This is a genomic window from Herbidospora daliensis, assembly GCF_001570585.1.
Classification (GTDB): Bacteria; Actinomycetota; Actinomycetes; order Streptosporangiales; family Streptosporangiaceae; genus Herbidospora; species Herbidospora daliensis.
The window spans coordinates 56,195-112,110 of record NZ_BBXF01000012.1 but is presented as its reverse complement, the minus strand read 5'-3'; the positions used below and the strand labels follow the sequence as shown (position 1 = coordinate 112,110).

The window sequence follows — 55,916 nt, the reverse complement described above, 5'->3', positions numbered from 1 at the left end:
TCGACCAGCTCGTGTACGGGAGGCAGCGCGTCGCCCGAGAAGACGCCGGCCCGCATCGCGCCCCGCTCGCGCAGGTGGCGGGTGAGGGCGCGGGTGCCGCGCATGGCGATGCCGACCACGCCCTGCTCGCGCAGGTAGTCGTCGAGCGACCGGTTGGCGCGCCAGTTGGAGTGGACGCGGGCCGGCTCGCGGACGACGTACCCGGCGACCCAGACGCGGCCCGACTCGGGGTCTTCGTCGTTGACGCCGGTGTTGCCGATGTGCGGCGCGGTCATCGCGACGATCTGGCGGTGGTAGGAGGGGTCGGTGAGGGTCTCCTGGTAACCGGTCATGCCGGTGTTGAAGACCATCTCCCCGAACGTCTCCCCGACGGCGCCGTAAGGCACCCCCTCGAAGACACGGCCGTCTTCCAGAACGAGCAGAGCGGTCATACGAGCTTCCCATCGAGAACGGTCGGGCGGCCCCGCAGGAAGGTCGCGACGACGCGGCCGGGCAGGGTGAGGCCCTCATAGGGCGTGTTGCGGCTGCGGGACACCATCGCCGTCGGGTCGACCGGGGTGCGGACGGCCGGGTCGTACAGGGTGATGTTCGCGGGCGAGCCCGGCTCCAGCGGCAGGCCCTGGCCCGCGAGGCGGCCGATGCGCGCCGGGCGGACCGACATGCGGTCGGCGACCCCGGCCCAGTCGAGCAGGCCGGTCTCGACCATCGCCTCCTGGACGACGCTGAGCGCCGTCTCGAGGCCGATCATGCCCATGGCCGCCGCGGCCCACTCGGTCTCCTTGTCCTCGACCGGGTGGGGCGCGTGGTCGGTCGCGACGCAGTCGATCGTGCCGTCGGCGAGGGCCTCGCGCAGCGCGGCGACGTCGTCGTGGGTGCGCAGCGGCGGGTTGACCTTGTAGATCGGGTTGTACGGCCCGACCGGCGACGCCTCGGCGCAGGAGTCGGTCAGCAGCAGGTGGTGGGGGGTGACCTCGGCGGTCACGTTCCAGCCCTTGGACTTGGCCCACCGGATGATCTCGACGGACCCGGCCGTCGACACGTGGCAGACGTGCAGCCGCGAGCCGACGTGAGCGGCCAGCAGGCAGTCGCGCGCGATGATCGCCTCCTCGGCGACCGCCGGCCATCCGGTGAGCCCGAGCCGCCCCGAGACCTCGCCCTCGTTGAGCTGCGCGCCCTCGGTCAGGCGCGGCTCCTGGGCGTGCTGGGCCACGACGCCGTCGAACGCCTTCACGTATTCGAGCGCCCGCCGCATCAGCACGGCGTCGCTGACGCACTTGCCGTCGTCGGAGAACACCCGGACGCGGGCCTGGGAGTCGGCCATCGCGCCGAGCTCGGCCAGGTGCTTGCCCTCCAGGCCGCTGGTCACGGCCCCGACGGGGTGGACGTCGCAGTGGCCGGCCTCCTGGCCGCGCCGCCAGACCTGCTCGACCACGCCGGCCGTGTCGGCCACGGGCGAGGTGTTGGCCATGGCGTGGACGGCGGTGAAGCCGCCCATCGCGGCGGCGCGGGTGCCGGTCTCGACGGTCTCGGCGTCTTCGCGGCCGGGCTCGCGCAGGTGGGTGTGCAGGTCGACGAGGCCCGGCAGGGCGATGAGCCCCTCGGCCTCGATGACGGTGTCGCCGCCGAGCCCGGCGCCGATCTCGGAGATCAGCCCGTTCGCGATGAGGATGTCGCGGGGCTCGCCGCCCAGGATGCGGGCGTTCCTGATCACGATCACTGGTTCTCGCCTCCGATGAGCAGGTAGAGCGCGGCCATCCGCACGGTCACCCCGTTGCCGACCTGCTCGACGATGGTCGAGCGGGGGGAGTCGGCCACCTCGGCGGAGATCTCCATGCCGCGGTTCATCGGCCCGGGGTGCATCACGATCGCGTCGTCGTGGAGCTTGGCGAAGCGGTCGCGGTCGAGGCCGTAGCGGCGGCTGTACTCGCGCGCGCTGGGGAAGTAGGCCGCGTTCATGCGTTCGAGCTGCACGCGCAGCATCATCACGACGTCGGCCTTGGGCAGGACGGCGTCGAGGTCGTAGGACACCTGGCAGGGCCAGCGCTCCACCGAGACCGGCAGCAGCGTCGGCGGGGCGACCAGGGTCACCTCGGCGCCGAGGGTCGACAGCAGCAGCACGTTGGAGCGGGCCACCCTGCTGTGCAGGATGTCGCCCACGATGGCGACCTTGAGGCCGTCGAGGCGGCCCAGGCGCTGCCGCATCGAGAAGGCGTCGAGGAGGGCCTGGGTGGGGTGCTCGTGGGTGCCGTCGCCGGCGTTCAGCACGCTGCCGCGCACCCAGTTGGCGAGCCGGTGGGGGGCGCCGGAGGCGCCGTGGCGGATGACCACGGCGTCGGCGCCCATGGCCTCCAGGGTCAGCGCGGTGTCCTTGAGCGACTCGCCCTTGGAGACGCTCGACCCCTTCGCCGAGAAGTTGATCACGTCGGCCGACAGGCGCTTGGCGGCGGCCTCGAAGGAGATCCGGGTGCGGGTGCTGTCTTCGAAGAACAGGTTCACCACGGTCCGGCCGCGCAGGGTCGGCAGCTTCTTGATGGAGCGCTCGGAGACGCGGGCCAGTTCCTCGGCGGTGTCGAGGATGAGCAGGGCCTCGTCGCGGGAGAGGTCTCCGGCGGAGATCAGGTGCTTCACTTGGCCGCCCCCTCGGTCTCGTTCTTGAGCAGTTCGACGGCGTCGCGGCCGTCGATCTCGGAGAGCAGGACCTTGACCTTCTCGCTCTTGGCGGTCGGCAGGTTCTTGCCGACGTAGTCGGCCCGGATGGGCAGCTCGCGGTGGCCGCGGTCGACCAGGGTGGCGAGCTGGACCGCCTTCGGGCGGCCGAGGTCGTTGAGGGCGTCGAGCGCGGCCCGGACCGTACGGCCGGAGAAGAGCACGTCGTCGACGAGGACCACGGTCTTGCCGTCGACGCCGCCGGCCGGGACGTCGGTCTTGCCGAGGGGCCGGGCGGGGCCGAGCCGGAGGTCGTCGCGGTACATGGTGATGTCGATCGAGCCGACCGGCACCTTCACGCCCTCGAACTGGGCCACGCGCTCGGCCAGGCGATGGGCGAGGGTGGCGCCGCGGGTGGGGATGCCGAGAAGGACGACGTCGGAGGCGCCCCGGGTCCGTTCGAGGATCTCGTGGGCGATCCGGGTGAGGGCCCGGTGGATGTCCGGCCCTTCGAGCACGGCCCTGGCTACTTGATTTTGGGCATGCGTCATCGGAAAGTTCACCGCCTTTCCCGCCTCACGGGACGGGTCTTAAAAGGGTGTCTGGCCACCGAAACCCTACCAGGCCCCCTGCCGCTGCCAGCGGGGACGGGTCCCATGGCAGGTAGGAGGCCGACCGTCACGGAGCGCCCGAAATCCGAAGGATGCTCGGTTCTCGCCGAGAGCACGGTTTCGCCATCTTTTCCCAATCGACTTGACCTTTGACTGTGACGGCTTTACCGTCACTGTCCGTAACCACAACTCTCGACCTTCCTGGGTAAAACCCGACGCAACGGTCACCGTTGGTACCTGCCCCCAGGTGCCGCACCCGGTGAACCGGGCATACGGGACGTGGGCACACAATCAAGTAAGAACAGACATAGAAAGCCGGGGGCCCAAACGATGCCGTCTGACTACGCCAAGTCGCTTGGCGCGCGGCTGCGCGCGATCCGAACACAGCAGGGCTTGTCGCTGCACGGGGTGGAGGAGAAGTCCCGCGGCCGCTGGAAGGCCGTCGTGGTGGGCTCTTACGAGCGTGGCGACCGTGCGGTGACCGTGCAGAAGCTTGCCGAACTGGCCGATTTCTACGGGGTGCCGGTGTCCGAGCTGCTTCCCGGGGGCACCGCGCCCTCCCCGCTGCTGCCCACGCCGAAGCTCGTGATCGACCTTGAGCGCCTTGGCCAGTTGCCGAAGGACAAGGCCGGTCCGCTTGCCCGCTACGCGCAGACCATCCAGTCGCAGCGCGGTGACTACAACGGCAAGGTGCTGAGCATCCGCCAGGAGGACCTGCGCTCCCTGGCCGTCATATACGACCGGTCGCCGGCCGAGCTGACCGAGGAGTTCATCGCGTGGGGCGTCCTCGACGCCGAGGCCCGCCGCGCCGTCGAGTCGTTCTGATCCCGCGATCACCCCTTCCGCGAGCCGGGGTGATCGCGCTGGTCATTTCGGACAATTAACGCTAAAACATCCTTCACGGTTTCCCCAAGTGAAGGAAGATCGCATGAGGCTGTCCCGGGCCGAGCGGCGTGCGCTCGACGAGATCGCACGGCAGTTCCGCCGCAGCGACCCCCAGCTCGCCCAGGACCTCGCCGCGCACGGCGACCCGGCCGACCGTGAGGTGCCCATCCTCCCCGCCTTCATGACGGGCCGTCCGGCCATGGCCGTGGCCGGAATCGTGCTGATTACCGCATTTTTGATGCCGTTTATGGCAATCAACTAGCGTTTGACCACATTCGGTGACGGGCAGGTCGCCGGATATGACGTTCACCGTCGCCTCCGAGGTCGGGCGCCTCCACCACGTGCTGCTGCACGCCCCCGACCTGGCGCTGAAGCGGCTCACCCCCACCAACATGGCCGATCTGCTCTTCGACGACGTGTTGTGGGTGGCGCGGGCCGTCGAGGAGCACGAGGAGTTCCAGCGGGTCCTGCGCGACCGGGGCGTGCGGGTCACCCTGCTGCACGACCTGCTGCGCGAGACCGCCGAGATCCCCGAGGCCCGCAAGCACATCCTCGACGGCAGCGTCGAGGAGCGCTTCTTCGGCCCGATGGCGGCCGACGCGATCCGCAACACCCTCGACTCCCTGTCGGCCGCCGACCTCGCCTCCCACCTCACCGGCGGGCTGACCAAACGCGAGACCCTCGACCTCGGCTGCGACCCCAAGTCGCTGTTCTTCCACACCCTCGACCCCGACGACTTCGTGCTGCCGCCGCTGCCCAACCACCTCTACACGCGCGACACCTCGTGCTGGGTGTACGACGGCGTCTCCGTCAACGCCATGCGCAAGCGGGCCCGCCGCCGCGAGACGGTCAACATGGAGGCCGTCTACCGCTTCCACCCGATGTTCGCCGAGGAGCGCTTCGGGGTCTGGTATCCCGGCACGTCGATGGCGCCCGCCACCATCGAGGGCGGCGACGTCCTGGTGATCGGCCGGGGGGCGGTGCTGGTCGGGGTGAGCGAGCGCACCCAGCCGCAGGCGATCGAGATGCTCGCCAAGAACCTGTTCGCGGCCGGTTCGGCCCGGGTCATCGTGGCGCTCCGGCTGCCGCAGGCCCGCGCGTTCATGCACCTCGACACGGTGATGACCAACGTCGACGTCGGGGTGTTCACCAAGTACGCGGGGCTGGGCATGCTGGCGTCGTACACGATCGAACCCGGCGACACCGACAAGGAGCTGAAGGTCACCGACCACGCGCCCGAGGAGATGCACCGCGCCATCGCCCGCGCGATCGGCCTCGACGACATCCGGGTGCTGACCCCGACCCAGGACGTGCACGCCGCCGAACGCGAGCAGTGGGACGACGGCTGCAACGTGCTGGCCGTCGAACCCGGCGTCGTCATCGGCTACGAGCGCAACACGACCACCAACAACTTCCTGCGGGCGAGCGGGATCGAGGTCATCACGATCAGGGGCAGCGAACTCGGCCGGGGACGCGGCGGCCCGCGCTGCATGAGCTGCCCGCTGCTGCGCGACGGGATCTGATCGGGCGTGAACATCGTCACCGGCTTCGTCCCCGACTCCCGGGGCCACGACGCCCTGGCGCTGGCCGGCGTCTTCGCCCGGACGCTCGACGGCCACGTGCGGGTGGCGATCGTGCGCCCGGCGGCCTGGGAGACCCCCGCCCCGGGAAAGGCCGACGCCGAGTGGCAGGCCTACCTGTCGGCACGCCAGTCGGCGGCCCTGAGCCTGGCCGAGAAGGCCGCACGGGAGGCCGGCCTCGACGAGGCCGAGGCGGTCTCCACGGTCCACCGCAGCGCGGGCCTGGGCCTGAACCGGCTGTCGGCACAGGAGACCTGCGACCTGATCGTCATCGGCTCGGCCCCCTATGGCCCCGCCGGCCGCATCGCCGTCGGCGGCACCGCCGACCAGCTCCTGCACAGCAGCCACACGCCCGTGTGCCTGGCCCCGGAGGGCTACGCGGCCGACCCCCCGGCCGCCCTGACCCGCATCACCTTCGCCTACGACAAGTCCCCCGCCTGCGAAGACGCCCTCCTGCTGGCGATCAGGGCGGCCGGGACGCTGCAGCTCCCCCTCCGCCTGATCACCGTGCTGCCGACGGCCCCCGGGGTGCCAGAAGACGTCCTGGAGCAGGTCCACGCCCGCTGCGAACACGCCCTGCGCGCGGCGGTCCGCAGCCCCCGCCGCACCGCCTCCCTCCCCCGGGGGGTCACCACCGAGGTGCTGGCCGCCTCTGACCCCACCGAGGCGCTGGCCGGGACCGACTGGACACCGGGCGAGCTGCTGGTCTGCGGATCGAGCCCGGCCGGTCCACTGCGCCGCGTTTTCGTGGGCGACATGTCGCTGAAGATCATCCGAGCCGCCCCCTGCCCGGTGGTGGTCCTCCCTAGGGCGGCGACCAGCTAGCCCGCCTGCCTTAGGTGCGCCAGCACCCGGCCGGCTGCTCGGAGTCCAGGGCACCGTCGTGACGGGAGATCTGCCATCACGACGACAGCGTGCTCGGGGGGACGACGCCGCCGCCCGGCGGCCCGGGAACGTGACCGGCGGCGACAAGCCCGCCGTGGCCGCCCTGGCCATCGAGGTGTCCCCCGCCGAGGCGGGGCCCAGTAGGTCGCCTGCCGCGGGGTGCGCTCGAGTCCCGCTCCAGCGGTGGTCCCGCCCCGGCTAGCTCGCTTCTCGAAGATGCGCTCGAGCCCCGCTCCAGCGGTGGTCCCGCCCGGGCAAGCTCACCTCCCGAACATGCGCTCAAGCCCGACACCAGCGGTGGCCCCGCCCGGGCAAGCTCACCTCCCGAACATGCGCTCGAGCCCCACACCAGCGGTGGCCCGCTCGCCTTCCGGAGATGCGCTTGAGCCTCACACCAGCGGTGGCCCCGCCCGGCCTAGCTCACCTCCCGGAGATGCGCTCGAGCCCCACACCAGCGGTGGCCCCGCCCGGCCTAGCTCACCTCTCGAAGATGCGCTCGAGCCCCACCACAGCGGTGGCCCCGCCCCACAAGCTCACCTCCCGAAGATGCGCTCTAGCCCTACACCGGCGGTAGTCCCGCCCGGGCTAGCTCGCCTCCCCGAGATGCGCTTGAGCCCCACACCAGCAGTGGTCCTGCCCACAAGCTCGCCTGCCGCAGGTGCGCTTCAGCTCCACTCCGGCGGTGGTCCCGCCCCCGCGCGGCGACCAACTAGCTCGCCTGCCGCAGATGCATTTGAGCCCTGCTCCAGCGGTGGCCCCGCCCCGGCTAGCTCGCCTGCCGCAGGTGGGCCAGCGCCCCGCTCCAGGCGACGATCTCGTCGAGCATCGTGGTGAGCGTGGCGACCTGGTAGTCGCTGGCGTTCAGCTTGGAGAAGTCGACGAAGTCGGTGAACAGCGAGAGCGCCACGTTGGTGCGCACGTCGGCGAGCTTGAGCTCCCCGCCGATCAGCCGCAGGTGCTCGGCCGCCCGCGCGCCGCCCACGCCCCCGTAGGAGACGACGCCGAACGCCTTGTTGTTCCACTCGGCGAACAGGTAGTCGATGGCGTTCTTCAGCACGCCGGAGGTCGAGTGGTTGTACTCGGGCGTCACCATGACGAAGCCGTCGTAGGAGGCGATCTTCGCCGCCCACGCCTTGGTGTGGTCGTTGGCGTACTGCCCCATGAGCGGGGAGAGGGGCTCGTCGAAGTGCGGGAGCGGGTAGTCGAGGAGGTCGATGATCTCGAAGGTGGCGTCGGTGCGCTGGGAGGCGTGGTCGTACACCCACCGGGCGACCTGCTCGCCGTTGCGTCCGGGCCGGGTGCTGCCGAGGATGATGCCGATGCGCGTCATTGGGGAGAGATCCTCTCGCCTTGAGGTGGCGATCAAGCTCGCCACCTGCTCAGTAACTGATGAGTACTGAGTACACGCCGGTAACCGGTAACTTCAACTGAACCCAGTCACACCGAGGAGACCACCCTCGTCACTCGACCTCGCCACCGACCTCCCCGCCGGCCGCGTCGTAGGCGAGGCGGTTGGCGACGATCGTGTCCTGGTTGTCGGCGGCCCACTGGGCGAGAACGATGACCGGGGCGGTGAGGGTGTGCCCGAACGGGGTGACCTCGTACTCGACTCGGGGCGGTATCTCCGGGTAGATGGTGCGCTTGACGATGCCGTCGCGTTCGAGGTTGCGCAGCGTCAGGGTCAGCATGCGGCGGGAGATGCCCGGAGTGGTGTGGAGCAACTCGGTGAACCGCATCGACCCGGTGTCGAGCAGCCCGATCAGGATGAGGCTCCACTTGTCACCGATCCGGTCGAGGACCGATCGGAAGACGTCGGGGTCGTGTTCGAGACACAACCGCCCCATGGAACGCATGACCCGATCGGCCTCGGCCTCATGAGACATGAATCAGCACCCCCGCTGGTTGCTCCTTGGTTACCCACCCTTACGTGGGGCACCAAAGAGTAACCGACCAGGCAGAGCGGCCAGGACACGAAGGTCCCCGCGCCGGACACCCGCGCCGGACACCCGCGCCGCACACCCGCGCCGCACACCCGCGCCGCACACCCGCGCCGCACACCCGCGCCGCACACCCGCGCCGCACACCCGCGCCGCACACCCGCGCCGCACACCCGCGCTGGCGGGGACTGGCTGGTCGGGTGGGGATGACGCGGGGATCAGGCTGGGCGTGGCTTTTTTCGTGTCGGGGTCGGCCGGGCGGACGGGCCTGCGCCCGGATGCGGCGGGGAAACGCATCCGGGCGCCTCCGCTACCCCGCCATGGGCAAGGTCTCCTGGGTGGTCACGCCGAGGGTGGACTCGATGATGGTCACGAACGCCGTCGCCTCGGCGATGAGCTCTTCCGCGTCGTGGACGCTCACCAGGTGGACGAGCCCGGCCTCGGCCGCGGCGCGCTTCTTGGCGCTGACGGCGAAGTAGGCGGCCCACTGGGACAGTTCGGGCTGGACTTCGGGAAGGAGCTCCCACGCGCTGCGCAGACGGCGGCGACGGCCGTCGATCGGCTGGGGGCGGGCGGCGAGGATAGCCGCGGCCGAACGGAGGGCGGCGAGGTGGGCGTGGATGTAGCGGTCGGCCGGGTTGCCCGCCTGTGCCGCGTCGGCGAGGCAGGCGCGTGCGTCGGTGAGATGCGCGAGGACGGTCCGCGACACCTTGGGCCCGCTGGCGGGCCCGGTCGGGGCGGCCCCGTGGCCGTTCTGCTGCGGTCCGGTCATGGTGGTTCGGCCTCCTAAACGAGTGGCCACCGGCGGTCTCGTCGCCGGTCAGGGTCAACAGTCGCAGACCCCACCGACATTTCCGCCGGATCGGGCGGCCGGACGAGGAGCTTCCCCTCTCCCCGTCCGGCCAGAAGCTGTGGGGCCGCGACACCCGCCCTTCCGCCGATGGCCGGCGCCCGGACCCACGCGGTGAGAGCGAGCCGCGAGTCCCGCTCCCACCTTCATCGAACATAGTTTCGACCAACATCAAAGTCAAGAAAGTTCGAATGCTCGTTCGACATCAGGTGATGGTGTGGCGTCCAAGACCAAGCGGCGGAAAGCCGCCCGTCTTCGCATTGCGACGGGAAAGGAGCCCTTTGCGACCTCGGCGCCGGAAAAGGCACTCGCACGGCATACGGTCCCCACGAGGCCGGTCGGCGATAACCTCCCGCATCGCGCCTGCTCCGGCGTGGCCGCCATGTCATGACCCAGCGATCTGCCTCGGTCGTCTCGACTGCGCGAGGTCAGGGCGTCCAGCGGGCGCGGAGCACTCCGTCGGGATCGGGCAGCACGGCGGTCGTCAACGGGTGGTGCTCGGCTTCGTACAGGGAATGAATCAGCACCGCGTGGGCGTCGGCCACCAGGACGCGCAGCTCCGGGTAGTGGGCTTCACTCGCTGTCACGCTGTCGATGCGGCCTTCCGGGCTCTGCCAGATGATCTCGCTGAGCCCGTCGTCGGGAAGATCCGCCAGCGCACCCTCCACGTCCGTCGACAGATCGGGCCAGACCAGCAGCCTGGCCCTGGGGGTGAGCTTCGCCCGTACCGCGGCGAGCTCATCCACGGTCGTGACGCGGTGCCAGCGGGAGGCGTTGCGGACGTAGCCCTCCTCCAGCACCACCGCGCCGCGGTCCACGATGAGGGCCTCCAATTCGGTCCAGAAGGCCGCGTCGGCCGGGCGTCGTCGAGCGAGTTCGTCCTCGTCGAGCTCCGGGTCGTACGGCGACCGGTTGAGGGACTCGGCGAAGAGCCCTTGCCGGTGGGTGAACGTCACCGCGTCCGCGCACGGGAGCGCACTGCCGACGTAGACGTACTGGTCGTATCCCACGTGGACGAAGAACCGGCCCTCGGCCTCCAGGCGGCACCACGCGCCGTTGTCGCGCAGCATCGCCCTGACCAGTTCCAGCGCGACGGGGACGGACACCTGCGCGCCGTCGTGGTAGCCGGTCAGGTCGGGCGGAAACAGCCCGGCCAGTCCGTGACCCTCGATCGGAGCTTCGACACCGAAGTTGACGAAGCCGGCCACCGCCGGCTCCCGGATCGTCAGGCGGGTGACGCCGGCCTCCTGGGCGAACGCGGCCACCGCCGCCAGATAGGCCGCCTCGACAGGGCCGTGATCGCTGTACACGTTCTCGGGACCGGCGTAGTGGCCATGCTCGTCACGATCTGCCGGGTCATATTTCGTGATTTGGTGGACGTGAAGCCGCGTGGCGGCGTCGCCCCTCTCGGCGGCGGGCGACGACTCGGAACCAGCCACAGAGACGCTCATCGCCCCATCCTGGCGACGACCCGCCGTCTCCGGCCAATGTTTTCTGCCTTGACCCGGACGCCGGGCCGAATCCTGAAATATCCGGCCCGGAGGGCCGGATTCCGGCCTTCACGCTTCACGTTCACGCTTCACGCTTCACGCCCAGGCGTAGATCTCGGGCTTCAGAGCGGGCAACACCACAGTGGGCGATCATCGGGGCGTGGTCCTCCTGGTGGCACTGATCTCAGCCCTCCGTGGCCGCGCACAAAGAGGAGCAACCATCCGCGGCCGCCGCACAAAGGGAAGCGATCCTCTGTGGCCGCGTACAGAGAGAAGCAACCCTCCGCGGCCGCCTCGCAAAGAGAAGCGACCCTTCGTCGCCGCGTACAAAGAGAAGCGACCCTCCGTCGCCGCGTACAAAGAGAAGCGACCCTCCGTCGCTGCCTCGCGAAGGGAAGCAACCCTCCGTCGCCGCGTACAACGAGAAAAGGCCCCGCGCGCAGCGGGGCCCTTCGCGAAAGCGGTGTCAGCGCTGGAACCTGCCCCGCACGTGCACCGGAACCCCCTTGCCCAGCAGGCCGGGAAGGACCTCCGCCACGTGCATGGGAAGCCGCACGCACCCGTGCGAAGCCGGGTAAAGGGGGACCGACAGCGCGCCGTGGAAGGCGATGCCGCCGTTGAAGAAGATCGGGTTGTAGAGCTGGCCCAGGTAGGACTTGTGCCAGCCGTCGCGGCGCCACGTCGTCTTGAAGTTGCCCGTCGGGGTGCGGGCGTCGCCGGAGAACCTCTGGCGGGAGCCGTTCCACGTCGCGTATTCCACGTAGGGGATGCCGCTGCCGCTGGAGATGTGCGAGATCAGTTTGATCTGGCCCTTGACGTACAAAACCAGAACCTGGGTCGTCAGGTTGACCTCGGCGCGGGTCGGCTTGCCGTTCGGGACCAGCACCTTCGGGAGCTTGGGGCTCTCCAGGGCGCGCCAGGTCTTCGACGCGATGGTGCTGGTCGGCTTGATGCCGTTGACCTTCTGGAAGGCCCAGACGGCCGACTGCGTGGTGCCGCCGTAGCGGCCGTCGATCTTTCCGGGCATGTAGCCCAGTTCCTTCAGCCGCGCCTGCAGGACCTTGACGGCGCTGCCCTTCGCGCCGAGTTTCAGCGTCTTGCCGGGTGAGACCCAGGCAGAAGCCGTCTGTACGGTCTGCTTCACAGCCGCCGGCGCCGCCATGGCCGGCGGTGATATCGCCAACACGGCCCCCGCCGTGACCATTGCGGCGGCGACAGCCAGATGCTGCCGAACCCCCATTGCTACCAACCCCTCCAAAAGTGCACAAGCTCGGGTCAATGGACCATAACCCAAGGGCCGATTGGTCCAAGTGGGGGGCATGGTGTCGTTATCAACACGCCATGTCCCATCCGATCTGTTTAGAGTTGGCGCGTGCCAGAAAAGTTGCCGCCGAGCGCCGTCCATATCGCCGGAATCCTCCGCGCCCATGGGGCTACGGGCGAGATCGTGCTCCTGGAGGACGCGGCGCCGACCGCCGCGACGGCCGCCGCCCAGGTCGGGTGCGAGGTGGGGGCGATCGCCAACAGCCTCGTGTTCGACGCCGACGGCGCCCCGCTGCTGGTGCTGACCAGCGGCGCGCACCGGGTCGACACCGGCCTGGTGGCGTCGTTGATCGGGGTGGCGAAGGTACGCCGGGCGAGCCCCGAGTTCGTCCGCGAGCACACCGGGCACCCCATCGGCGGGGTGGCGCCCATCGGGCATCCGGCGCCGGTGCGCACCATCGTCGACACGTGGCTCGGCAAGCATCCGGTCGTCTGGGCGGCCGCCGGGCACCCCCACACGGTCTTCCCGACGACGTTCGACGAGCTCGTCGCCCTGACCGGGGGTACGCCCGCCGACGTGGCGTGATCGGCTAGGGTGCTGGGGATGATCGAGATGCGCCGGGTGGGGCCCGAGAGCTTCACCTCGGAACTGCGCACGGTCCTGGGCATCTACACGGCCGCCATGCGCCCGCCGCCCGACCAGTTGTCGGGGCGGCTGGCCATAATGCGCAACCACACCACCTATCCGGCGTTCGCCGGGGTGCTGGCCACGACCGAGAGCGGCGAGATCGCCGGGTTCGCCTATGGCTTCCACGGCGCCCACGGGCAGTGGTGGCACGACGTGGTCAAACGCGCCCTGTTCGAACGCGCGGGGCCCCTGGTGGCCGACGACTGGTTCGGCGACGCGCTGGAACTGGCCGAGATCCACGTCCACCCCGACCACCAGAGCAAGGGCATCGGCCGCCGCATGATCCACACCATGTGCGCCGGCCGCCCGGAACGCACGGCCGTCCTGTCGACCCACGACGCCCCGACGGCCGCCCGCCACCTCTACGCGAGCCTCGGCTTCTACGACCTGATGACGGCCTTCGCCTTCCCGGGCGGCTCAGAGCTCTACGCCATAGCCGGCGCCCGCCTCCCCCTCACCCCACCCGCCTAGCAGCGGCCCGCCGCCTTACCGCTCAGAGCATGCGCCAGCCTTGCGCCGCTCGCCTGAAGCGGTGTCCGGCAACCGGCCCGCCTGGCGTCGGGATTCCGCCTTACTCGCTCAGAGCCTGGGCGACTTCCTTCGTGCCGCTCGCCTGGCACGGGCGCCCGGCTCCCACCCGTTCGGCATCGGCAACCCGCCTTGCCCTCCGCGTCACCGCTCAGCGCCTTCATCCGCCTGATACCGGGGTCTGCCTCGCCTTCTGGCATGCCGATCCCGCTCTACCGCTCCGTTCCTAGCGTGCATCTCGCCGAGGGCGGCAGTGATCCTCAAGACGGTTACAAGATCACTTTGGCAGCGTGGGCCGGGTCAGGTTCTCCGCACCGAAGGGGTTCACATGAGCGATTTCGCCTCCTCCGCCCGACCGCTCGACGAAAGCGAGCTCGCCGAGATCACCGGCGGACACTCCGCTGACTACAACTGGGCCGAGTACGACTGGCGCGACGCGGTGATGTGCGCTCTGCCGTAGCAGCGCGAAGAGGCGGGGCCGCCCCTGAGGGCAGCCCCGCCTTCCTCATGTCAGCGCACCGGGACCTCTCATGGCAAAGCTCAGAACCCTGGTGTCAGGGGCACCGGCACCTCTCGCGACAGAGCTCAAAACCCTGCCGTCAGAGGCACCGGAACCTCTCGCCGCAGGACTCAGAACCCTGGAGCCAGAGGCACCGGGACCACTCCCCGCAGAACTCAAAACCCTGGAGCCAGAAGCACCCGAACCTCTCGCCGCAGAACTCAAAACCCTGGAGCCAGAAGCACCCGAACCACTCCCCGCAGAACTCAAAACCCTGGAGCCAGAAGCACCCGAACCACTCCCCGCAGAACTCAAAACCCTGGAGCCAGAAGCACCCGAACCACTCCCCGCAGAACTCAAAACCCTGCCGCCAGAGGCACCGAGACGTCTCGTCTCAGCGCGGAGGGCTCAAAAGATCAGAGGGCCGGGACCGCCGGCATCAGGGCCTGGTAGACCTCTCGCGTCGCGTTCGAGCGGTTGAACGTGATGAAGTGGATGCCCGGCGCGCCCTCGTCCAGGAGACGGCGGCACAGTTCCACGCCGTGTTCGATGCCGAGCTGGTAGACCGCGTCGGGGTCGTCCTTGACCCGTTCGAAGCGTTCGGCCACCTTCGCTGGGAACGGCGCGCCCGACAGCTGCTCGGAGCGGGCGATGGTCGCGAACTTCGTCACCGGCATGATGCCGGGGATGATCGGCGTCTCGCAGCCCGAGGCGGCGACGCGGTCGCGGAGCCGGAGGTAGTCGTCGGCCTCGAAGAACATCTGGGTGATCGCGTAGTCGGCGCCGGCCCGGCACTTGCGGACGAAGTAGTCGACGTCGGACTCGACCGAGGGCGACCGCGGGTGCTTGTAGGGGAACGCCGCCACGCCCACGCAGAACTCGCCCGACTGGCGGATCAGCCGGACCAGGTCTTCGGCGTAGTGGACGCCCTCCGGGTGGGCGATCCACTCGCCCATGGGGTCGCCGGGCGGGTCGCCCCGGACCGCCAGGATGTTGCGCACGCCCGCGTCGGCGAAGCGGCCGATCAGGTGGCGCAGTTCGCGGACCGAGTGGTTGACGGCGGTGAAGTGGGCGACGGGCGTCAGCGTGGTGCTGTGGGCGATGCGTTCGACGATGTCGACGGTGCGGTCGCGGGTGGAGCCGCCCGCGCCGTAGGTGACCGAGACGAAGGTCGGCTTCAGCGACTCCAGTTCCCGGATCACCCGCCAGAGCTGACGTTCCGCCTCGGGTGTCTTCGGCGGCATGAACTCGAACGAGAACGACCGCTCGCCCGCCGCGAGCAGCTCCCTCACGGTGGCGACACGGTCGGGAAAGCGTGAGGGGAGACCCAGAGCCATGCGGCCAAGGTTACTAGTCTCACTGGAAAGACGGCAGAAACCGCCTTACGGGATGATCAAATCTCGGCTCACCAATCACAACCACCCCGCCAGATGAACGAATCGATCACCGGCAGATACCCTCATTACATGACAAATGCCACCGCGCCTTTGGACTTCATCCGCCCCGAGGTGGATCGGGCCCTCCAGCGCTTCGTCGACCGCCGCCGGACGGCGTTCGACGACCCGGATCTGGCGGCCGTCCTGGGCACGGTGCGGGACTTCCTGGCCGGTGGCAAGCGGCTGCGTCCGGCCTTCTGCTACTGGGGCTGGCGGGCCGCCGGAGGGGCCGACGACCCCGGCGTGATCTCCGCCGCGTCGGCCCTGGAGCTGCTGCAAGCGAGCGCGCTCGTCCACGACGACGTGATGGACTCCAGCGACATGCGGCGCGGCATGCCCTCGGCGCACCGGCGCTTCGAGAAGCTGCACGTCGACTCCGGGTGGCACGGGTCGGCGGTGCAGTTCGGCGAGGGCGCGGCGATCCTGGTCGGAAACCTGCTCCTCATCTGGTCGGGCGAACTGTGGCGCACCTCCGGGCTGCCCGCCGAGAGCCTGGCGGCCGCGCAGCCGGTCTTCGACCACATGCTGACCGAGCTGATGAACGGCCAGTACCTCGACCTGCTGGCGCAGGCCCACGGCGAGAACTCCTTCGAGAGCGCGCGGCGGGTGGCCCTGTTCAAGAGCGGCAAGTACTCGGTGGAGCACCCGCTGCGCCTCGGCATGATCCTCGCCGCCCAGTCGCGCGAGGCGTGGATCGACCAGGTCTGCGCCGGTTACGGGCAGAACGTCGGCATCGCCTTCCAGCTCCGCGACGACGTCCTGGGCGTGTTCGGCGACCCGGCCGAGACCGGCAAGCCGGCCGGCGACGACCTGCGCGAGGGCAAGCGCACGATGCTCATCGCGCGCACCCTCGAACTGGCCTCCCCCGCCCAGGCCCGTTCTGTACGCAGCCTCGTCGGCGACCCCAAACTCGACGCCGAGGGCGTGGACACCCTCCGGGCCGTCATCGAGGACACCGGCGCCCTCGCCTCGGCCGAGGAGCTCATCACGACGTACGTGAAGGAGGCCATCGCGGTCCTCGACGCGGCCCCCATCGAGGCCGAGGCCCGCGAGGCCCTCAAAGCGCTGGCCATCGCCGCGACGACCCGCCGCAACTAGCCCCGCAGACGGCGCGCGAACTCCCCGGCGGCCGCCTTCGGGTCGGCGGCCTCGGTGATCGCGCGCACGACGACGACCCGCGTCGCGCCCTGGGCCAGCACCTCGTCGAGGTTGCCCAGGTCGATGCCGCCGATGGCGAACCACGGCCGGTCTGACGGCACGCCCGCCGCGTGGGCCAGCAGCGGCAGCCCCGGGGCCGGACGGCCCGGCTTGGTCGGGGTCGGCCAGGTCGGGCCGCAGCAGTAGTAGTCGACCCCCGGCTCGGCCGAGGCCGCGGTGGCCTCGTCGAAAGCGTGGGTCGAGCGGCCGATCAGCATCTGCGCGCCGACGATCTCGCGGGCCACCGGCACCGGCAGGTCGTCCTGCCCCAGGTGGAGCACGTCGGCCCGCGCGGCGTAGGCGATGTCGGCGCGGTCGTTGACCGCCAGCAGCGCGCCGTGCCGGTCACAGGCCGCGCGGAACACCTCGAGGAGCGCGAGCTCCTCCCGGGCCTCCAGGCCCTTCTCCCGCAGCTGGACGATGTCGACGCCGCCGGAGAGCGCCGCGTCGAGGAATTCGACCAGGTCGCCGCGCTCTCGGCGTGCGTCGGTGCAGAGGTACAGGCGGGAGTCGGCGAGTCGGCGCCGGGAGGGATCGCTCACCCGGCCCACGATCTCATAGGCCGGAATCTGCCTCGAAGACAGGCTAGAAGCCGAGCGCCTGGGCCCTGCGCTTCACCTCGGTGTGCCGGCCGGCCTTGATGGCGTCGATGGGGGCGCCCGGCAGCGACTCGTCGGGAGTGAAGAGCCACCGGATCGACTCGACCTCGCTGTAGCCCGCGTCGGCGAGCACGGTCAGCGTGCCGGGAAGGCCCTTGATCACGTCGTCTCCGGCGATGAACACCGCCGGGATCTGGGGCTCGCCTCCGCCTCTGCGGGCGCCCACGAGCTTCTTGTCCTTGATGAGCTGCTTCGCCCTGCCGATGCTGAGCTGGAGCTTCTTCGCCACTTCCGAGAGAGGGAGCCACTCCCCCACGAGCTGGTCGGTGTCTCGGTCGATCTGCGCAACTGTAAGCGTCACGAATCCACCATTACCACACGGTCGCCACCATGAAACACCCAGTTTACGCCACGGTGCAGTCTCGAAGGGTAACGCTTGGGTCGGCGAGGCGGCTCGCGTCGAGCCTTTGCCGTCCTTCGACGAGACGTCGGCCTTGTACCAGATCGCGCGGTCTGTCGACCGTGAGGATCGCGGCCAGCCGGTGGTCGTGGGTGAGCCAGCAGGCCGCCCACTTGGCGTCGGTCTCGGGGTCGCCCCGGTAGACCAGGCGGGCGCCGTGGTGGTGGCCGGCGTACTGGACCATGCGGCCGAACTGCTCGGACCAGAAGTAGGGCACCGGGTCGTAGACCGCGTTCTCGCCCATCAGGGTCGCGGCGGCGACGTCGGGGGCGCCCAGGGCGGTGTCCCAGTGTTCGACGCGCATGCGGCGGCCGAAGCGGCGGCTGTACCAGTTGGCGCAGTCGCCGACGGCGACCACGTTGGGCACGAAGCTGCGCAGGTGCTCGTCGACCAGGACGCCGTTGTCGAGCTCGACGCCGGAGCCGTCGAGCCAGGCGACGTTGGGACGCACGCCGACGCCGGTGACCACGACGTCGGCCTCGATCCTGCCGCCGTTCATCAGGGTCAGGCCGTCGGGGTCGACGGTGCCGACGGGGGCGTCCACGACCAGTTCGACGCCCGCTTCGGCGTACCAGGGGATCATGTGGCGGCCGATCGGGAGCGCCGTCGCGACGGGGGCGTCGGCCGCCTCGACGACGGTGACCCGGCAGCCCGCGCGGGCCGCCGCGGTGGCCACCTCGGCGCCGATCCAGCCCGCGCCGATGATCGCCACGCGGGCGCCCTCGACCAGGTCGGCCCGCAGGGCCAGGGCGTCGTCGATGGTGCGCAGGACGTGCTGGTGGCCCTCGCCGCGCAGGCGGATCGGGGTGGCGCCGGTGGCGACGACGAGGCCGTCGAAGGCGAGCTCGCCGTCGGTGGTCGACAGGACGCCGTCGTGCAGCCCCTTGGCGGCGGTGCCGAGCATGAGGCGGACGTCGAGCGCATCGAGGTCGGAGTCGACCACGGTGGAGTCGGCGTCGCCCAGGAGGACCGCCTTCGACAGGGGCGGGCGGTCGTAGGGGCGATGGGGTTCCTCGCCGACGAGGGTGATCCGGCCCGGGTAGCCGTGGGCCCGCAAAGCCTCGACACTCCGGACGCCGGCCAGGCCGGCGCCCACCACCACGACGTGATCCACGAGTAGACCCTAGATTGCCGACGGGCCCACCCGCCAATGGAGATTCGGTAACGGATTGAGTAAGTAGCTCGCACAGCGCGGCCATTCCGTGTTGTGCGAATCAGATCAATTCGCATTACTCTGGACAAAGACGCGCGGGAGTCCGGCTGACCGGGCTGAGAGGGGAACTCCACAGGTTCCCGACCGCTATCGAACCTGATCCGGATCATGCCGGCGAAGGGAGCGCGGATGAACGCTTCAGACGTGTTCGTGATCGGCGGCGGCATCGCCGGCCTGTCGATCGCCTGGCGGGCCGCCACGCGGGGCCTCACCGTCACGCTGGCCGACCCCGACCCGGGCGCGCGGGCGACGCGCGCCTCGGCGGGCATGCTCGCGCCCGTCAGCGAGGTCACCTACACCGAGGAGCCGCTGCTGCGGCTCGGCCTGGCCTCCCTCGAACGGTGGCCCGCGTTCGCGGGCGAGCTGGAGGCGGCCAGCGGGATCCCCGTCGACCTGCGCGGCGACGGCACGGTCGAGGTCGCCTACGACGCCGACGACCTGGCCCAGCTCGACGAGCTGGCCGCGTTCGAGGAGAAGCTCGGGCTGCGGGTGGAGCGGCTGACCGGGCGGCAGTGCCGGCAGGCCGAGCCCATGCTCTCGCCCAACGTGCGCGGCGGGCTGCTGGCCCGCGACGACCTGTGGGTGAACCCCCGGCGGGTCGCCCAGGCGCTGCAGCAGGCGCTCCAGAACGCGGGCGGCCGGATCGTCAGGGAGCGCATCGCCTCGCTCGACGACCTGTCGGCCGGGCACGTCGTGGTCGCCGCCGGGGCCTGGTCGCCGAGCCTGCTGCCCGGCCTGCCCATCAGGCCGGTCAAGGGGCAGATCCTGCGGCTGCGCGGCCCGCGCGGCTTCCTGTCGAAGTGTGTACGCGCCACCGTGCGCGGCTCCGAGGTCTACCTGGTCCCCCGCGACGACGGCGAGATCGTGGTCGGCGCGACGATGGAGGAGCTCGGGTTCGACACCCGGGTGACCGCCGGCGGGGTCTACGAGCTGCTGCGCGACGCCCGCGAGATCGTCCCGGGCATCACCGAGCTCGACCTGGCCGAGACCTTCGCCGGGCTGCGGCCCGGCACCCCCGACAACCTCCCCTACGTCGGCAGGCACGGCGGCGTGTGGGTGGCCGCCGGCCACCACCGGGCGGGCGTGCTGCTCGCCCCGCTGACGGCCGACGCCGTCGTGGCCGGCTTCTTCGGCGAAGCCGATCTCATGCCCGAATGCTCCCCCGCGAGGATCTAGATGCGCATCACTGTCAACGGCGGACCCTGCGACCTCGACGACGGGGCGACGGTCACGCAAGCCGTACACCAACTGACGGCCCAGGCCACCGGGATCGCGGTGGCCGTCAACGACGAGGTGGTCAGCAGGGGCGCGTGGGACGCGACCGTGCTGGCCGACGGCGACCGGGTCGAAGTGCTCACCGCGGTCCAGGGAGGCTGACGGAACATGGACGATCCCCTGCTGATCGGCGGCGAGGAGTTCGGCTCGCGGCTCATCATGGGCACCGGCGGCGCGCCGTCGCTGGAGGTGCTCGACCGGGCCCTGGCGGCCTCGGGCACCGAGCTGACCACGGTCGCGATGCGCCGGCTCGACCCGGCCTCCCGAGGGTCGGTGCTCGACGTGCTGCGCGACCGCGGCATCAAGGTGCTGCCGAACACCGCCGGGTGTTTCACGGCGGGCGAGGCGGTGCTGACGGCGCGGCTCGCCCGGGAGGCGCTCAATACCAATTGGGTAAAGCTCGAAGTCATCGCGGACGAACGCACCCTGCTGCCCGACCCGATCGAGACGTTCGACGCGGCGGAACGCCTGGTCGCCGACGGGTTCACGGTGCTTCCCTACATCGGCGACGACCCGATCCTGGCCCGGCGGCTGGAGCAGGCGGGCTGCGCGGCGGTCATGCCCCTCGGGTCGCCGATCGGGTCTGGATTGGGCATCCGAAACCCCCACAACATCGAGCTCATCGTGGAATCCGCTCAGGTTCCGGTCATCCTGGACGCCGGCATCGGCACCGCCAGCGACGCCGCCCTGGCGATGGAACTGGGCTGCTCAGCGGTGCTGCTGGCGACGGCGGTCACCCGGGCGCAGAAGCCCGACCTGATGGCGGCGGCGATGCGCGGCGCGGTCGAGGCGGGTCGCCGGGCGTTTCTGGCGGGCCGAATTCCGCGTCGGCGATATGCTGAGGCGTCCTCGCCGGGGCGACCGTTCCAAGACGGGTAAACCTTCCTGTTTCGGTCTCGGTTTGGGATTCCTGCACTCAGCACGTGGCAAATCACCCGTAAACTCGAGGCCGTGGACACGACGCTTTCCGATCCGCTCGTCGGGCATACGCTCGACGGTCGCTACCGCGTCGAGTCCCGGATCGCCCGGGGCGGCATGGCGTCCGTCTATCTGGCTCTGGACGTCCGGCTCGACCGCATGGTCGCGATCAAGGTGATGCACCGGTCGCTCGCGGAGGACCCGCAGTTCGTCCGGCGTTTCATCGGCGAGGCCAAGTCGGTCGCCTCGCTGTCGCATCCCAACATCGTGCACGTCTTCGACCAGGGGACCGACGGCGACCACGTCTACCTGTCGATGGAGTACTTCCCGGGCAAGACGCTGCGGGCGGTGCTCGACGAGCGGGGGCCGCTCGCCCCGCGTGAGGCCCTGGAGATCATGATCCCGGTGCTGGCGGCGCTCGGCAGCGCCCACCAGGCCGGGCTGATCCACCGCGACGTGAAGCCCGAGAACGTGCTGATGACCGAAGACGGCCGGGTCAAGGTCGTCGACTTCGGGCTGGTGCGCGCGATCGAGGGCGGCAACCAGACCCGCTCCGGCGTGATGATCGGCACGGTCGGCTACATGGCCCCCGAGCAGGTCACCACCGGCCAGGCCGACGTCCGCGCCGACGTCTACGCCGCCGGGATCATGCTGTTCGAGCTGCTCACCGGGCGTCAGCCGTTCGGCGGCGAGAGCCCGGTGTCGGTCGCCTACCGCCACGTCCACGAGTCGGTGCCGGCGCCGTCGTCGTTCTCCTACGACATCGCGCCCGCGCTCGACGCGCTGGTGGCGACGGCCACCGCCAAAGACCCGGCCGACCGGCCGCGCGACGCCAACGCGATGCTGGTGGCGGCCGTCGAGGTGCACCGCACCCTGCCCGCCGCCACGACCGGGCGCCACTCGGCCCAGCCGCGTCCCGCCCAGGTCGACCAGGCGTTCCACGCGGGCTCCCACACCGGCTCGCACACGATGATCCAGCCGGCCATCCAGATGCCGCCGACCACGCCGCCGAGGTCGCGGCGCGGGTTCCGGGTCAACTGGGGCATCGTCGTGCTGGCGCTGGTGATGGTGGGCGGCATCGCGTTCAGCGGGTGGTATTTCACCGCGCCGCGCACCGCGATCGTGCCCGACCTGGTGCAGCGCAACGTCGAGGCGGCCCGCCAGCTCGCCGAGAGCAGCGGCTTCACCATCAAGATCGCCGAGGGCCGCTACGACGCCAAGGTGCCCAAGGACATGGTGCTGGAGACCAGCCCGGCCAAGGGCGTCGAGGCCGAGCGCGGCACGGTGATCACGATCATCGCCTCGCGCGGGCCCGAGATGGTGTCCGTGCCCAAGGTCGAGGGCAGCACCGAGGCCGACGCCCGAGTCAAGATCTCGGAGGCGGGGCTCAACGTCTCGCGCGTCCGCCGCACCCCGAGCGACACCATCGCGCGCGGCCTGGTGATCAAGACCGACCCCGTCGTCGGCAAGAAGGTCGAGAAGGGCTCCAACGTCATCCTCGCCGTCAGCATGGGCCTGCTGCTGCCCGACGTGGTGAACATGCCGCGCGACCAGGCCGAGGCGATGATGCGCGAGAACGGCTTCGACCCGAGCTGCATCAACGAGGTCGTCGACGAGACCCAGCAGGGCACCGTCATCGCCCAGGAGCCGATCGCCGGCGCCGAGGTCGACAAGGGCGCCCGCGTCTGCCTCACCGTCTCGCGCGGCCCCGACACCGGCTGGAAGTGGCCCTGGGAGCAGGACCCGTCGGTCGCCGCCCCCGACTTCGTACCGGTGCCCGACGTCCGGTTCAAGGACGTCAACCAGGCCAAGCGCGAGTTAGAGGCGGCCGGCTTCCGGGTGCAGGTCCACAAGCTGTTCTCCCGCGGCCGTCCCGGCGGCGACGCTCACGGCAAGCGCGTGCGCGGCCAGAACCCGCTCGGCCAGGTGCCGGCGGGCAGCACGATCAATCTGTGGTATTAACGCAAGCGAGCCGCGGCTGGCCTTCGGCCGTCCGCGGCTCGCACCATGAATCCGCCTAGGAAGACAGGTCGCCCAGGAGGCGGAGCCTGGCCAGGCCGCCGTCGGGGTAGATGTCGCACTTCACGTGGGTCACCGGGCGGTCGGCGTCCAGGCGGAAACGGTGCTGGGCGTCGGGTTGCAGGCGGGTCTTGCCGAGGAGGCTGAACCAGTCGCCGTCGCCGTCGCGGCCCGACAGCGACACCCAGCCGGGGGCGTTGAAGACCAGGTGGGTGGTGTCGATCTCGGCGACGGCGATCGTGCCGCGGCCGGCCAGGCGGACCACCAGCCAGTCGTTGCCGTCGTCGCGGCGGCGGGCGGTCTCCCAGCCTTCGGCCTGGTGGCGGGCCAGGCCGGGGGCGATGACGTTGTTGGGCGAGCTGTAGAACTGGTTGGAGCAGTCGGTCACCAGGGCGCCGTTGGCGAGCGCGGCCAGGTCGATCGTCAGGCCGTGCAGGAACCGGGGGTCGGGCACGACCTCGCCGTGCACGCGGAAGCGGGCCACTCCCCCGTCGGGGTAGATGTTGAGCCGCACGTGGGTGTAGCGGTCGGGGTCGTCGACGGTGAACTCGTGCTCGCGGTCGCCGCCCAGGGGGCTCCTGGGCAGGATCTCGGTCCAGCCGGTCAGCTCCTCGTGCGGCAGCGGCTCGTCGACCGCGCAGGCGTCGACCGAGGCGTAAGGCGGGTAGTTGCCCTTGAACCAGGCGGTGTCGATCACCAGGCCGCGCACGACGCCGGGCAGCCCGAGCCGGACGATCGCCCAGTCGTGCCCGGTGGTGCGGCGGCGGCGGGTCTCCCAGCCGTCGTAGATCTGGCCCTTGGCGCCGAAGTCGTGGGTGTGGAACTGGGCGCGGTGCGGCAGGATCAGCGCCTGGCGTTCGGCGAACGCCTCGTCGTTGGCGGCGATCACCGAGCCGCCGTTGCCGCGCAGGGCGAGGTCGGGCAGGTGGCGGAAGGTCATCGGGCACCTCTCGTCAGGAACCGGCCGTGGCCGGGGGCCGCACCGCGAAGCCAGGTCTGCTGGACGACGCCCCGCAGCGCCCGCCCCTGGTAGGCGGTCACCGGGTTCTTGTGGGCGAGTTCGCCGGCGTCCACGACGAAGGCCGCCTCGGGGTCGAAGGCCACCAGGTCGGCGTCGGCCCCGGCCTCGATCCGCCCCTTGTACGCCAGCCCCGCGAAGTCGGCGGGCCCGCGTGCCATCCACCGGACCACGTCGTCCAGGGAGAAGCCCCGGGCCGACGCCTCCGTCCAGATGACCGGCAGGCCGAGCTGGAGGGAGGAGATGCCGCCCCACGCCATCGCGAAGTCATCGGGGCTCTTCATGTCGGCCGGGCACGGCGAGTGGTCGGAGACGACGCCCATCAGGGTGCCGTCGGCCAGCCCGGCCCACAGCGCGTCGCGGTTGGCCGCCTCGCGGATCGGCGGGCAGCACTTGAACGCGGTGCCGGTGACCTCCTCGGCGCTGAGGGTCAGGTAGTGGGGGCAGGTCTCGGCGGTGATCCGCACGCCCGCCTCCTGCGCCGCCCGCAGGACGGGGATCGCGTCGCCGGCGGAGACGTGCACGATGTGCGCCCGCGCGCCGGTCTCGCGGGCCACCGCGACGACCGTCTCGATGGCCCGCACCTCGGCGTCGGGGGTGCGGGAGCCGAGGAACTCGGCGTAGGAGGGGCCGGTCGGCTCGGTGAGGGTCCAGGGGTCCTCGGCGTGCGCGATCAGCAGGCCGTCGAAGCGGGCCAGTTCGCGCAGCGCCAGGGTGAGCCCGTTCGGGTCGAGGGCGGGGAACTCGTCGACGCCCGACGGCGACAGGAAGCACTTCACGCCGAACACCCCGGCGTCCCACAGGGGTCGCAGGTCGCCGAGGTTGCCGGGGATCGCGCCGCCCCAGAAGCCGACGTCGACCGCGATCTGGCCCCGGGCGGCCTTCTTCTTGATCTCCAGGTTCGGCACGGTCGTGGTCGGCGGCAGCGAGTTGAGCGGCATGTCGACGACCGTGGTCACGCCCCCGGCCGCGGCCGCCCGGGTGGCGGTGGCGAAGCCCTCCCAGTGGGTGCGGCCGGGCTCGTTCACGTGGACGTGCGTGTCGACCAGGCCGGGCAGCAGCGCGACGTCACCGAGGTCGAGCCCGCCGCCGGCGTCGTACGGCACCAGCCCAGCGATCCGCCCGTCGACGACGTCGACCCCGAGTGGCCGCACCCCGTCGGGGGTGACCACCCGGCGCGACCGCACCAGAACCGTCACAGATGCTCCTTCACAGGTGTGCTTTCACGCTGCCCGCCACGAGCCGCTCCAGCAGCGGCCCGGCCTGGGCCATGCAGATCTCGGGGTCGGGTTCGAGGTCGGTGAGCGCGTACGCCGCCTCGATCCCGGCCTTGCGCAGGTCGTCGGCGGCGACGCTGCGGCGGCCGCAGACCGCGACCACCGGCACGCCGTGCCGCATGGCGGCGTTCGCGACCCCGACGGGGGCCTTGCCGCGCAGCGACTGCTCGTCGAGGGAGCCCTCGCCGGTGACGACCAGGCGGGCGCCCTCGACGTGGGTGTCGAAGTCGAGCAGGCCGAGCAGGTAGGCGATGCCGGGCCGGATGGCGGCGTCCAGGAAGGCGAGGGCGGCGAAGCCGACGCCCCCGGCCGCCCCGGCGCCGGGCTGACCGGCGACGCCCATCGCGCGCACGATCCCGTCGTGCTCGACCGCGCCGGTCAGGCCGTGGGTGTGCACGGCGACGGCCGCGAGCCGGGCCAGGCCGGTCTCCAGGAGCTTCACCTGGTCGGCGTCGGCGCCCTTCTGCGGGGCGTAGACGGCCGCCGCGCCGTGGGGGCCGAGCAGGGGGTTGTCGACGTCGGAGGCGACGACGTACTCGGCGGCGCCCGCGTCGAAGCCGGACAGGTCGATGGTGGCCAGGTTCACCAGCGCGCCGCCGCCCAGGGGCAGCTCCGCGCCGGAGGCGTCGAGGAAACGGGCGCCCAGGGCGCGGGCCAGGCCGGTGCCGCCGTCGGTGCAGGCGCTGCCGCCCAGGCCGAGCACGATCTTGGTCGCGCCGCCCCGGAGCGCGTGGGCGATCAGCTCGCCGGTGCCGTAGCTGGTGGCGGTCAGCGGTTCGAGCCCGCCGGGCAGGCGGCGCAGGCCGGACGCCTCGGCCATCTCGACCACGGCGGTGTCGTCCTTGACGGCGTAGGAGGCCCGGACCGGCTGACCCGTCGGCCCGGTCACCTCCACCTCGACGCGGGTGAAGCCGCAGGCCGCGACCGCGTCGACGGTGCCGTCGCCGCCGTCGGCGACGGGCAGGAGCACGACCGGCACGTCGCCGAGGCCGGCGGCGACGCGGTGGGCGACCTCGGGGGCGGTCAGCGAGCCCTTGAACTTGTCCGGTGCGATGACGACGTGACCGACACGGTGATCCTTCATGCCGTCATCATGACCGAAGCAGTCGCGCGTGCGCCCGCGCCCCCGCCGCTCCGGCGGCCTCGCCGGAGACGGTGCGCAGCTCGCCGTCTTCGACGACGGTCACGCCGTTGACGATCAGCCTGGCCAGCGGGGGTGTCTGGCCGTAGCCGAGCGCCACGAGCGGGTCGGAGGCGGCGGCGTAGGGGCCGTCGACCCGCCAGACCGCGACGTCGGCGAGCTTGCCGGGTTCGAGCGAGCCGATCTCGGTCTCGCGGCCCAGGCAGCGTGCGCCGCCGATGGTGGCGATCTCCAGGGCCTGGCGGACGGTCAGCGCCTGCGGTCCGTAGCGGGCCCGCTGCATGAGCATCGCCTGGCGGATCTCCCCGGCGAGCGGGATGAACTCGGCCGAGCCGGGGCCGTCGACGCCGAGGCCGACGGTCGCGCCCGCGCGGAGCAGTTCGCTGACGCGGGCGATCCCGGCCCCGAGGCGGCCGTTGGACGACGGGCAGTGGGCGGTGCCGGTGCCGGTCTCGGCGAAGCGGGCGACGTCGGCGTCGGTGAGGTGCACGCTGTGCGCGATCCACACGTCGGGGCCGAGCCAGCCGAGCGATTCGAGGTACTCGACGGGGAGCATGCCGAACTGCTCCTTGCAGTGGTCGTCCTCGTCGAGGGTCTCGGCGCCGTGGGTGTGCAGGCGGACCTTCAGGTCCCTGGCCAGCGCGGCGGCCTGGCGCATCAGGTCGCCGCTGACCGAGAACGGCGAGCAGGGCGCGACGGCCACCCGGAGCATCGAGTCGAACAGCGGGTCGTGGTACTTCCGTACGGCGGCCTCGGTCTCGGCCAGGATCTCGTCGAGGGTCTCGACGACCTCGTCGGGCGGCAGGCCTCCCTGCGAGCGGCCCCGGTCCATCGAGCCCCGGCACGGGTGGAAGCGCAGGCCCACCTCGGCGGCGGCCTGGATCTCGGCGGCGAACAGGTCGCCCCGGCCCTTGGGGAAGACGTAGTGGTGGTCGGTGGAGGTCGAGCAGCCCGACAGCGCCAGCCAGGCCAGGCCGGCCGTGGCCGCGCCGTGCACCACCTCGGCGTCCATGCGGGCCCAGACCGGGTAGCTGGCCACGAGCCACTCGAACAGGGTGCCGTCGGGGGCCAGGCCCTGGGAGGCCCACTGGTAGAGGTGGTGGTGGGTGTTGACCAGCCCGGGGGTGACCAGGCAGCCGCGCCCGTCGATCCGCTCGGCGTCGCCCTCGAAGGGCCCCGCGCCGACCGACACGATGCGGTTGCCCTCGATCGCGACGTGGCCGTCGGGGATCTCCGCGCCGACGACCGGGGCGACGTAGGCGTTCTCGATGACGATCACGAACCGGCCTTCCGGCGGGCGGCCAGGCGGACCGCGTCCAGGATCTTCTCGTAGCCCGTGCACCGGCACAGGTTGCCCGCCAGGTGCTCGCGGATCTCGGCGTCGGCGGGCACCCCGTCGTGGGCCGCGATGAGCGAGTGGGCCTGGACGATCAGACCGGGCGTACAGAAACCGCACTGGACGGCGCCGCACTCGACGAACGCCTCCTGCACCGCGTCGAGCTCCCCCGCGCCGGGGGCGAGCCCCTCGACGGTGCGCACCTCGCGGCCCTCGGCCTGGCCGGCCGCCACGAGGCAGGCGCAGACCGGCACCCCGTCGAGGTAGACCGTGCACGAGCCGCACTCGCCCTGTTCGCAGGCGTTCTTGGCGCCCGGCAGGCCGAGCCGCTCGCGCAGGACGTAGAGCAGGCTCTCGCCCGGCCAGACGTCGTCGGCGGTCATCGGCGCGCCGTTCACGGTGACGTTGACCCTCATGACGTCCTCCTGTGTTCTTCCCAGGCCCAGCCGAGCGTGCGGCGGGCCATCACGGCCAGGGCGTGGACGCGGTAGTCGCGGCTGCCCCGGACGTCGTCGATCGGGGCGGCCGCCGCGGCGACGAGTTCCCCGAACCTCCGGCCCACCTCGGGATCCCCCGGGGACCAGTTCTCTGCCAGGAACGCCTCCGCCTCGACGGCCCGGCGCGGCGTGGGGGCGGCCGAGCCGATGCCGGTGCCGACCGTTCGCGCGTGCACGTCGAGCGCGAGGCCGAACGAGCAGACCGCGATGACCATCGCGTTCCTGGTGCCGATCTTGGAGAAGTACTGCGGCCCCCGCCGCGACGGCACGTGGACCGCGCGGATCAGCTCGTGAGGGGCCAGCGCGTTGCGTTTGACGCCGGTGTAGAAGTCGCCGATCGGGATCATCCGCAGGCCGTCCACCGACTCGGCCTCGACGATCGCGCCCGTCGCGAGCAGCGGCGGGTGGCTGTCGCCCGCCGGGGAGGCCGCGCCGAGGTTGCCGGCCACCGTGCCCCGGTTGCGGATCTGCGGCGAGCCGACCGTGCGGGACGCCTGGGCCAGGCCGGGCAGCCGGTCGGCCAGCTCGGCGATGATCCGGGTGTAGGTCACCCCCGCCCCGATCCTGACGTGCTCCGACTCCACCGACCAGCCGGTCAGCTCGGTCACCGGCGTGAGGTCGAGCAGCGCCGCCGGGCGGCCCTTGTCGAGGTTGATCTCGACCATGACGTCGGTGCCGCCCTGGACCGGCGTCGCGTCGGGCCGGTCGGCCTTCATCCGCAGGGCCTCGGCCCAGGTGGTGGCGCGCAGGAAGTCCATCAGTCCCACGCCTTTCCGGCGGCGGGCGCGTCGTCGCGCAGCACGGCGCCCTCGATGAGGCCGTAGGGGCGGTCGGCGGCGAAGTAGACCTCGCCGTCGTTGTCGAGGCCGAACGGGTCGAGGTCGACCAGGAAGTGGTGCCTGTTCGGCAGTTCGAGGCGGACCTCGCAGACGTCCGGGCAGTCGGTCAGCACCCGGGCGCCCATGGCGTAGAGGGTCTGCTGGAGCGACAGGCTGTAGGTGGTCGCGAAGGCGTCGAGCAGGGCCTCCCGGGCCGTCGTGTAGGAGGTCTCCCAGTCGGCGGGTTCGCCGTCGTGCCGCCAGCGGGCGGTCACGGCGGTCGCCAGCACCCGGTCGCGGGTCTCCGGCAGGGTCGTGTACGCGTCCTTGAGGTAGCCCCAGAACTCCGAGTCGGTCGTGTTGAGGACCACGAGTTCCTTGAGCCCCGAGACCACGGTCGCCCGCTCGCCGTCGTAGTGGACCAGGCAGGTGCGCACCTCCTGGCCCTTCCGGGCGAAGGAGTGGGCGCCGCGGCGCTCCCAGGTGTACTCCTCGATCTCCACGCGGGCGTGGTGGATCGTCGGCTGCCCGTCGACGAAGTGGCGGGCCAGCAGCAGCGCGAACTCCTCGATCGCGGCGACGCCGTGCTTCTTGGCGAAGGCGTAGACGGTGTTCTTCTGCGTGTCGGTGGGCAGCACGGCGGCGTTGTCGCCGGTCAGGTGGACGTCGGTCATGTCGCCCGACAACGCGGTGCCGACGTTCAGGTCCTTGATCTGGTGGGCGTCGCCGTCCCGGGTGACCCGCACGACCCGGGTCTCGGCTTTGCCGTAGCGGTTGGGGCCGAGCGTGAACACTTCTAACTCCCCCGGTAGGTCGAGTAGCCGAACGGGCTCAGCAGCAGCGGCACGTGGTGGTGCCGGTCGGCGTCGGCGATGGTGAAGACGACGGTGACCTCGGGGAAGAACGCGTCGTCTCCCAGGTAGCCGCCGGTGTCGAAGATCAGCCGGTAGGTCGCGGCCTCCAGCGTGCCGGTCCACTCGCGGCCCAGCGGCGTCCACTCCCTGATGCGGCCGTCCTTGTCGGTGCGAGCCTCGGCGAGGGCGACGTACCCGTGGGCGGCCCGGCGGGCCAGCCGCACGTGGACGTCGGCGGCCGGGCACCCGCGCGCGGTGTCGAGCACATGGGTGGACAGGCTCACGCCCCCTCCTCCCAGAGCTTGGCCAGCCGCAGCCGGACGATCTTCCCGAGCTCGTCGCGCACGACCATCCGCTCCTTCTCCGGTACGTTGCCCAGACGATCCTCCAAGATCGCCAGCATCTCGGGGGCCGACCTGCCGGTCGCGCAGACCAGGTACACGTGCCCGAACCGCTCCTCGTAGGCCCGGTTGCCCGCTTTCAGGCGGCGCAGCACGTCCTCCTCGGCGGTGGCGGCGCCCGACTGCTCGTCGCGCGACCACGCCGACTCCCTCGACGCCCCTGCGGCCCGGTCGCCGATCCGGGGGTGGGCGGCCAGCGCCTCCTCCACGTCGGCCCAGTTCAGCATGGCCAGCACCCCGTCGCTGCGGTCGAGGAGACCGGTGAGGTCGGGGTAGGGCCGCCCGGCCACGCCGTCGGCCCAGCGGGCGGACGCGCAGCACGCCAGCAGGTCGTCGCGGCTCGGTTCACGCATGGTCGCCAGTACACATCGCGGCCCCCGCCGAATCCAGCAGCGGGAGCTCCCAAAGCCCCGTCCATGAGCGGCCGATGGTTTGTACGTTGCCACAAACCGGCGAAACCCCCGGGTAACCTGATGCCACTATGAGCACTGGAAACGCGATCGGCGGCCACGTCCTGGTAGCGGGCGGGCTGGCCACCGGAGGCCTGAAGTACGCCGCCGAGATCGGCGCCGAGATGGCCCAGGTCTTCGTCACCAACCCGCGCGGCTGGGCTCTGAACGAGGGCAACCCGGCCGAGGACGCCAAACTGCGCGCGGCCGACCTGCCGGTCTACGTCCACGCCAACTACCTGATCAACTTCGGCTCGCCGACCGAGGCGACGCTGGAGAACTCGATCGCCTCGGTCCGCCACACCCTGCGGCGCGGCCGCGAGGTCGGCGCGCTGGGCGTGGTCGTGCACACCGGCTCGGCGGTCAGCCAGCCGCGCGAGGCGGCCTTCCGGCAGCTGCGCGACCATCTGCTCCCGCTGCTGGAGGAGATCCCCGACGACGGCCCCGACCTGCTGCTCGAACCGATGGCCGGGCAGGGCCAGATGCTCTGCGCGACCGTCCAGGACCTCGGCCCCTACCTGTCGGCGCTGGAGTGGCATCCGAAGGCGGGCCTCTGCCTCGACACCTGCCACGCCTTCGCCGCCGGCCACGACCTGTCGACGCCCGAGGGCGTGCGCGAGACCTTCGACGCCCTCCACGCCATCGCGCCGGGCCGGTTGAAGCTGATCCACGCCAACGACTCCAAAGACGTGCTGGGCGCGAAGAAGGACCGCCACGAGAACATCGGCGCGGGCCACATCGGGGCCCAGGGGTTCGCCGAGGTCATGCGCCACCCGGCGGTGGCCGGGGTGCCGCTGTGCATCGAGACGCCCGGCAAGGCCGACAAGCACCGCGAGGACATCGACCTGCTGAAGAAGCTGCGCGGATAGCGGGCGGATCCGGCCGTCCCCCGAACGACCGGATCCGTGACCGCAACCTTATTTCCCAGGTCAGCGCCACACCGGCTGATCACGACAGACGGCGTGTCAGGAGCGACGAGCGGTCAGCCGCTCCCTGACCTCCCGGGTGTGACGGCGGGAGACCGGCAGCGTCTCGGTCCCGACCAGCAGCAGCGCCCGCCCGTCGGCGAACCGCAGCTCGCTGACGTGCCGGGCGTTGACCAGGGTGCTCCGGTGGGCCCTGATGAACCCGGCCCCGGCCCACCGCTGCTCCAGCGCGGCCATGGACGTCCGCACCAGGAAGCCGCCCTCGGCGGTCCTGAGCCTGACGTAGTCGCCGCGCGCCTCGGCGAACCAGACGGCCCCGGGGTCGATGAACCGGGTCCGGCCGCCGAGCTCCACCGGAATGGACTCCTGGGCGGCCTTCCGGCGCAGGTGATCGAGCTCCAGCTGGTCGGAGAGCCAGCGGGCGGCGTTGCGGAGGTCGCCGGCCCGCCCGTGGGCCACCAGTGCGCCCACGACCGCGCCCATGATCGTCAGCGGCAGCGCCTCTCCCGACCGCCTCCCCCGCATGGCCGCGACCGCCGCGTCCCAGCCGGCCGCCGGGCCCGCGAGGACCTCGGTCGCGGAGGTGATCGTCAACGGGGCGCCGACGGCCCGCTCCAGGTGGGGCAGGGCCGCGCGGGCGGCCTCGGGGGTGAGCCGGAAGGGCACGTCGAAGCAGCACACCCGGGCGAGACTAGACCTCCGGGCCGGGCTAGGGCGGGCCGTCGCCCGGGTCCTCCTGGTATGAGTAGCGCTGCTCACGCCAGGGGTCGGCGACGTTGTGGTAGCCCCGGTCCTCCCAGAAGCCGCGCCGGTCGTCGGTCAGGTATTCGATGGCGCGCACCCACTTGACGCTCTTCCAGGCGTACAGGTGAGGGACCACGGCGCGCACGGGGTAGCCGCGCTCGGGGGTGAGCGGCTTGCCGTCGAGCTCGGTGGCGAACAGGGTCGAGTCGCGGTCGAAGTCGCTCATCCGGACGTTGGCGCTGTAGCCGTACTCGGCCCAGATCATCACGTGGGCGACCCCGGCGGCGGGCGGCACGGCGGCCAGGAACGCCGACGCGGGCACGCCGGTCCACTCGTTGCCCATGATCGAGAACTTGGTCACGCAGTGGAAGTCGGCCAGCACCGTCGAACGCGGCAGCTGACCGAAGTCGTCCCAGGTCAGGAAGTGCTGTTCGCCCGACTCGGTGGCGCCGAAGATCTGCAGGCGCCAGGTCGCGGGCCGGAACGTCGGCACCCTTCCGTAGTGCATCACGGGCCTGCCGCGCGGGACGTACTGACCCGGGGGCAGCCGGTTCTCCTCCTCGGGCGTCTCCGGCACCCGCCCATCCTGTCACCCGCCCCGTGGTGGGCCCGCATCAGGGTTGTGCGATATATTTCGACCATGCTTGGCGCATTCTCGTTTTGGTATGGCGACGGACCCGTGAGGACCGTTCGCCATGAGGTTGTGCGCTAGCAGCCAAAGGCGGTCGAAAAGCCCCGGGTCCGATCTAGGACCCGGGGCTTTTCGCGTGTTAAGGAGACATCATGGTCATCGTCATGGCCCCCGAGGCCACCCAGGAAGACATCACCGACGTCGTCGCGCTCGTCGCGTCGGCCGGTGGTGAGGCGTTCGTGTCCCGCGGCGTGAACCGCACGATCATCGGGCTGATCGGCGACGTGGAGCAGTTCGCCAGCCTCAATCTGCGCGGTCAGCGCGGCGTCGCCGACGTGATGCGCGTGTCCACCCCCTTCAAGCTCGTGAGCCGCGACAACCATCCCGTCAGATCGACGGTCCGGGTGGGCGGTGTGCCGATCGGGCCCGACACGGTCACCCTCATCGCGGGGCCGTGCGCGGTCGAGACGCCGCAGCAGACCCTTGAGGCCGCCCAGATGGCCAAGGCCGCCGGGGCCACCCTGCTGCGCGGCGGCGCGTTCAAGCCGCGCACCTCGCCGTACGCCTTCCAGGGCCTCGGCGAGCAGGGGCTGCGCATCCTGGCCGACGTCCGGGAGAAGACCGGGCTGCCGATCGTGACCGAGGTGGTCGACGCCCACGACGTGCCGCTCGTGGCCTCCTACGCCGACATGCTGCAGGTCGGCACCCGCAACACGCAGAACTTCGCGCTCCTGCAGGCGGTCGGCGCGGCCGGGAAGCCGGTCATGCTGAAGCGCGGCATGAGCGGCACGATCGAGGAGTGGCTGATGTCGGCCGAGTACATCGCCCAGCGCGGCAACCTCGACATCGTGCTGTGCGAGCGCGGCATCCGCACCTTCGAGACGGCCACCCGCAACACCCTCGACGTGTCGGCGGTGCCGGTGGCGCAGCGGCTCTCCCACCTGCCGGTGATCATCGACCCGTCCCACTCGGGCGGGCGGCGCGAGCTGGTGCTGCCGCTCACCCGGGCGGCGGTCGCGGTGGGCGCCGACGGCGTGATCATCGACGTCCACCCGCACCCCGAGCAGGCGCTCTGCGACGGCCCGCAGGCCCTGGTCGACGGCGACCTCGACGAGCTGGCGCGGATCATGCGCGAGTTCGCCCCGCTGATGGGCCGCACCCTGGCCGGTGAAGCGGTCGCCGTGTAGCCTCCGCCCTCGTGGCGTTTTCGGGGGATCTTCTTAGAAACAAGAACTTTGTCCTACTGCTCGGTGTTCAGACGTTGTCCGTGCTGGGCGACGCGTTCTCGACCGTGGCGGTGCCGCTGCTGGCGCTGCACGCGACCGGGTCCGTCGCCCAGATGGGCGTGCTCACCGCGCTGACGGGCGTCGCCTCCGTCGTGACCGGCACCTTCGCCGGCGGCATCGTCGACCGGTTCGACCGGCGGCGCGTGCTGGTCGTCTGCGACGTCGGCCGGTTCCTCCTGTACGGCCTGATCCCGGTCCTGTGGTGGTGGTCTCCGGTGATCTGGCCGCTCTACGTGATCGTCCCGCTGGCGGCCGCGCTCGGGATGGTCTTCAACGTCGCCTACGTGACCGTGCTGCCGTCGATCGTCGACCCGGGCGACATCACCCGCGCCAACGGCATGCTCTACGGCGTCTTCGCCGTGGCCGGGGTGGCCGGCCCCGCCCTCGCGGGCGTGGTCTCCGGGGTGTTCGGGCCCGCCGCGGCGATCGGGCTGGATTCGGTGACCTTCCTGGTCTCGGCGTTCGGGCTGCGGTTCATCCGGCTGCGGCCGTACGCGCGGGAGGAGACCGGCGGCCGGCTGGCCGGCGCCAGGTTCCTGCTCGGCAACCCGGTGCTGCGCACCATGACGATCCTGCTCACGGCGCTCATCTTCCTCACCGCCGGCCTCGACGACCTGGTCGTCTTCCACCTGAAGGAGAACCTGGAGCAGCCCGACGCGGTGGTGGGCTACGTGCTGGGCGCGGGCGCGATCGGCACGATCATCGGCTCGATGGTCGTGGCGCGGGTGCGCAGACGGCTGGGCTTCGGCCCGACGTGGCTGGCGTCGACCACGCTCGCGGGGCTGGCGGTGATCGCCGTCGCGCTGTCAGGCGGGGTCGTGGCCGGGATCGGGGCGCTGATGGCGCTGTTCAGCCTGGCGATCACGGTCGGCGCGATCTGCTCGATGTCGCTGCGCCAGGAGATCACCCCGGCCCACCTGCTGGGCCGGGTGACGGCGGCGTTCTGGACCATCCACTTCGCCCTGGGCCCGCTGGGCGCGACCCTGGCGACGTGGACGGCGGCGGGGCAGGGCGTGGCGCCGGTCGTGACGCTGATGGGGGCCGGGCTGGTGCTGACCGCCGCGGGCGGGCTGTTCAGCCCGCTGCGGCGGTCAGGACTCTAGCTTGTAGGCCTGGATCGAGTCGGCCAGCTGGACCGCGAGCTCCTCGGCGTCGAGCCGCTTCTCGATCAGCTTCAGGTCTTCGATCTTGGCGGCCAGCTCGGGCTGGCGGGAGGCCAGGATCGTGCAGCAGTCTTCGTCGGGCAGCTCGGAGATGGCCAGCGTGCCGATGCGGCGGGCCTCGGCGATGACCTCCATCTTGTCGAGCCCGATCAGGGGCCGCAGGATCGGCAGGTCGGTCGCGCTGTCCTGGGCCGCGATGTTGGCCATCGTCTGCGACGACACCTGGCCGAGCGAGTCGCCGGTGATCAGGGCGGTCGCCTTGTGGCGGTGGGCGACCTCCTCGGCGGTCTTCAGCATCAGGCGGCGCTGGGCGATCATCGCCAGGCGGTCGCTGCCGGAGGTGCGGATCGACTGCTGGGCCTTGCCGAACGGCACCACCCACAGGCGCGAGCGGCCCTGGAAGGCGTCGAGGCGGCGGACCAGGGCGTAGGCCTTGTAGATCGACTCGGTGGTGGTGAACGGGATGCCGGAGAAGTGCAGGAAGTCGACCCGCAGGCCGCGCCGCATCATGCGGTAGGCGGCCACCGGGGAGTCGATGCCGCCCGACAGCAGCGCCAGGCCGCGCCCGCTGGTGCCGACCGGGAGGCCGCCCTGGCCGGGGCGGTTGTCGACGTAGACGAACACCTCGTCGCGGTCGACCTCGATCGAGACGGTGAGCTCGGGGTTCTTCAGGCTGACCGGCAGGCCGTAGGTGTCGTTGATCTCGCTGCCGACGTGCCAGTCGAGCTCGGCCGAGGTCATCGGGAAGCGCTTGTCGCGGCGGCGCGAGCGGACCGCGAAGCTGGCCTTGCGGGCCACCTCGGGGGTCTCCCTGACCAGTTCGAGGGCGGCCTTGGTGACGACCGACGGGTCTTTGGCGACCCGCCAGGCCAGGTGGACCAGCACGATGCCGGGCACCTCGCTGACCCGCCGGGCGACCGCCTCGGCGACCTCGACGCCGGTGCCGTCGGGCAGGAACAGCGCGATGACGCCGTGGCGCTGGCGCAGGTCGATCTCGAAGCCCGACAGGGCGTGCTTGATGTTGGCGCGCAGCCGGACCTCGAACTGCTCCCGGTTCTTTCCTTTCAGGACGATCTCGCCCAGTTTGAGCAGCACACAGGGCTCACCCAGAGCGGTCATGGTCATGGTGATGGTCCTTCGGGAACGACTGGCGGGAACCTTTTAACTCTAGTCGAGGTCCGCCAGACCTTTTTCGATCGCGTAGCGCACCAGCTCGACGCGGTTGTGCAGCTGGAGCTTGCTCAGGGTGTTCTGGACGTGGTTCTGCACCGTCCGGTGCGACAACACGAGCCGCTCGGCGATCTGCTTGTACGACAGCCCCTTCGCCACCAGCCGCAGCACCTCGGTCTCGCGGTCGGTCAGCCGGGGGCCCTCCTCAGCGGCCTTCGGCTGGGCCGCCAGCCGGCGGTACTCCCCCAGCACCAGCCCGGCCAGGCCCGGCGTGAAGACGGCGTCGCCCTGCGCGGTGCGGGCCACCGCCTCCAGGAAGTCGGCCTGGCTCGCCGACTTCACCAGGTAGCCCGACGCGCCCGCCTTCACCGCCTCCAGCACGTCGTCGTGCTCGGCGCTGGCCGACAGCACCAGCACCTTGGGCGGGTCGTCGGAGGCTCCCAGGCCCCGGGCCACCTCGACCCCGGGCAGGTCGGGCAGCTGGAGGTCGAGCACCACCACGTCGGGCCGGACGGCGGCCGCCACCCGCAGCGCCTGACGGCCCTCGCCGCAGGTCGCCACGATCTCGTAGCCGGCCTCGGCGAGGTCGCGGGCCACGCCCTCCCGCCACATCGGGTGGTCGTCGACGACCATGACGCGCACGCTCATGGCGCCACGATAACCATCTCGATCTCGGTGCCATCAGGGGAGGAGACAATCGTGACCCGGCCGCCCAGAGCGGCCACCCGGCCCCTGATCGACTGCGCGACGCCCAGGCGGCCCAGCCGCTCGGCCTCCTCCAGGCGGCCCTCGGGGATGCCGGGGCCGTCGTCACGCACGGTCACCGTCACGGCGCCGTCCTCGGCCTCGACCAGGATCCACACCCGCGTGCCCTCGGGGCAGTGGCGGCGGACGTTGTCGAGCGCGTTGGCGACGGCGGCCGACAACTCCGCGACCGTGTGGGAGGGCAGGTCGACGGGGGTCGCGGGGGTCGCCACGGTGACCGCGGGCGAGGCGTGGCGGCGGACCGCCTCGTTGAGGTCGGCCGTCTCGGCGCCGAGCGGCCGGGGCGCGGTCCTGACCAGCTCGCGCAGCACGGCCTCCTGCTCGCCCGCCAGGCGGCCCAGCTCGGCCGCCTCGCCGCCGATCTCGGCGCCCCGGCGCTGCACCAGGGCCAGCACCTGCAGGACCGAGTCGTGGATGCCCCGGGCCAGGCGTTCGCGTTCGCGTCCGGCCGCCTCGAGCTCGACCGCGCGCTGCATGCGGGCCTCGGCCTGCTTGGCCAGCCGGGCGACGTGGCCGATCACGACGCCGGCCAGGAACAGCAGGACGGCGCCGTTGACCGGGACGGTGTTCAGGTCGAGCACGCCGACGCCGCGCAGCCACACGTCCAGCGCGGCGATGACGGCGGCCGCGGCGGCGCCCGCGCGGCGGCCCGCGTAGACCGCCCAGGCGACGACGGGGGCGGCCACCCAGGTGGCGGTGATCGGCATGGCGCCGTGCGGGCCGTCGAACCCCTGGACCCAGATCGACGACAGCAGGCAGGCGGCGGTGACGGCCAGGTCGGCGATCAGCAGCGGCCAGCCGCGCAGGGCCTCGCGGGAGTAGGCGTAGGTGGCGAAGACCGTCCAGGCGGTCATGAGCACGAGCACCGACCACGCGGGCCCCGGATTGCCGTAGGAGTCGGCCTCCACGACCAGGACGGCGGCGTAGCCGAGGGAGCAGAAGCGGTAGACCGCGATCGCCCGCCAGAACGGCGTCTCGATGGTCATTTCGGTCATCGTACGACTACATAACGAACGTCACATGAACTCCTGAAAGGGACAAAGGGCGCGCCTGGAGCGGTGCAATAATTTTGTTGCAACCACAACGAGGAGCACGCATGTCCCATATCAATCACTTCTCGCACGGAGCGTTGACTCCTCTCCTCGCCTACCTGATGTCCGTCGTCGGCTCACTGCTCGGCCTCATCCTCACGGCTCGGGCCCGCTCGGCACAGGGCGCCTCGCGCTACCGCTGGCTGGCCGGCGGCGCGCTGGCCATCGGCGGCACCGGCATCTGGGTGATGCACTTCATCGCCATGATGGGCTTCGACGTCAACAGCGAGATCCGCTTCAGCGTCGGACTGACCGCCGTGTCCGCGGTCGTGGCGGTCGGCGTCGTCTACGGAGGGCTCCACGTCGTCTCGCAGGGCGACGGATTCCCGCGCCTGCTCGCGGGCGGCCTGCTGGCCGGCACCGGCGTCGGCGCCATGCACTACCTCGGCATGTTCGCGATGAGCATGTCGGGCAACCTGACCTACGACCCGGTGATGGTGGCGCTGTCGGTGCTGATCGCGATCGTCGCGGCCACCGTCGCCCTCTGGTTCACCCTCAAGGTCGAGGGCCCCCTGGCCACCACCGGCGCCGCCCTCATGATGGGCGTGGCCGTCACGGGCATGCACTACACCGGCATGTACGCCCTCAGCGTCACCCCCGGCGACAACGTCCCCTCGGGGGCCAGCGCCATGGACTTCCTGCTGCCCCTGATCGCCGGCATCAGCCTGATCACCGTGGGCCTGCTGCTCGCGATCCTGCTCTCGCCCTCGGCCCGCGAGATGCGCGAGGACAGCGAACTCCTGGAGCGCCTGCAGCAGCGCAGGACCACCCCGGCGATGCCGCCCCAGCCCGCGCCGCAGCGCAGGCCGGACGGCGACGACCTGTTCACGCCGCGCAGGTAGTCACCCGCGCGGCGCATCAGGCCGGGGTCTTAGCCGAAAAAGACCTCGGCCTCGGCGTAGCGGTGCACGGGGACGGTCTTGAGCTCGGCGGTCGCGGCGTCGAGGCCGCTGCGCACGATCTCGGTGCCCTGGAGGCCGACCATCTTGCCGAAGTCGCCCTCGTGGACGGCGTCGATCGCGGCCAGGCCGAAGCGGGTGGCCAGCACGCGGTCGTACGCCGTCGGGGTGCCGCCGCGCTGGATGTGGCCGAGGACCGTGGTGCGGGCCTCCTTGCCGGTGCGCTTCTCGATCTCCTGGGCGAGACGGTCGCCGATGCCGCCGAGGCGGACGTGGCCGAACGCGTCGAGCTCGCCGGCCTGCAGCTCCATCTGGCCGTCGATCGGGTGGGCGCCCTCGGCGACCACGATGATCGGGGCGTAGCGGGTCTTGAAGCGCGACTCGACGTACTCGCAGACCTTGTCGATGTCGAACGGCTTCTCGGGGATCAGGATGACGTTGGCCCCGGCGGCCATGCCGGCGTGCAGCGCGATCCAGCCCGCGTGGCGGCCCATGACCTCGCAGATCAGGGCGCGGTGGTGCGACTCGGCGGTGGTGTGGAGGCGGTCGATGGCCTCCATCGCGATGTTCACCGCGGTGTCGAAACCGAAGGTGTAGTCGGTCGCGTTGAGGTCGTTGTCGATCGTCTTCGGCACGCCCACGACGTTCACGCCACGGTCGAACAGCTGCTTGGCGACGCCAAGGGTGTCCTCACCGCCGATGGCGACCAGGGCGTCGACGCCCTGCGCGGCGAGGTTCTCCTTGATGCGCTCGACGCCGCCCTCGATCTTGATCGGGTTGGTGCGCGAGGAACCGAGGATGGTGCCACCGCGCGGCAGGATGCCGCGCACGGACTGAACGTCGAGGGGCATCGTGTCGCCCTCGAGCGGGCCGCGCCAGCCGTCGCGGAAGCCCACGAACTCGTGACCGTAGACCGTGACGCCCTTGCGGACCACGGCCCGGATCACGGCGTTCAGACCGGGGCAGTCGCCGCCGCCGGTGAGCACTCCAATACGCATGTCGGGTTCCTCCATATGAGATAGCGCGGCCAGACTGTGTCTGGACGCCGACGGTGGCATTCTGCCGTGACGGCGCAACAATGGTCTAGACCAAAAAGTGAGGCGCCGTGGCGGTTTTGGCGATAGACGCTGGTACGACCGGTGTGACCGCACTCGTGGTGGGTGAGGACGGCCACATCGACTCGCGCGGATACCAGGAGTTCGAGCAGCGGTTCCCGGAACCCGGCTGGGTCGAACACGCGCCCGACGACATCTGGCGCGCGACGCTGGCAGCCTGCCGCACCGCTCTGGCCAGGGCAAGCACCACTGTGCGGTGCGTCGGCCTGACCAACCAGCGCGAGACGGCGGTCGTGTGGAACGCCGTCACACTCGACGCGCCGCGTCATGCCATTGTCTGGCAGGACCGCAGGTCCTCCGGCATCTGCGCCCGTCTTCGTGACGAAGGTCACGAACCCCGTGTGACCGAACTCACCGGCCTGCGGCTCGACCCCTACTTCACCGGCACCAAGCTGACCTGGCTGGCCGAGCACGACCCCGACGCGTGGGCGGCCAAGGACCTGGCGATCGGCACGGTCGACAGCTACCTGGTGGCCCGGCTGACCGGCGGCGCCCGCCACGTGACCGACCCGTCGAACGCCTCCCGCACCCTTCTCTACGACATCCACGCGGGCGCGTGGTCGCCGGAGTTGTGCGACCTGTTCGGGGTGCCGCTCGACGCCCTGCCCGAGGTGGTGCCCAACTACGGCGAGATCGCCCGCACCGACCCGGCGCACTTCCTCGGCCTCGACCTGCCGATCAGCGGCATGGCCGGCGACCAGCAGGCGGCCCTGTTCGGCCAGACCTGCTTCGACGTCGGCGACGTCAAGTGCACCTACGGCACCGGCTCTTTCGTTCTGGTCAACACCGGCCGCGAGGCGGTCGGCTCCGACGCGGGGCTGCTGACCACGGTCGCCTGGCAGGAGCCCTCGGGCGAGCTGACCTACGCCCTGGAGGGCGCGATCTTCGTGACCGGCGCGGCGGTCCAGTGGCTGCGCGACGGCCTGGGCCTGATCGGCACGGCGGCCGAGTCGGAGGAGCTGGCCCGTTCGGTGCCCGACGCGGGCGGCGTGGTGTTCGTGCCCGCGCTGACCGGCCTGGGCGCGCCCCACTGGGACCCGGACGCCCGGGGCACCATCACCGGCCTCACCCGCGGCACGACCAAGGCCCACCTGGCCCGCGCCACCCTCGACGCCATCGCCTACGAGGTGCGCGACATCGTGGCCACCATGTCGGAGGAGGTGACCGTGCTGAAGGCCGACGGCGGCGGCAGCGCCAACGACCTGCTCATGCAGGTGCAGGCCGACCAGCTCGGCATCCCGGTCGAGCGCCCGGTCGTCCAGGAGACGACCGCGCTCGGCGCGGCCTTCCTGGCGGGCCTGGGCGCCGGGGTGTGGTCGACGCGCGAGGAGCTCAAGCACACCTGGCGGCTCGACAAGCGGTTCGAGCCCGGCCCCCGCGACGAGCGCGCCTACGACGACTGGCTGCGCGCGGTGAGCCGGTCGCGGGGCTGGGCCACCCGGTGACCTTCTAGAGGAGGACGCAGGTCGGGGTCGGCACGGCCAGCACGTGGCCGGTCGGCTCCGGCACCCCGCCCACCAGCCGGAAGTGCACGACGCCGCCCGAGCGCTGGTTGGCGACGTAGAGGTCGTCGCCGTCGATCGCGAAGTGGCGGGGCCAGTCGCCGCCGCAGTCGACCTCGGCGACCATCTTGAACGTCTCGGGGTCGAACACGCTGATCGTGTTGGGGCCCCGGTTGGCGACGTAGAGCCGGTCGCGGTGGAGCTGGACGTGCGACGGATAGTTGGCGCTGTCGCGCCCGCTGGCGGCGAACTGCGCGACCGGGTGCCACTTGGCGTCGAAAGCGTGCACCTGCCCGTCGAGCTCGCCGGTGACGAACCAGCCGGTCGGGGCGCTCACCAGGTGGCGGGGGCCGGTGCCGGGGGTGAGGGTGATCGGTTCGAGCTCGGTGACGTCGGGGTGGACCCGCCACTGGCGGACCTGGTCGGCGCCCAGGTCGGTGACGTAGAGGACGCCGGCCTCGAAGGTGGCCTGGTGGGCGTGGGGGCCGCGCTGGCGGTCGGAGTCGGGGCCCGAGCCGAAGCCGGGGAAGAGCAGCGGCGGGCCGGTGAACAGGCCCTCGTCGTCGAGCGTGTGCAGGGCCACCATGCCGTCGCCGTAGTTCGCCACGGCCAGCCAGCGGTCGGTGACGGCCACGTGGCACGGGGAGCCGCCGCCGCTCGACCGGGTCGCCAGGCGCTCGGGGTCGTCGGTGGCCGTGAAGGCGGTGATCGTGCCGGGGTCGGTCTCGCCGACGGCGTAGAGGACCGGGAGCGACGGGTGGGCGGCGAGGAACGAGGGGCCCGAGGCGGCGGCCGTGCCGACCTCGGTGAGGGCGCCCGACTCGGCGCGGGCGGCGACGGTGACGCCGGCCCCCGCCCCTCCGGTGTCGGGTGTGTAGCCCCCGATGTAGACCGTGCTCACGTCGCTCCTTCGAGAAGGCTGGCGGGTCTTTCGAACCCTAGCGCACCAGGTTTATCGTTGCCTGAGTCAACGATTTACTTGAGGAGGGCAATGGATGCGATCGCGGAGGTCCGCGCGTTCAACCGCTTCTACACCGAGGTCATCGGCGTGCTCGGCCCCGGCATGCACGACTCCCCCTATTCGCTGACCGAGGCCAGGGTCCTGTACGAACTGGGCCAGACCCTCCAGCCCATGGAGACGGGCGACATCCGGCGCGCGCTCGGCCTCGACGCCGGCTATCTGAGCCGCCTGCTGACCCGGCTGGAGACCGACGGCCTGGTGACCCGCGAACGCGCCGGCCACGACGCCCGCCGCCAGGTCGTGGCGCTGACGGAGGCCGGGAGGGGGACGTACACGGAACTGGACGAGAAGTCGGCGGCCCAGGTCGCCGGCCTGCTCGACGGGGCCGACGTGCCGCGCCTCCTGGGGAGCATGGCCGCGATCAGGGAGATCCTCGGCGGCGGGCCCCGGGGAGACGCCCTGGTCATCCGGCCGCCCCGGCCCGGCGACCTCGGCTGGGTGGTGCAGCGGCACGGCGCGATCTACGTCCGCGAACAGGGCTGGGGAGCCGACTTCGAGGCCCTGGTGGCCCGCGTCTGCGCCGACTTCCTCGACACGCGCGCCGACCCGGGCCAGGCCGCGTGGATCGCCGAGATCGACGGCCGCCCGGCGGGATGCGTGTTCTGCACCCGGAAGGACGGCGAGACCGCGCAGTTGCGGCTGCTGCTGGTCGAACCCTGGGCGCGCGGGCGCGGGGTGGGGGCGCGGCTGGTCGAGGAGTGCCTGCGGTTCGCCGCCGACGCCGGGTACACCCGGATCCGGTTGTGGACGCGCGACGTACTGACCTCCGCCCGGCGCATCTACAAGGCGGCCGGCTTCGAGGTCACCGGCACCGAGCAGGCCGACGGGTTCGTGGACGAGATCTGGGAGCGCGCAATTCCCTGCTTTACTGATGGGAATTAGGGGAATATGCTCCCGGCATGCGGTTCCACTGGTTCCTCCCGACCTCGGGCGACGGCCACTACGTCCGGCCGGCCACCACCACGGTGGCGGCCGGCGCGGCCCCGGTCCGGCACCCCACGCTCCGATATCTCTCCCAGGTGGCCCAGGCGTCCGAGTCGGCCGGCTTCGAGGCCGTGCTCACCCCGGTCGGCCTCGGCTGCCCCGACCCGCTCGTCACCTGCGCGGCCGTGGCCGCCACGACCGACCGGCTCGGCCTGCTGGTCGCCTTCCGGCCCGGCTTCACCCTGCCGACCCTGCTCGCCCAGCAGGCCGCGGCCTTCCAGGAGATCAGTGACGGGCGGCTGCGCCTCAACGTCGTCACCGGCGGCGACCCCGCCGAGCAGCGCGCCTACGGCGACTTCCTGAACCACGACGAGCGCTACGCGCGGACCGCCGAATACCTCCACGTCCTGCGCCGGACCTGGGAGGGCGAGCCCTTCTCCTTCACCGGCGAGCACTACCGCGTCGAGAACGCGGGCCTGCCCACCCCGCTGGCGAACCCCCCGGAGGTCTACTTCGGCGGCGCCTCCCCGGCGGCCGAGAAGGTCGCGGCCGAGCACGCCAACGTCTACCTGATGTGGGGCGAACCCCCGGCGATGATCGCCGAGCGGCTGGAGCGCATGCGCAAGCGCACCGCCGAGACCGGCCGCACCCTGCGCTACGGCATCCGCCTCCACGTCATCGCCCGCGACACCGCCGACGAGGCGTGGGCGTACGCCCGGCGCCTGCTGTCGGGCATGGATCCCGGCCGCATCGCCGCCGCCCAGGCCCGCTTCGCCCGGATGGACTCCGTCGGCCAGGCCCGCATGGCCGGGCTGCACGGCGGCAGCGCCGACGACCTGGAGATCTCCCCCGGCCTGTGGGCCGGCGTCGGGCTGGTCCGCGAGGGCGCCGGCACCGCGCTGGTCGGGTCGTACGCCGAGGTCGCGCAGCTGATCCGCGAGTACGCCGCCCTCGGCCTCGACGAGTTCATCCTGTCGGGCTGGCCGCACCTGGAGGAGTCGGTCAGGGCCGGCGAGTTCCTGCTGCCGCTGCTCCGATGAACCTCGCCCTGCGCCTCGGGGCCGTCGTCTTCCTGCTCGCCGTGTGGCAGGCGGTGGCCTGGCTGAAGATCTGGCCGCCGGTGTTCGTGCCGGAACCGGTCGCGGTCTTCGACCAGCTGCTGCGCACCTCCACCGAGGGCTACAGCGGCTACACCCTGGCCGGGCACCTGCTGGCCAGCCTGCGCCGGATCGTGCTCGGCTGCCTCTACGGCGTCGGCGGCGGCATCGTGCTCGGCCTGCTCATCGGGGTCGTGCCGGTGCTGCGCACGCTGCTCGGGCCGCTGGTCACGTTCGTGCGCACGCTGCCGCCGCTGGCCTACTTGAGCCTGCTGGTCATCTGGTTCGGCATCGGCGAGGAGCCCAAGGTGTGGCTGCTGCTGCTCGCCGCGCTGCCGCCCGTCGCCGTCGCCACCGCCGACGCCGTCAGGGGCGTGCACGACGACTACCTGAACGCCGCCCGCTCGCTGGGCGCCCGCCCGTGGGAGATCCCCTACCGGGTGGTGCTGCCCAGCGCGCTGCCCGAGATCGTGACGGGGGTGCGGGTGGCGGTCGGGGTGGCGTACACGACCGTCGTGGCCGCCGAGACCGTCAACGGCGTGCCCGGCATCGGCGGCATGGTCCGCGACGCCCAGCGCTACAACCAGACCGACGTCGTCGTGCTGGGGATCATCGTCATCGGCCTGTCCGGCCTGCTCATCGACTACCTGTTGCAGACGCTCGACCGGCGGCTCGTGCCCTGGCGCGGCCGTCACATCTGAAGGAGCCCCCCGTGAAACGCGTCATCGTGGCGCTGCTGGTGCTGGCCACCGCCTGCGCCGCCCCCGCAACCGAGCCGGCCAAGACCGCGCTGCGGATCGGCTACCAGCTGATCCCCAACGGCGACCTGATCGTCAAAGACCAGAAGTGGCTGGAGCAGGCCCTCCCCGACACCGAGATCACCTGGAGCAGGTTCGACTCCGGGGGCGACGTCAACACGGCCATGATCGCGGGGGCGATCGACATCGGCCTGGCCGGCAGCTCGCCGGTGACCCGCGGCCTGTCGGCGCCGCTGAACATCCCCTACAAGGTGCCGTGGATCTTCGACGTGATCGGCGACAACGAGGCCCTGGTCGCCAAGAAGGAGATCACCTCGGTCGCCGGCCTGGCCGGCAGGACGATCGCGACCCCGTTCGCCTCCACCGCCCACTACAGCCTGCTGGCCGTCCTGGCGGAGGCCGGCGTGACCGACGCCAAGGTCATCGACCTCCAGCCGCCGGACATCCAGGCCGCCTGGGTGCGCGGCGACATCGACGCCGCCTACGTGTGGACGCCGGTCCTGGCCGAACTGGAGAAGGACGGCGCGGTCCTGGCCACCAGCCGCGAACTGGCCGGGAAGGGCAAGCTCACCGCCGACCTGGCGGTCGTCCGCAGCGCGTTCGCCGACCAGCACCCCGAGATCCTCCGGGAGTGGCTCAAGCAGCAGGACCGGGCGGTCAAGCTGACCCGCACCGACAAAACCGCAGCGGCGGCGGCCCTCGGCCGCCAGCTCAACCTCGACCCGGCCGAGGCCGGGCGACAGCTGGGCCAGCTCGTCCTCCTCGACGCCGCCGAGCAGCGCTCCCCCGACTACCTCGGCACGGCCCAGGCCCCCGGCAAGCTCGCGGAGAACCTGCGCAGCGCGGCCGAGTTCCTGGTCGGACAGAAGCAGCTCGACGCGGTGCCCGACCTGACGGTCTTCCAGAAGGGCCTGCTGACCGATGCCCTCCCCTGATCCGAGGGCTCACACGACGCTCGGCTCCGCCGCACCCGTGGAGGCGGCGGAGCCGTTCGGCGCACCGCCGGTCGGCGCGGCGGCGATCGAGCTCCGGGCGGTGACGCGGGTCTACCGCGACCGCCCGGCGCTCGGGCCGATCGACCTGACCATCCCCGCCGGGGAGTTCCTGACGGTGGTCGGGCCGTCGGGCTGCGGCAAGAGCACGCTGCTCAGCCTGGTGGCGGGCTTCGCCCCGCCCACGGCCGGGAGCGTGCTGGCCGAGGGATCTCCCGTGACCGGCCCCGGCCCTTCGCGGGGCGTGGTCTTCCAGCAACCCCGGCTGTTCCCGTGGCTCTCCGTGTCGGGAAACATCGCATTCGGCCTGAAGCGGTGGCCCAAAACCTCCCGCGCCGAAAGGGTCGCCGAGCTGCTGGCGATGACCGGGCTGGAGAACGCGGCCCGCCTGAAGCCGTACGAGTTGTCCGGCGGCATGCGCCAGCGGGCCGCCATCGCGCGGGCGCTCGCCCCCCGGCCGAAGGTCCTGCTGATGGACGAGCCCTTCGGCGCACTCGACGCCTTCACCCGCGAACGCATGCAGGAGGAGATCCGCGACCTGTGGCGCAGCACCGGGGTGACGGTCCTGTTCATCACCCACGACGTCACCGAGGCGACCACCCTGGGCACCCGCGTCCTCGCACTGGCCGGCCCACCCGGCCGCATCACACTCGACGCCCCGGTCAGCGGCGACCTCCGCGAAAAGGTGGAGGCCGCGATCCGTACCGCAGCCTCAGCCCGCGCCGATACGACCGCATGAGAAAACCGCACCGGGACGGCCGGTGATGGAACCGCACCGGGACAGCCGCATAAGGAACCGCGCCGTGACGGCCGCATAAAAGGACCCCCACCGGGACGACCGCATGAGAGAACACCGCCGGAACGACCGGATGAAGGAACCGCGCCGTGACGGCCGGATAAAAAAGCGGCGTGATGGCTGGATGAAGGGACCGGGCTGCCGGCGATCCCGATGGGCCGCCTCATGCCGGGAGCAGGTCTCCTGAACGAAGGCCCCCGTCAGGGGTTCCGGTCTGTCGTTGCCGGCCTCGTGACGACGTACCGGAAATTTCAGCCTTTGAAGGGGCCGGTCACCTCATAAGTGACCCCGCCCTCGCGGGAGGAGAAGTAGAGGCGCTCCCCGTCCGGGGAGAACGCGAGGCCGGTGATCGATCGCTCCGGGCCGTCGACGCGCAGGAGCGGGGTGACCGCGCCGTCGTCGCCGATGCTGTTGATCTCGCCGTCGCGGGTGACGAACAGGTCGCCCGCGCCGGCCAGCAGCCTCGGGTCGGCGCCGTAGAGGACCGAGAGCTCGCCCGCCGTCGGGTCGTAGGACCACACGCGGTCGTCGCCGGTCGAGAAGTAGCAGAAGCCGCCCGACGTCGAGCAGCGGCCGGCCCGTTCGAAGCGGACCGTGCCCTCGACCTGGTCGCGGGCGGGCGCGTCGGTGGCGGCCGGGTTGGGCACGCGGGACCACGTCACCTTCCCGGCGCCCGAGCCGACCATGACCTCCAGGACCCCGGTCGTGAGGTCGCCCCAGTCGTCGGGGCGGAAGCGGTAGAGGCACCCCTCGGGGTGGTCCTCGGTCAGGTAGACGACCTGGCCGACCTCGTCGCAGACGGCGCTCTCGTGCCGGAACAGGCCCATGGCCAGGCGCGGCATGGCGGCGAAGTGGCCGTAGGGGTCGCATTCGAAGACGCGGCCGCGGCAGGTGTCCTCACACGACAACCACGTGTTCCACGGCGTCGCTCCGCCGGCCCGGTTGCTGTCGGTGCCCGACAGGATGCGGTAACCGCTGCGGATCGACCCGTCGGGGCCGAACCTGAGCGCCGACACCCCGCCGAGGAGCGGGATCTCGGAGTTGGAGACGTAGATCCAGCCGTCGCCGTCGACGAAGCACGCGCCGTCGTCGGGCGCCTGGTGCCACGTGAGGCCCCCGACCCGTTCGCCGGTACGGCCGACCACGCGGCTGGTGAATCCCTCGGCCAGCTCGATGGCCGGATCAGCAGGTGTTCTCATCAGGGCCGCGAACCTCCCCGAACCGGCAGCCATGGAACCTCCCTCACAAATCACGCTACGCGTGACAGGCGGGGCCAGTCGAACCGAGCGACGTGAACTTACGGGGAATCCGCACGGGTCCGCGGCTAAAACTTTGCCCAAACCGCGAGCGGCGGAGAGCTGGACCATTTCTAAAGTGGTCGGCCATGCCCCTTCCTCCCGGAGACGTGCTCGCGCCCGCGGTGACCTCGCGCCGCGCCCTCGTCTTCCTCGACCAGGACCCTCCGGGCCGTCGGCTCGCGAGTGCCCTCAGATCGTCCGGCTACGCCGTCGAGACCTGCCCGTCGGGGCGGCGCGACCACGAGCGGCTGGCCGCGTTCCTCGCCTCGGGACGGCCCGGCGACCTGCTGCTGGTGCGCTGGCCGTCGACCTCGACCTGGTCGGGGGCCGACTTCGCGACGCTGGTGAAACGTTTCGGGGCCTCCGTCGGCGAGACCACCGCCTCGGCGGTGCTGATGATCGTCGACTTCGGGTGGATCGGCAGCGCCTCCCCCGACGAGCAGACCGTGAGCGCCCTGCTGACCCCGCCGGGCATCGCCGCCGCCGCGCTGACCACGGGCCTGGCCCTCGGCGCGGAGGTCCGGCCGGGCGCGCCGTCGCTGACCGAGGTGGTGGCCGACGGGCTGCTGACCTTCGACGCCGACCTGGGCGGCGACGGCGTGGTCTCGGTCGCCGACCTGCTGGCCCACGCCCTGGCCGCCTTCGGCGAGCACGCCGAGTTCCTGCCCCACCTGCTGACCTCCCCGGAGGCGCTCGACGTCGCGGTCGCGGTGCGCGGCACCGTGCCGGGCACGCTGCCCACGGTCTTCGAGCGGGCCGCCGCGATGCTGGGCGGCCCCCGGCCGAAGTCGGCCGAACAGGCCGTCGCCCGGATCTACGACGAGCACCTGTCGGTGGACGCGCAACTGCTGCTCCGCCGCGGCAGCCTGCTGTCGGAGGGGGAACGGCTGACCGGCGAGGTCGCCGAGGTCCTCGGCGGCACCCGGAAGGGCCGCACCGAGCTGGCCGAGTGGGGCCTGCTGGGTGAACCGTTCAGCCACCCGGCCGTGGCCCTCTTCGGCCGGGCCCGGCTCGACGACGACGAGCGGGCCACCCTGCCGGGCGCGCTGCGCCGCTGGCGGGCCCGCCGACGGGCCACCCGGCCCCGGGCCCGGCTGACGCCTGACCGGTGGACCGTCGACGACCATCTCGGCCACCGCGTCTACGCCGAGGCCATCGCCGCGTTCATCCGGCACGCCGAGACCCGGCCGCCGCTGACGATCGGGGTCAAGGGCCCGTGGGGCACCGGCAAGACCTCGCTGATGCGGATGATCCAGGAGGAGCTCGACCCCGGCGCCCCCGCGGGCAACGCCCGTGAGCTGCGGCTGCCCCGGAGCCTGCCGGCCCGTCCGCCGGCCCGGCTGATCCGGCTGCTGGCCCGGCTCTGGCCGGGCAACCGGGCCTCCGAGGGCGTCACCAACGCCGAGGTCCGGGCCCTGTCGAAGGAGGCCGAGGGGGAGCCCGCGCCGGTCGAGGCGACCACCGGCGGCTGGCGGCCGACGGTCTGGTTCAACCCGTGGATGTACCAGAACGACGAGCAGGTCTGGGCCGGGCTCGCCCACGAGATCATCACCCAGATCACCGACCGGCTGCCCCGCGCCGAACGGGAACGCTTCTGGCTGCGGCTCAACCTGGCCCGCGTCGACCGCGAGGCGGTCCGCCGCCGCGCCTACCACCTGGCGCTCATGCGGCTCGGCCCGGCGGTGCTCGGGCTGGTCCTGACGCTGCTGCTGTCGGGCGCGTCCCTGCTGGCCGCGCCGCTGCTGCCGTTCCTCGACGGCGCGGCGGGCGCGCTCGCCTCGGGCGGCGCGGTGGCCGCGGTCTTCGCGGCTTCTGTACGTCTGGCGCGCTTCCTCACCGAATCGGCCGAGTCGGCGTTCGCGTCACTGGTCCGGGCGCCCGACCCGCTGAGCGGAGACGGGCCGGGCTACGGGGCCCGCACGGGCTTCCTGCATCTCGTCCAGACCGACATGAAACACGTGCTCGACCTGGTCGCCACCTCCGAGCGCCCCCTGGTGGTCTTCGTGGACGACCTCGACCGCTGCTCGTCGGGCGCGGTCGCCCAGGTGATCGAAGCGATCAACCTGTTCCTGGCCGGGGAGTTCCCCAACTGCGTGTTCGTGCTGGCCATGGAGCCGGAGGTAGTGGCCGCGCACGTCGAGGTGGCCTACCGCGACCTGGCCGAGAGCATGCCCGCCCACCTGCGCGAGGACCTCGGCTGGCGGTTCCTGGAGAAGATCGTCCAGCTGCCGCTGCGGGTGCCGCTGCTCGACGAGGACGCCCGCCTGCCCGAATACGTGCGCGCCCTCATGGACATCCCGGCCCAGCGCCGCGCCCCGGTCGCCGCGCCGGTCCGCCCGTCGGTCGACCTGGCGATGGTGGCCCGCATCGAACGGCAGATCCGGGGCTCCGGCGCGCGGGTCGACACCCTCGACGAGGCGGCCCGCGTGGCCCAGGACACGGTCGCCGTGGACGAGGGCGAGACCTCCGCGCTCGGCGGCCTGTGGGCGGAGACCCGCCTGGCCGCCGACCGGGTGTTCGACGACCTCTACAGCGACGAGAACGCCTACCGCGCGATCCGCGGCGCGCTGCCGGTGCTGGCGGCCTCGAACCCGCGCGAGCTCAAGCGCTACGTGAACGTCTTCCGGTTCTACTCGTTCGTCACCTACCGCCAGCGGCTGGCCGGGGAACGCGCCGCCTCCGACGCCGAGGTGGCGAAACTGGCCGCCCTCACGGTCCGCTGGCCGCACCTGCTGTCGCGGCTGTCGGGCGGCACGGTGCTCGGGAAGCTGGAGGAGGCCGCCCGCGACGGCGGCCGGTGGGACGAGGCCCTGCACGACGCGGGCCTGGAACCGGGTCCGCGATGGGACCCGCTGAAGGTGCTGCTGGCCGCGCCGCCGTCGGTGACCGACCTGGCCCGGCGCCTGCTGTGAACACACCGATGCCGCGGTCTCGAAAGACCGCGGCATCGGTTCCCGGTGACCCAGGTTGGCGCCGCCGCTCCTGAAAGGATCCAGCCAATCACGTGATCAGGCGCGGCGGCCGTCTCGGTTCGGGGGGTGTCAGCGCTGGGCTTGGATCATCCAGTGCTGCTTCTCCAGCTCGCGGGTGATCCCGATGAGCAGGTCCTGGCTGACCAGGTCGCTCTTCTCGGTCGCCTCGATGCGCTCGCGCATGCGGCGCACCATCGACTCGAGGATGTCGGTCATCGCGGCGACGACCTTGCCGTCCTCGATGTAACCGGGGTCGAGCTGGTGCAGGTGCGTGTGCTCGGCCAGCGTGCGCGCCCGGCCGTCAGGGTTGACGCCGATGGCGATGGCCCGCTCGGCCACGCTGTCGGCGCTGTCGCGAGCCAGGCTGACGATCTCGTCGAGCTGCAGGTGCAGCGATCGGAACGACCGTCCGATGATGTTCCAGTGGGCCTGCTTGCCGAGCAACGACAAGTCCAGCAAGTCGACGAGTGCCCCCTGCAGCGCCTCAGCCGTGACCTTCTTGTCCTCCGCGCTCAAGAGGCTGGTGATCGAAGCCATGAAAGCGGATCTCCCTCCCAGATAAGCCGGTCTATTTCGCACAACAGTGGACGAATCGCCCATATTCCCCACTTGACAGTGTCATCGTGACAGTGTCACTGTTGAGGTATGGACGAGACCTGGACCATCGCCGAACTGGCCGAGCGCGCCACCGCCGCGCTCGCCGGCCTGGCGCCTGCCAACGGCCGGGTCAGCGACGTGCCGAACGAACGCCTGATCCGCTACTACACGACGATCGGCCTCCTCGACCCCCCACTCGCCCGCCGCGGCCGCATCGCCCTCTACGGGCGAAGGCACCTGCTGCAACTGGTCGCGATCAGACGCCGCCAGGCCGAGGGCCTCTCCAACGCCGCCATCCAGCAGGACCTCCTCGGCGCCACCGACGCCCGCCTGACCGAACTCGCCGGCGGCGACCTGCCGGCCCCGGACCGGCCCGCAGCCGCCGAGGGCGGCCGACAGGAACCCTCCCGAAACGGCCACTCCCAGCCGACCGATCCCGGCCCGCGCCAAAGGTTCTGGACCAGCACACCGACCTCGGCGACCGCCTCGGCCACCACCACCCGGACAGCGGCGGCCGCGCCGAAAGGCCTCGGCACTCCCCCGCCCGGCACGTTTCCTCCTGTTTTCCATGGCGTCGGCCTGGCTCCGGGGGCCGCGCTGCTGCTCTCTCGCCAGCTCGACGATCACGAGCTCGCCGCCGTCACCCTGGCCGCGCGGCCGTTGATCGAACTCCTGACCGACCTTGGTTTCACCGAAGGGATTCCGTCATGACCGTTCCCATCACGCCGATCAGGCCCGATGAGGTGCTGCCGGTTCCCGACGCGGGGTTCGGGGCCCTGGAGACCGAGAAGGGCAACCTGCCCCTGGAGTCGGTCGACGTCCGGGCGTCCATCTCGGCGCTGACCGCCGGGGTCGAGGTCACGCAGGGGTTCCGCAACCCCCACGACGTCCCGCTCGAAGCCACCTACGTCTTCCCGCTGCCGCCGCGCGCGGCCGTCACCGCGTTCCGCATGGAGGCCGACGGGCACGTCGTCGAGGGCGTGCTGAAGGAGCGCGGGCAGGCGCGGGCCGACTACACCCAGGCCCTCCAGGAGGGCCGCCGGGCCGCCATCGCCGAGGAGGACCGGCCTGACGTCTTCGCCATCAGGGTCGGCAACATCGTGCCGGGCGAGCGGGTGACCGTCCACCTCGATCTGAGCCAGCCGCTCCCCTACGAGGACGGCGCGGCCGAGTTCCGGTTCCCGCTGGTCGTGGCCCCTCGGTACATCCCGGGCGCCCCGCTCGACGGCGCGCCGGCCGGGGCGGGGACCGAGGCCGACACCGACGCGGTGCCCGACGCCTCCCGGATCACGCCACCGGTGCTGCTGCCGGGCTTCCCGAGCCCAGTCAGGCTCGGGCTGAGCGCGACCGTCGACCCGGCCGGGCTCGACGTCACCGAGATCCAGAGCAGCCTGCACGACGTCGACCGCGAGGGCGACACCCTCACGGTCCGGCCGGGCGAGCGGCTCGACCGCGACTTCATCCTGCGGTTCCGCTACGCCGAGTCGACCTCCCTCACGCTCACCCCCGACGCCGAGGGCGAGGAGGGCACCTTCGCGCTGACCGTGCTGCCGCCCGAGGTGGAGCGGCGGCGCACCCCGCGTGACGTGGTGCTGCTGCTCGACCGGTCGGGCAGCATGTCGGGCTGGAAGATGGTCGCCGCCCGCCGGGCCGCCGCCCGGATCGTCGACACCCTCACCCCCGCCGACCGGTTCGCGGTGATCTCCTTCGACCACGTCGCCGAGCAGCCGTTCCCCGGCCTGGCCGAGGCGACCGACCGCACCCGCTACCGCGCGGTCGAGCACCTGGCCCGCCTGGAGGCGCGCGGCGGCACCGAGATGCTCCAGCCGCTGGAGACCGCGCTCGCCCTGCTGTCCGACGCCGGCCGCGACCGGGTGCTGGTCATGGTCACCGACGGACAGGTCGGCAACGAAGACCAGATCATCGAACGCGTCGGCGCGCGCCTCACCGGCGACGTCCGTGTCCACACCGTCGGCATCGACCAGGCGGTCAACGCCGGTTTCCTCGGCCGCCTGGCGCTGCTCGGCGGCGGCCGGTGCGAGCTCGTCGAGTCGGAGGACCGCCTCGACGCCGCCATGGAGCACATCCACCGCCGCATCGGCGCCCCCCTCGTCACCGACGTGACCCTCCACCCCGAGGGCCTGACCCTCTCCGGCGTCACCCACGTCGGCTCGTTGTTCCCGGGCGTCCCGCTCACCGCCCACGGCCGCTACCGCGCGGCCTCCAAAGAAGCCTCGATCTCTGTACGCGGCCACGCGGCCGCCCCCTGGTCCCAGACCGTCACCGCCCGGCAGAGCGCCAACCCGGCCGTGCGCTCGATCTGGGCACGGGCCGAACTGCGGCGGCTGGAGGACCGGTACACCATCGGCGAGCACACCCTGGAGCAGCGCATCGTCGAGACGTCACTGGCGTTCGGGGTGCTCTGCCGGTTCACCGCGTTCGTCGCGGTCGACGAGCGCGTGGTCGGCGACGGCCCGCCCGTCCACCAGGTGATCCAGCCGGTGGAGACCCCGGCGGGCTGGGAGAGCGCCACCCCCGTCCACCTGACCGCCGCAGGCGGCGCGATGCCCATGATGGCCCGCGCCAGCCTCGGCTTCGCCGCCCCACCGCCCCCGGCCCCCGGCGGCCCCCCGGCCATGCCCGCGTCGATGCCGCCGCCGATGCCGCCCTCGATGCCCGCCCCGATGTCCCCGCCCATGCCCGCCCCGAAGGCCGCGGGCCGGTTGCGCCGCGCGTTCAGCGGCGGAGGAAGCGGAGGGATCGACCGCATGATGCCGCACCCGGGCCGCGAGCAGGCGCCGCAGACGGACATGAGCGGGATCGTCCCGCTGCTGCGCGGTGAGCTGACCCGGCTCGCCCAGGCGAAGGCCCGGCCCGACGACGAGCGCCGCCGCTACCTGGCCGACCTGGCCAGCCGCCTGCGCGTGGCCGCCCAGATGGTCGGCGGGCACCAGGAGCTGACGGCGCTCGCCAGCGAGCTCGAATGGGCCGAACGTCCCGACTTCGACCTCACCCGCCACTGGGCCAAGACCGAGGAGGTGCTGACCCGCCTGGCAGGCGACACCCCAGACCCGAAGCCCTTCTGGAAACGCTGACCAGACGGCGAAGGGCCCGGACTCACCTGGAGTCCGGGCCCTTTACAAAGTAGATCACTGGTTCTCTTTGGCCGCCTTCGCGGCGCGGACCATCTCGACCTTCGCGCTGGCCGCGTACTTGTCGACGTATTCCTGGCCGGAGAGTTCCATGAGGGCGTACATGATCTCGTCGGTGACCGCGCGGAGCACGTGGAAGTCGTTCTCCATCCCGTAGTAACGGGAGAAGTCGAGCGGCTTGCCGTAGCGGACGCCGGGGCGGATGCCGAGCTTGGGGACGAGCCGGCCGGGGGGCATCATCTCGAAG

At 71.6% G+C, this 55,916-nt stretch carries 57 protein-coding genes and 1 riboswitch (2 of these 58 running past the window's edge); of the genes, 25 read left to right on the top strand and 32 right to left on the bottom strand.

Features of this window, described 5'->3' with window-relative positions:
* The 4 genes in view from carA to pyrR are tightly spaced (each overlapping or abutting the next) and all read right to left on the bottom strand, a layout consistent with a single transcriptional unit that may run on beyond the window.
* On the bottom strand, positions 1-431 hold the 5' portion of the coding sequence (carA, locus tag AW274_RS37285) for a glutamine-hydrolyzing carbamoyl-phosphate synthase small subunit (RefSeq protein WP_062443442.1). Its footprint begins 673 nt before the window's first position; the window shows 431 of its 1,104 coding nt (coding positions 1-431); its start codon is at positions 429-431; the stop codon falls past the left edge of the window.
* Positions 428-1,717, bottom strand: coding sequence for a dihydroorotase (locus AW274_RS37280; RefSeq protein ID WP_062443440.1), 1,290 nt, complete (start codon positions 1,715-1,717; stop codon positions 428-430). The genes carA and AW274_RS37280 overlap by 4 nt, the downstream gene beginning before the upstream one ends.
* Positions 1,714-2,628: an aspartate carbamoyltransferase catalytic subunit gene (locus tag AW274_RS37275; RefSeq protein WP_062342635.1), complete on the bottom strand. Its 915-nt coding sequence runs from the start codon at positions 2,626-2,628 to the stop codon at positions 1,714-1,716. Before AW274_RS37275 ends, AW274_RS37280 begins: the two co-directional genes overlap by 4 nt.
* Complete coding sequence (gene pyrR, locus AW274_RS37270) at positions 2,625-3,197, bottom strand: bifunctional pyr operon transcriptional regulator/uracil phosphoribosyltransferase PyrR (RefSeq protein WP_083975465.1); 573 nt, start codon at positions 3,195-3,197, stop codon at positions 2,625-2,627. Before pyrR ends, AW274_RS37275 begins: the two co-directional genes overlap by 4 nt.
* A gap of 390 nt (positions 3,198-3,587) precedes the next feature.
* Here pyrR and bldD point away from each other — a divergent pair, with 390 nt between their 5' ends.
* From bldD to AW274_RS37250, 4 genes are all read left to right on the top strand, one after another.
* A complete protein-coding gene (gene bldD, locus AW274_RS37265) occupies positions 3,588-4,082 on the top strand; it encodes a transcriptional regulator BldD (RefSeq protein WP_030450384.1) in 495 nt (164 codons plus the stop codon).
* A 103-nt stretch (positions 4,083-4,185) separates the two neighbouring features.
* Entirely contained in the window at positions 4,186-4,404 is a 219-nt protein-coding gene (locus tag AW274_RS37260; RefSeq protein ID WP_062443434.1) for a DUF3040 domain-containing protein, read from the top strand.
* 37 nt (positions 4,405-4,441) lie between these two features.
* Positions 4,442-5,665, top strand: a complete 1,224-nt coding sequence (locus AW274_RS37255) for an arginine deiminase (protein WP_062443431.1) — start codon at positions 4,442-4,444, stop codon at positions 5,663-5,665.
* 6 nt (positions 5,666-5,671) lie between these two features.
* Entirely contained in the window at positions 5,672-6,547 is an 876-nt protein-coding gene (locus tag AW274_RS37250) for a universal stress protein (protein ID WP_062443429.1), read from the top strand.
* 826 nt (positions 6,548-7,373) lie between these two features.
* Here AW274_RS37250 and AW274_RS37245 read toward each other — a convergent pair.
* The 5 genes from AW274_RS37245 to AW274_RS37225 all read right to left on the bottom strand — a co-directional run bounded on the left by AW274_RS37245 (position 7,374) and on the right by AW274_RS37225 (position 12,028).
* Entirely contained in the window at positions 7,374-7,937 is a 564-nt protein-coding gene (locus AW274_RS37245) for an NADPH-dependent FMN reductase (protein WP_062443426.1), read from the bottom strand.
* Positions 7,938-8,067: 130 nt separating this feature from the next.
* Complete coding sequence (locus tag AW274_RS37240; RefSeq protein WP_232320678.1) at positions 8,068-8,490, bottom strand: winged helix-turn-helix transcriptional regulator; 423 nt, start codon at positions 8,488-8,490, stop codon at positions 8,068-8,070.
* Positions 8,491-8,854: 364 nt separating this feature from the next.
* Complete coding sequence (locus tag AW274_RS37235) at positions 8,855-9,316, bottom strand: SAV_6107 family HEPN domain-containing protein (RefSeq protein ID WP_034382613.1); 462 nt, start codon at positions 9,314-9,316, stop codon at positions 8,855-8,857.
* A gap of 506 nt (positions 9,317-9,822) precedes the next feature.
* Positions 9,823-10,845 (bottom strand): RNA-binding protein, encoded by a 1,023-nt coding sequence (locus tag AW274_RS37230; protein WP_232320677.1) that lies wholly within the window; start codon positions 10,843-10,845, stop codon positions 9,823-9,825.
* Between the two features lie 505 nt (positions 10,846-11,350).
* Positions 11,351-12,028, bottom strand: a complete 678-nt coding sequence (locus AW274_RS37225) for a L,D-transpeptidase family protein (RefSeq protein ID WP_232320676.1) — start codon at positions 12,026-12,028, stop codon at positions 11,351-11,353.
* A gap of 228 nt (positions 12,029-12,256) precedes the next feature.
* Between AW274_RS37225 and AW274_RS37220 the strand changes: the two genes are divergently transcribed.
* From AW274_RS37220 to AW274_RS42850, 3 genes are all read left to right on the top strand, one after another.
* Positions 12,257-12,733, top strand: coding sequence for a YbaK/EbsC family protein (locus AW274_RS37220; RefSeq protein ID WP_062443420.1), 477 nt, complete (start codon positions 12,257-12,259; stop codon positions 12,731-12,733).
* A gap of 18 nt (positions 12,734-12,751) precedes the next feature.
* Entirely contained in the window at positions 12,752-13,306 is a 555-nt protein-coding gene (locus AW274_RS37215) for a GNAT family N-acetyltransferase (protein ID WP_157520932.1), read from the top strand.
* Positions 13,307-13,691: 385 nt separating this feature from the next.
* Positions 13,692-13,823 (top strand): hypothetical protein, encoded by a 132-nt coding sequence (locus tag AW274_RS42850; RefSeq protein WP_269750654.1) that lies wholly within the window; start codon positions 13,692-13,694, stop codon positions 13,821-13,823.
* Between the two features lie 455 nt (positions 13,824-14,278).
* Here the strand turns inward: AW274_RS42850 and metF are convergent, their stop codons facing one another.
* Positions 14,279-15,199, bottom strand: a complete 921-nt coding sequence (gene metF, locus AW274_RS37210; protein WP_062443417.1) for a methylenetetrahydrofolate reductase [NAD(P)H] — start codon at positions 15,197-15,199, stop codon at positions 14,279-14,281.
* 129 nt (positions 15,200-15,328) lie between these two features.
* Here metF and AW274_RS37205 point away from each other — a divergent pair, with 129 nt between their 5' ends.
* A complete protein-coding gene (locus tag AW274_RS37205; RefSeq protein ID WP_062443414.1) occupies positions 15,329-16,396 on the top strand; it encodes a polyprenyl synthetase family protein in 1,068 nt (355 codons plus the stop codon).
* On the opposite strand, the gene thiE is transcribed toward AW274_RS37205, so the two are convergent.
* The 3 genes from thiE to AW274_RS37190 are packed head-to-tail and all read right to left on the bottom strand — an operon-like array spanning position 16,393 to position 18,668.
* Complete coding sequence (gene thiE / locus AW274_RS37200) at positions 16,393-17,037, bottom strand: thiamine phosphate synthase (protein ID WP_062443411.1); 645 nt, start codon at positions 17,035-17,037, stop codon at positions 16,393-16,395. The genes AW274_RS37205 and thiE overlap by 4 nt on opposite strands.
* Before the next feature lie 43 nt (positions 17,038-17,080).
* Positions 17,081-17,455, bottom strand: a complete 375-nt coding sequence (locus AW274_RS37195) for an Rv2175c family DNA-binding protein (protein WP_030450397.1) — start codon at positions 17,453-17,455, stop codon at positions 17,081-17,083.
* A 43-nt stretch (positions 17,456-17,498) separates the two neighbouring features.
* Positions 17,499-18,668: an NAD(P)/FAD-dependent oxidoreductase gene (locus AW274_RS37190; RefSeq protein WP_062443409.1), complete on the bottom strand. Its 1,170-nt coding sequence runs from the start codon at positions 18,666-18,668 to the stop codon at positions 17,499-17,501.
* 124 nt (positions 18,669-18,792) lie between these two features.
* Positions 18,793-18,907: riboswitch (TPP riboswitch) on the top strand.
* Here AW274_RS37190 and thiO point away from each other — a divergent pair.
* From thiO to pknB, 4 genes are all read left to right on the top strand, one after another.
* Complete coding sequence (gene thiO, locus AW274_RS37185) at positions 18,897-19,943, top strand: glycine oxidase ThiO (RefSeq protein WP_062443407.1); 1,047 nt, start codon at positions 18,897-18,899, stop codon at positions 19,941-19,943. (Overlaps the previous riboswitch by 11 nt.)
* Positions 19,944-20,144: a sulfur carrier protein ThiS gene (thiS, locus tag AW274_RS37180; RefSeq protein WP_062443405.1), complete on the top strand. Its 201-nt coding sequence runs from the start codon at positions 19,944-19,946 to the stop codon at positions 20,142-20,144.
* 6 nt (positions 20,145-20,150) lie between these two features.
* Complete coding sequence (locus AW274_RS37175; protein ID WP_062443403.1) at positions 20,151-20,921, top strand: thiazole synthase; 771 nt, start codon at positions 20,151-20,153, stop codon at positions 20,919-20,921.
* Positions 20,922-20,993: 72 nt separating this feature from the next.
* Positions 20,994-22,922: a Stk1 family PASTA domain-containing Ser/Thr kinase gene (gene pknB, locus AW274_RS37170; RefSeq protein WP_062443401.1), complete on the top strand. Its 1,929-nt coding sequence runs from the start codon at positions 20,994-20,996 to the stop codon at positions 22,920-22,922.
* A gap of 55 nt (positions 22,923-22,977) precedes the next feature.
* Here pknB and alc read toward each other — a convergent pair whose 3' ends face one another.
* From alc to uraD, 9 genes are read right to left on the bottom strand one after another with little or no spacing between them, the layout of a single operon-like run.
* The gene (gene alc / locus AW274_RS37165; protein WP_062443399.1) at positions 22,978-23,919 is read right to left on the bottom strand and encodes an allantoicase; all 942 of its coding nucleotides are present in this window, start codon (positions 23,917-23,919) and stop codon (positions 22,978-22,980) included.
* Positions 23,916-25,196: an allantoinase AllB gene (allB, locus tag AW274_RS37160; RefSeq protein ID WP_062443397.1), complete on the bottom strand. Its 1,281-nt coding sequence runs from the start codon at positions 25,194-25,196 to the stop codon at positions 23,916-23,918. The genes alc and allB overlap by 4 nt, the downstream gene beginning before the upstream one ends.
* A gap of 10 nt (positions 25,197-25,206) precedes the next feature.
* The gene (locus AW274_RS37155; protein ID WP_062443394.1) at positions 25,207-26,358 is read right to left on the bottom strand and encodes a glycerate kinase; all 1,152 of its coding nucleotides are present in this window, start codon (positions 26,356-26,358) and stop codon (positions 25,207-25,209) included.
* A gap of 7 nt (positions 26,359-26,365) precedes the next feature.
* On the bottom strand, positions 26,366-27,694 hold the full coding sequence (locus AW274_RS37150) for an 8-oxoguanine deaminase (protein WP_232320675.1): 1,329 nt from the start codon (positions 27,692-27,694) through the stop codon (positions 26,366-26,368).
* Complete coding sequence (locus AW274_RS37145) at positions 27,691-28,167, bottom strand: (2Fe-2S)-binding protein (protein WP_062443391.1); 477 nt, start codon at positions 28,165-28,167, stop codon at positions 27,691-27,693. Before AW274_RS37145 ends, AW274_RS37150 begins: the two co-directional genes overlap by 4 nt.
* Positions 28,164-29,006, bottom strand: coding sequence for an FAD binding domain-containing protein (locus AW274_RS37140; protein ID WP_062443387.1), 843 nt, complete (start codon positions 29,004-29,006; stop codon positions 28,164-28,166). Before AW274_RS37140 ends, AW274_RS37145 begins: the two co-directional genes overlap by 4 nt.
* Complete coding sequence (gene pucL, locus AW274_RS37135) at positions 29,006-29,860, bottom strand: factor-independent urate hydroxylase (RefSeq protein WP_062443384.1); 855 nt, start codon at positions 29,858-29,860, stop codon at positions 29,006-29,008. The genes AW274_RS37140 and pucL overlap by 1 nt, the downstream gene beginning before the upstream one ends.
* A gap of 2 nt (positions 29,861-29,862) precedes the next feature.
* Positions 29,863-30,204, bottom strand: a complete 342-nt coding sequence (gene uraH, locus AW274_RS37130) for a hydroxyisourate hydrolase (RefSeq protein WP_062443382.1) — start codon at positions 30,202-30,204, stop codon at positions 29,863-29,865.
* Positions 30,201-30,674, bottom strand: a complete 474-nt coding sequence (gene uraD / locus AW274_RS37125; protein WP_062443379.1) for a 2-oxo-4-hydroxy-4-carboxy-5-ureidoimidazoline decarboxylase — start codon at positions 30,672-30,674, stop codon at positions 30,201-30,203. The genes uraH and uraD overlap by 4 nt, the downstream gene beginning before the upstream one ends.
* A gap of 128 nt (positions 30,675-30,802) precedes the next feature.
* On the opposite strand from uraD, the gene AW274_RS37120 reads away from it, so the two are divergent.
* Positions 30,803-31,639 (top strand): deoxyribonuclease IV, encoded by an 837-nt coding sequence (locus AW274_RS37120; protein WP_062443376.1) that lies wholly within the window; start codon positions 30,803-30,805, stop codon positions 31,637-31,639.
* A gap of 96 nt (positions 31,640-31,735) precedes the next feature.
* Here AW274_RS37120 and AW274_RS37115 read toward each other — a convergent pair whose 3' ends face one another.
* Positions 31,736-32,377 carry a LytR/AlgR family response regulator transcription factor gene (locus AW274_RS37115; protein WP_232320674.1) on the bottom strand — a complete coding sequence of 214 codons (642 nt, stop codon included), beginning with the start codon at positions 32,375-32,377 and terminating at the stop codon, positions 31,736-31,738.
* 28 nt (positions 32,378-32,405) lie between these two features.
* On the bottom strand, positions 32,406-32,948 hold the full coding sequence (locus AW274_RS37110) for a molybdopterin-dependent oxidoreductase (RefSeq protein WP_083975473.1): 543 nt from the start codon (positions 32,946-32,948) through the stop codon (positions 32,406-32,408).
* Between the two features lie 275 nt (positions 32,949-33,223).
* Between AW274_RS37110 and aroF the strand changes: the two genes are divergently transcribed.
* Complete coding sequence (aroF, locus tag AW274_RS37105) at positions 33,224-34,258, top strand: 3-deoxy-7-phosphoheptulonate synthase (protein ID WP_062443373.1); 1,035 nt, start codon at positions 33,224-33,226, stop codon at positions 34,256-34,258.
* Positions 34,259-34,269: 11 nt separating this feature from the next.
* On the top strand, positions 34,270-35,460 hold the full coding sequence (locus tag AW274_RS37100) for an MFS transporter (protein WP_083975463.1): 1,191 nt from the start codon (positions 34,270-34,272) through the stop codon (positions 35,458-35,460).
* Here the strand turns inward: AW274_RS37100 and thiI are convergent.
* From thiI to macS, 3 genes are read right to left on the bottom strand one after another with little or no spacing between them, the layout of a single operon-like run.
* Positions 35,449-36,645 (bottom strand): tRNA uracil 4-sulfurtransferase ThiI, encoded by a 1,197-nt coding sequence (thiI, locus tag AW274_RS37095; protein WP_062443371.1) that lies wholly within the window; start codon positions 36,643-36,645, stop codon positions 35,449-35,451. The two genes, AW274_RS37100 and thiI, sit on opposite strands and share 12 nt — an antisense overlap.
* A 42-nt stretch (positions 36,646-36,687) precedes the next feature.
* Complete coding sequence (locus tag AW274_RS37090) at positions 36,688-37,338, bottom strand: response regulator (protein ID WP_062443370.1); 651 nt, start codon at positions 37,336-37,338, stop codon at positions 36,688-36,690.
* Positions 37,335-38,441: a MacS family sensor histidine kinase gene (gene macS, locus AW274_RS37085; protein WP_062443368.1), complete on the bottom strand. Its 1,107-nt coding sequence runs from the start codon at positions 38,439-38,441 to the stop codon at positions 37,335-37,337. Before macS ends, AW274_RS37090 begins: the two co-directional genes overlap by 4 nt.
* 110 nt (positions 38,442-38,551) lie before the next feature.
* On the opposite strand from macS, the gene AW274_RS37080 reads away from it, so the two are divergent.
* The gene (locus AW274_RS37080; RefSeq protein ID WP_062443365.1) at positions 38,552-39,388 is read left to right on the top strand and encodes an MHYT domain-containing protein; all 837 of its coding nucleotides are present in this window, start codon (positions 38,552-38,554) and stop codon (positions 39,386-39,388) included.
* Positions 39,389-39,417: 29 nt separating this feature from the next.
* Here the strand turns inward: AW274_RS37080 and AW274_RS37075 are convergent, their stop codons facing one another.
* Positions 39,418-40,443 (bottom strand): 6-phosphofructokinase, encoded by a 1,026-nt coding sequence (locus tag AW274_RS37075; RefSeq protein WP_062443363.1) that lies wholly within the window; start codon positions 40,441-40,443, stop codon positions 39,418-39,420.
* A gap of 107 nt (positions 40,444-40,550) precedes the next feature.
* Between AW274_RS37075 and AW274_RS37070 the strand changes: the two genes are divergently transcribed.
* Positions 40,551-42,005 carry an FGGY family carbohydrate kinase gene (locus AW274_RS37070; protein WP_062443359.1) on the top strand — a complete coding sequence of 485 codons (1,455 nt, stop codon included), beginning with the start codon at positions 40,551-40,553 and terminating at the stop codon, positions 42,003-42,005.
* A gap of 4 nt (positions 42,006-42,009) precedes the next feature.
* Here the strand turns inward: AW274_RS37070 and AW274_RS37065 are convergent, their stop codons facing one another.
* Positions 42,010-42,963: a lactonase family protein gene (locus AW274_RS37065; protein WP_062443356.1), complete on the bottom strand. Its 954-nt coding sequence runs from the start codon at positions 42,961-42,963 to the stop codon at positions 42,010-42,012.
* A gap of 90 nt (positions 42,964-43,053) precedes the next feature.
* Here AW274_RS37065 and AW274_RS37060 point away from each other — a divergent pair, with 90 nt between their 5' ends.
* Genes AW274_RS37060 through AW274_RS37040 form a run of 5 tightly spaced genes read left to right on the top strand, consistent with a single transcriptional unit; the run spans position 43,054 to position 47,593 of the window.
* Complete coding sequence (locus tag AW274_RS37060) at positions 43,054-43,965, top strand: bifunctional helix-turn-helix transcriptional regulator/GNAT family N-acetyltransferase (protein WP_062443353.1); 912 nt, start codon at positions 43,054-43,056, stop codon at positions 43,963-43,965.
* 17 nt (positions 43,966-43,982) lie between these two features.
* Positions 43,983-45,047, top strand: coding sequence for an LLM class flavin-dependent oxidoreductase (locus AW274_RS37055; RefSeq protein ID WP_062443350.1), 1,065 nt, complete (start codon positions 43,983-43,985; stop codon positions 45,045-45,047).
* On the top strand, positions 45,044-45,805 hold the full coding sequence (locus AW274_RS37050) for an ABC transporter permease (protein ID WP_062443348.1): 762 nt from the start codon (positions 45,044-45,046) through the stop codon (positions 45,803-45,805). The genes AW274_RS37055 and AW274_RS37050 overlap by 4 nt, the downstream gene beginning before the upstream one ends.
* A gap of 11 nt (positions 45,806-45,816) precedes the next feature.
* Positions 45,817-46,797 (top strand): taurine ABC transporter substrate-binding protein, encoded by a 981-nt coding sequence (locus tag AW274_RS37045; protein ID WP_157520931.1) that lies wholly within the window; start codon positions 45,817-45,819, stop codon positions 46,795-46,797.
* A complete protein-coding gene (locus AW274_RS37040; protein ID WP_062443345.1) occupies positions 46,784-47,593 on the top strand; it encodes an ABC transporter ATP-binding protein in 810 nt (269 codons plus the stop codon). Before AW274_RS37045 ends, AW274_RS37040 begins: the two co-directional genes overlap by 14 nt.
* A gap of 308 nt (positions 47,594-47,901) precedes the next feature.
* Here AW274_RS37040 and AW274_RS37035 read toward each other — a convergent pair whose 3' ends face one another.
* Entirely contained in the window at positions 47,902-48,882 is a 981-nt protein-coding gene (locus AW274_RS37035) for an alkaline phosphatase PhoX (protein WP_083975460.1), read from the bottom strand.
* 152 nt (positions 48,883-49,034) lie between these two features.
* Here AW274_RS37035 and AW274_RS37030 point away from each other — a divergent pair, with 152 nt between their 5' ends.
* On the top strand, positions 49,035-51,860 hold the full coding sequence (locus AW274_RS37030; protein ID WP_083975458.1) for a KAP family P-loop NTPase fold protein: 2,826 nt from the start codon (positions 49,035-49,037) through the stop codon (positions 51,858-51,860).
* Positions 51,861-51,989: 129 nt separating this feature from the next.
* Here the strand turns inward: AW274_RS37030 and AW274_RS37025 are convergent, their stop codons facing one another.
* Entirely contained in the window at positions 51,990-52,457 is a 468-nt protein-coding gene (locus tag AW274_RS37025; RefSeq protein WP_062443336.1) for a Dps family protein, read from the bottom strand.
* Positions 52,458-52,565: 108 nt separating this feature from the next.
* Between AW274_RS37025 and AW274_RS37020 the strand changes: the two genes are divergently transcribed.
* Positions 52,566-53,228, top strand: coding sequence for a MerR family transcriptional regulator (locus AW274_RS37020; protein WP_062443333.1), 663 nt, complete (start codon positions 52,566-52,568; stop codon positions 53,226-53,228).
* Positions 53,225-55,612 (top strand): VIT domain-containing protein, encoded by a 2,388-nt coding sequence (locus AW274_RS37015; protein ID WP_062443330.1) that lies wholly within the window; start codon positions 53,225-53,227, stop codon positions 55,610-55,612. Before AW274_RS37020 ends, AW274_RS37015 begins: the two co-directional genes overlap by 4 nt.
* Positions 55,613-55,666: 54 nt before the next feature.
* Here the strand turns inward: AW274_RS37015 and AW274_RS37010 are convergent, their stop codons facing one another.
* Positions 55,667-55,916, bottom strand: the end of a protein-coding gene (locus AW274_RS37010) for a lysophospholipid acyltransferase family protein (protein WP_062443327.1). The gene runs 458 nt beyond the window's last position; only the last 250 of its 708 coding nucleotides appear in the window; its start codon lies beyond the right edge, outside the window; it ends in the stop codon at positions 55,667-55,669.

Coding starts and splice junctions, on each gene's coding strand:
- pyrR (WP_083975465.1), bottom strand. CDS start 3,197: ATGACGCATGCCCAAAATCAAGTAGCCAGGGCCGTGCTCGAAGGGCCG.
- bldD (WP_030450384.1), top strand. CDS start 3,588: ATGCCGTCTGACTACGCCAAGTCGCTTGGCGCGCGGCTGCGCGCGATC.
- AW274_RS37260 (WP_062443434.1), top strand. CDS start 4,186: ATGAGGCTGTCCCGGGCCGAGCGGCGTGCGCTCGACGAGATCGCACGG.
- AW274_RS37255 (WP_062443431.1), top strand. CDS start 4,442: ATGACGTTCACCGTCGCCTCCGAGGTCGGGCGCCTCCACCACGTGCTG.
- AW274_RS37245 (WP_062443426.1), bottom strand. CDS start 7,937: ATGACGCGCATCGGCATCATCCTCGGCAGCACCCGGCCCGGACGCAAC.
- AW274_RS37240 (WP_232320678.1), bottom strand. CDS start 8,490: ATGTCTCATGAGGCCGAGGCCGATCGGGTCATGCGTTCCATGGGGCGG.
- AW274_RS37235 (WP_034382613.1), bottom strand. CDS start 9,316: ATGACCGGACCGCAGCAGAACGGCCACGGGGCCGCCCCGACCGGGCCC.
- AW274_RS37230 (WP_232320677.1), bottom strand. CDS start 10,845: ATGAGCGTCTCTGTGGCTGGTTCCGAGTCGTCGCCCGCCGCCGAGAGG.
- AW274_RS37215 (WP_157520932.1), top strand. CDS start 12,752: ATGATCGAGATGCGCCGGGTGGGGCCCGAGAGCTTCACCTCGGAACTG.
- AW274_RS42850 (WP_269750654.1), top strand. CDS start 13,692: ATGAGCGATTTCGCCTCCTCCGCCCGACCGCTCGACGAAAGCGAGCTC.
- metF (WP_062443417.1), bottom strand. CDS start 15,199: ATGGCTCTGGGTCTCCCCTCACGCTTTCCCGACCGTGTCGCCACCGTG.
- AW274_RS37205 (WP_062443414.1), top strand. CDS start 15,329: ATGACAAATGCCACCGCGCCTTTGGACTTCATCCGCCCCGAGGTGGAT.
- thiO (WP_062443407.1), top strand. CDS start 18,897: ATGAACGCTTCAGACGTGTTCGTGATCGGCGGCGGCATCGCCGGCCTG.
- thiS (WP_062443405.1), top strand. CDS start 19,944: ATGCGCATCACTGTCAACGGCGGACCCTGCGACCTCGACGACGGGGCG.
- AW274_RS37175 (WP_062443403.1), top strand. CDS start 20,151: ATGGACGATCCCCTGCTGATCGGCGGCGAGGAGTTCGGCTCGCGGCTC.
- alc (WP_062443399.1), bottom strand. CDS start 23,919: ATGACCTTCCGCCACCTGCCCGACCTCGCCCTGCGCGGCAACGGCGGC.
- AW274_RS37155 (WP_062443394.1), bottom strand. CDS start 26,358: ATGAAGGATCACCGTGTCGGTCACGTCGTCATCGCACCGGACAAGTTC.
- AW274_RS37145 (WP_062443391.1), bottom strand. CDS start 28,167: ATGAGGGTCAACGTCACCGTGAACGGCGCGCCGATGACCGCCGACGAC.
- AW274_RS37140 (WP_062443387.1), bottom strand. CDS start 29,006: ATGGACTTCCTGCGCGCCACCACCTGGGCCGAGGCCCTGCGGATGAAG.
- uraD (WP_062443379.1), bottom strand. CDS start 30,674: ATGCGTGAACCGAGCCGCGACGACCTGCTGGCGTGCTGCGCGTCCGCC.
- AW274_RS37120 (WP_062443376.1), top strand. CDS start 30,803: ATGAGCACTGGAAACGCGATCGGCGGCCACGTCCTGGTAGCGGGCGGG.
- AW274_RS37110 (WP_083975473.1), bottom strand. CDS start 32,948: ATGCACTACGGAAGGGTGCCGACGTTCCGGCCCGCGACCTGGCGCCTG.
- aroF (WP_062443373.1), top strand. CDS start 33,224: ATGGTCATCGTCATGGCCCCCGAGGCCACCCAGGAAGACATCACCGAC.
- thiI (WP_062443371.1), bottom strand. CDS start 36,645: ATGACCATGACCGCTCTGGGTGAGCCCTGTGTGCTGCTCAAACTGGGC.
- AW274_RS37090 (WP_062443370.1), bottom strand. CDS start 37,338: ATGAGCGTGCGCGTCATGGTCGTCGACGACCACCCGATGTGGCGGGAG.
- macS (WP_062443368.1), bottom strand. CDS start 38,441: ATGACCATCGAGACGCCGTTCTGGCGGGCGATCGCGGTCTACCGCTTC.
- AW274_RS37080 (WP_062443365.1), top strand. CDS start 38,552: ATGTCCCATATCAATCACTTCTCGCACGGAGCGTTGACTCCTCTCCTC.
- AW274_RS37075 (WP_062443363.1), bottom strand. CDS start 40,443: ATGCGTATTGGAGTGCTCACCGGCGGCGGCGACTGCCCCGGTCTGAAC.
- AW274_RS37060 (WP_062443353.1), top strand. CDS start 43,054: ATGGATGCGATCGCGGAGGTCCGCGCGTTCAACCGCTTCTACACCGAG.
- AW274_RS37055 (WP_062443350.1), top strand. CDS start 43,983: ATGCGGTTCCACTGGTTCCTCCCGACCTCGGGCGACGGCCACTACGTC.
- AW274_RS37050 (WP_062443348.1), top strand. CDS start 45,044: ATGAACCTCGCCCTGCGCCTCGGGGCCGTCGTCTTCCTGCTCGCCGTG.
- AW274_RS37040 (WP_062443345.1), top strand. CDS start 46,784: ATGCCCTCCCCTGATCCGAGGGCTCACACGACGCTCGGCTCCGCCGCA.
- AW274_RS37035 (WP_083975460.1), bottom strand. CDS start 48,882: ATGGCTGCCGGTTCGGGGAGGTTCGCGGCCCTGATGAGAACACCTGCT.
- AW274_RS37030 (WP_083975458.1), top strand. CDS start 49,035: ATGCCCCTTCCTCCCGGAGACGTGCTCGCGCCCGCGGTGACCTCGCGC.
- AW274_RS37025 (WP_062443336.1), bottom strand. CDS start 52,457: ATGGCTTCGATCACCAGCCTCTTGAGCGCGGAGGACAAGAAGGTCACG.
- AW274_RS37020 (WP_062443333.1), top strand. CDS start 52,566: ATGGACGAGACCTGGACCATCGCCGAACTGGCCGAGCGCGCCACCGCC.
- AW274_RS37015 (WP_062443330.1), top strand. CDS start 53,225: ATGACCGTTCCCATCACGCCGATCAGGCCCGATGAGGTGCTGCCGGTT.